The organism is Monashia sp. HAY1-5C, from assembly GCF_056755255.1.
On the sequence record NZ_JBPGXG010000018.1, the window covers coordinates 1 to 46,464 of the forward strand.

General features: G+C 72.5%; 42 protein-coding genes and 1 pseudogene. 21 read left to right on the plus strand and 22 right to left on the minus strand.

The genetic code is table 11. From position 1 onward, the window contains the following. The first annotated feature begins 224 nt into the window (after window positions 1–224). On the plus strand, window positions 225–956 hold the full coding sequence (locus ACR9ZK_RS04605) for a PIG-L deacetylase family protein (RefSeq protein ID WP_481340702.1): 732 nt from the start codon (window positions 225–227) through the stop codon (window positions 954–956). Here the strand turns inward: ACR9ZK_RS04605 and ACR9ZK_RS04610 are convergent. Together ACR9ZK_RS04610 and glgA are read right to left on the minus strand one after the other, a co-directional pair. After that, the gene (locus ACR9ZK_RS04610; RefSeq protein WP_481340703.1) at window positions 946–1,635 is read right to left on the minus strand and encodes a hypothetical protein; all 690 of its coding nucleotides are present in this window, start codon (window positions 1,633–1,635) and stop codon (window positions 946–948) included. The genes ACR9ZK_RS04605 and ACR9ZK_RS04610 overlap by 11 nt on opposite strands. A gap of 233 nt (window positions 1,636–1,868) precedes the next feature. Further along, window positions 1,869–3,071 carry a glycogen synthase gene (glgA, locus tag ACR9ZK_RS04615; protein WP_481340704.1) on the minus strand — a complete coding sequence of 401 codons (1,203 nt, stop codon included), beginning with the start codon at window positions 3,069–3,071 and terminating at the stop codon, window positions 1,869–1,871. A gap of 90 nt (window positions 3,072–3,161) precedes the next feature. On the opposite strand from glgA, the gene glgC reads away from it, so the two are divergent. From glgC to cphA, 5 genes are all read left to right on the plus strand, one after another. After that, window positions 3,162–4,421 (plus strand): glucose-1-phosphate adenylyltransferase, encoded by a 1,260-nt coding sequence (gene glgC / locus ACR9ZK_RS04620; protein WP_481340705.1) that lies wholly within the window; start codon window positions 3,162–3,164, stop codon window positions 4,419–4,421. Continuing rightward, window positions 4,418–5,287: an LLM class F420-dependent oxidoreductase gene (locus tag ACR9ZK_RS04625; RefSeq protein ID WP_481340706.1), complete on the plus strand. Its 870-nt coding sequence runs from the start codon at window positions 4,418–4,420 to the stop codon at window positions 5,285–5,287. Before glgC ends, ACR9ZK_RS04625 begins: the two co-directional genes overlap by 4 nt. A gap of 85 nt (window positions 5,288–5,372) precedes the next feature. Then, window positions 5,373–6,713, plus strand: coding sequence for a phosphoserine phosphatase SerB (serB, locus tag ACR9ZK_RS04630; protein WP_481340707.1), 1,341 nt, complete (start codon window positions 5,373–5,375; stop codon window positions 6,711–6,713). A gap of 9 nt (window positions 6,714–6,722) precedes the next feature. Further along, window positions 6,723–7,649, plus strand: a complete 927-nt coding sequence (locus tag ACR9ZK_RS04635) for a cyanophycinase (protein WP_481340708.1) — start codon at window positions 6,723–6,725, stop codon at window positions 7,647–7,649. Window positions 7,650–7,676: 27 nt separating this feature from the next. After that, on the plus strand, window positions 7,677–10,580 hold the full coding sequence (gene cphA, locus ACR9ZK_RS04640; RefSeq protein ID WP_481340709.1) for a cyanophycin synthetase: 2,904 nt from the start codon (window positions 7,677–7,679) through the stop codon (window positions 10,578–10,580). A 185-nt stretch (window positions 10,581–10,765) separates the two neighbouring features. Here the strand turns inward: cphA and ACR9ZK_RS04645 are convergent, their stop codons facing one another. The 3 genes from ACR9ZK_RS04645 to fabG all read right to left on the minus strand — a co-directional run bounded on the left by ACR9ZK_RS04645 (window position 10,766) and on the right by fabG (window position 14,737). Beyond that, the gene (locus ACR9ZK_RS04645) at window positions 10,766–13,054 is read right to left on the minus strand and encodes a tetratricopeptide repeat protein (protein ID WP_481340710.1); all 2,289 of its coding nucleotides are present in this window, start codon (window positions 13,052–13,054) and stop codon (window positions 10,766–10,768) included. Window positions 13,055–13,103: 49 nt separating this feature from the next. Continuing rightward, entirely contained in the window at window positions 13,104–13,865 is a 762-nt protein-coding gene (gene fabI, locus ACR9ZK_RS04650) for an enoyl-ACP reductase FabI (protein WP_481340711.1), read from the minus strand. Between the two features lie 128 nt (window positions 13,866–13,993). Further along, a complete protein-coding gene (gene fabG / locus ACR9ZK_RS04655; protein ID WP_481340712.1) occupies window positions 13,994–14,737 on the minus strand; it encodes a 3-oxoacyl-ACP reductase FabG in 744 nt (247 codons plus the stop codon). A gap of 172 nt (window positions 14,738–14,909) precedes the next feature. Between fabG and ACR9ZK_RS04660 the strand changes: the two genes are divergently transcribed. Next, window positions 14,910–15,203, plus strand: a complete 294-nt coding sequence (locus ACR9ZK_RS04660; protein ID WP_481340713.1) for a DUF3099 domain-containing protein — start codon at window positions 14,910–14,912, stop codon at window positions 15,201–15,203. 7 nt (window positions 15,204–15,210) lie between these two features. Beyond that, entirely contained in the window at window positions 15,211–15,453 is a 243-nt protein-coding gene (locus ACR9ZK_RS04665; RefSeq protein ID WP_481340714.1) for a hypothetical protein, read from the plus strand. Window positions 15,454–15,482: 29 nt separating this feature from the next. On the opposite strand, the gene moaA is transcribed toward ACR9ZK_RS04665, so the two are convergent. Then, window positions 15,483–16,511, minus strand: coding sequence for a GTP 3',8-cyclase MoaA (gene moaA, locus ACR9ZK_RS04670; RefSeq protein ID WP_481340715.1), 1,029 nt, complete (start codon window positions 16,509–16,511; stop codon window positions 15,483–15,485). Between the two features lie 33 nt (window positions 16,512–16,544). Between moaA and ACR9ZK_RS04675 the strand changes: the two genes are divergently transcribed. Further along, the gene (locus tag ACR9ZK_RS04675) at window positions 16,545–17,477 is read left to right on the plus strand and encodes an SURF1 family cytochrome oxidase biogenesis protein (protein ID WP_481340716.1); all 933 of its coding nucleotides are present in this window, start codon (window positions 16,545–16,547) and stop codon (window positions 17,475–17,477) included. Between the two features lie 34 nt (window positions 17,478–17,511). On the opposite strand, the gene ACR9ZK_RS04680 is transcribed toward ACR9ZK_RS04675, so the two are convergent. From ACR9ZK_RS04680 to ACR9ZK_RS04700, 5 genes are all read right to left on the minus strand, one after another. Continuing rightward, window positions 17,512–19,383, minus strand: a complete 1,872-nt coding sequence (locus tag ACR9ZK_RS04680; RefSeq protein ID WP_481340743.1) for an ABC transporter ATP-binding protein — start codon at window positions 19,381–19,383, stop codon at window positions 17,512–17,514. Window positions 19,384–19,550: 167 nt separating this feature from the next. Continuing rightward, window positions 19,551–20,363 (minus strand): enoyl-CoA hydratase/isomerase family protein, encoded by an 813-nt coding sequence (locus tag ACR9ZK_RS04685; RefSeq protein WP_481340717.1) that lies wholly within the window; start codon window positions 20,361–20,363, stop codon window positions 19,551–19,553. A 29-nt stretch (window positions 20,364–20,392) separates the two neighbouring features. Beyond that, window positions 20,393–20,587 carry a hypothetical protein gene (locus ACR9ZK_RS04690; protein ID WP_481340718.1) on the minus strand — a complete coding sequence of 65 codons (195 nt, stop codon included), beginning with the start codon at window positions 20,585–20,587 and terminating at the stop codon, window positions 20,393–20,395. A gap of 75 nt (window positions 20,588–20,662) precedes the next feature. Then, window positions 20,663–22,261, minus strand: a complete 1,599-nt coding sequence (locus ACR9ZK_RS04695; protein ID WP_481340719.1) for an ABC-F family ATP-binding cassette domain-containing protein — start codon at window positions 22,259–22,261, stop codon at window positions 20,663–20,665. Between the two features lie 101 nt (window positions 22,262–22,362). Further along, window positions 22,363–22,755 carry a hypothetical protein gene (locus tag ACR9ZK_RS04700; protein WP_481340720.1) on the minus strand — a complete coding sequence of 131 codons (393 nt, stop codon included), beginning with the start codon at window positions 22,753–22,755 and terminating at the stop codon, window positions 22,363–22,365. Between the two features lie 152 nt (window positions 22,756–22,907). Here ACR9ZK_RS04700 and ACR9ZK_RS04705 point away from each other — a divergent pair, with 152 nt between their 5' ends. The 3 genes from ACR9ZK_RS04705 (at window position 22,908) to ypfJ (ending at window position 26,155) form a co-directional block, all read left to right on the plus strand. After that, window positions 22,908–24,026: a lipid II:glycine glycyltransferase FemX gene (locus ACR9ZK_RS04705; protein ID WP_481340721.1), complete on the plus strand. Its 1,119-nt coding sequence runs from the start codon at window positions 22,908–22,910 to the stop codon at window positions 24,024–24,026. A gap of 6 nt (window positions 24,027–24,032) precedes the next feature. Next, window positions 24,033–25,049: an alanine racemase gene (locus tag ACR9ZK_RS04710; protein WP_481340722.1), complete on the plus strand. Its 1,017-nt coding sequence runs from the start codon at window positions 24,033–24,035 to the stop codon at window positions 25,047–25,049. Between the two features lie 146 nt (window positions 25,050–25,195). Continuing rightward, window positions 25,196–26,155, plus strand: coding sequence for a KPN_02809 family neutral zinc metallopeptidase (ypfJ, locus tag ACR9ZK_RS04715; protein ID WP_481340723.1), 960 nt, complete (start codon window positions 25,196–25,198; stop codon window positions 26,153–26,155). Window positions 26,156–26,168: 13 nt separating this feature from the next. Here ypfJ and ACR9ZK_RS04720 read toward each other — a convergent pair whose 3' ends face one another. The 10 genes from ACR9ZK_RS04720 to ACR9ZK_RS04765 all read right to left on the minus strand — a co-directional run bounded on the left by ACR9ZK_RS04720 (window position 26,169) and on the right by ACR9ZK_RS04765 (window position 35,173). Then, entirely contained in the window at window positions 26,169–26,786 is a 618-nt protein-coding gene (locus ACR9ZK_RS04720; RefSeq protein WP_481340724.1) for an acVLRF1 family peptidyl-tRNA hydrolase, read from the minus strand. A gap of 25 nt (window positions 26,787–26,811) precedes the next feature. After that, window positions 26,812–27,138 carry a metal-sulfur cluster assembly factor gene (locus tag ACR9ZK_RS04725; RefSeq protein WP_481340725.1) on the minus strand — a complete coding sequence of 109 codons (327 nt, stop codon included), beginning with the start codon at window positions 27,136–27,138 and terminating at the stop codon, window positions 26,812–26,814. Continuing rightward, a complete protein-coding gene (gene sufU / locus ACR9ZK_RS04730; RefSeq protein WP_481340726.1) occupies window positions 27,135–27,656 on the minus strand; it encodes a Fe-S cluster assembly sulfur transfer protein SufU in 522 nt (173 codons plus the stop codon). The genes ACR9ZK_RS04725 and sufU overlap by 4 nt, the downstream gene beginning before the upstream one ends. Beyond that, the gene (locus ACR9ZK_RS04735) at window positions 27,656–29,044 is read right to left on the minus strand and encodes a SufS family cysteine desulfurase (RefSeq protein WP_481340727.1); all 1,389 of its coding nucleotides are present in this window, start codon (window positions 29,042–29,044) and stop codon (window positions 27,656–27,658) included. Before ACR9ZK_RS04735 ends, sufU begins: the two co-directional genes overlap by 1 nt. A 5-nt stretch (window positions 29,045–29,049) precedes the next feature. Continuing rightward, window positions 29,050–29,823, minus strand: a complete 774-nt coding sequence (gene sufC, locus ACR9ZK_RS04740) for a Fe-S cluster assembly ATPase SufC (RefSeq protein WP_481340728.1) — start codon at window positions 29,821–29,823, stop codon at window positions 29,050–29,052. Window positions 29,824–29,827: 4 nt separating this feature from the next. After that, complete coding sequence (sufD, locus tag ACR9ZK_RS04745; RefSeq protein ID WP_481340729.1) at window positions 29,828–31,096, minus strand: Fe-S cluster assembly protein SufD; 1,269 nt, start codon at window positions 31,094–31,096, stop codon at window positions 29,828–29,830. Beyond that, window positions 31,096–32,517, minus strand: a complete 1,422-nt coding sequence (sufB, locus tag ACR9ZK_RS04750) for a Fe-S cluster assembly protein SufB (RefSeq protein ID WP_481340730.1) — start codon at window positions 32,515–32,517, stop codon at window positions 31,096–31,098. The genes sufD and sufB overlap by 1 nt, the downstream gene beginning before the upstream one ends. Further along, window positions 32,514–33,428, minus strand: a complete 915-nt coding sequence (locus ACR9ZK_RS04755) for a helix-turn-helix transcriptional regulator (protein WP_481340731.1) — start codon at window positions 33,426–33,428, stop codon at window positions 32,514–32,516. The genes sufB and ACR9ZK_RS04755 overlap by 4 nt, the downstream gene beginning before the upstream one ends. Window positions 33,429–33,506: 78 nt before the next feature. Then, complete coding sequence (locus tag ACR9ZK_RS04760) at window positions 33,507–34,511, minus strand: CDP-alcohol phosphatidyltransferase family protein (RefSeq protein ID WP_481340732.1); 1,005 nt, start codon at window positions 34,509–34,511, stop codon at window positions 33,507–33,509. Next, entirely contained in the window at window positions 34,508–35,173 is a 666-nt protein-coding gene (locus ACR9ZK_RS04765; protein ID WP_481340733.1) for a phosphatidylserine decarboxylase, read from the minus strand. The genes ACR9ZK_RS04760 and ACR9ZK_RS04765 overlap by 4 nt, the downstream gene beginning before the upstream one ends. A gap of 147 nt (window positions 35,174–35,320) precedes the next feature. Here ACR9ZK_RS04765 and ACR9ZK_RS04770 point away from each other — a divergent pair, with 147 nt between their 5' ends. The 5 genes from ACR9ZK_RS04770 to ACR9ZK_RS04790 all read left to right on the plus strand — a co-directional run bounded on the left by ACR9ZK_RS04770 (window position 35,321) and on the right by ACR9ZK_RS04790 (window position 39,485). Then, window positions 35,321–36,031 (plus strand): ABC transporter ATP-binding protein, encoded by a 711-nt coding sequence (locus ACR9ZK_RS04770; protein ID WP_481340734.1) that lies wholly within the window; start codon window positions 35,321–35,323, stop codon window positions 36,029–36,031. Beyond that, complete coding sequence (locus ACR9ZK_RS04775; RefSeq protein ID WP_481340735.1) at window positions 36,028–36,828, plus strand: ABC transporter permease; 801 nt, start codon at window positions 36,028–36,030, stop codon at window positions 36,826–36,828. The genes ACR9ZK_RS04770 and ACR9ZK_RS04775 overlap by 4 nt, the downstream gene beginning before the upstream one ends. A gap of 86 nt (window positions 36,829–36,914) precedes the next feature. Continuing rightward, the gene (locus ACR9ZK_RS04780; protein ID WP_481340736.1) at window positions 36,915–37,397 is read left to right on the plus strand and encodes a DUF2231 domain-containing protein; all 483 of its coding nucleotides are present in this window, start codon (window positions 36,915–36,917) and stop codon (window positions 37,395–37,397) included. A gap of 43 nt (window positions 37,398–37,440) precedes the next feature. After that, on the plus strand, window positions 37,441–38,409 hold the full coding sequence (locus tag ACR9ZK_RS04785) for a COX15/CtaA family protein (protein WP_481340737.1): 969 nt from the start codon (window positions 37,441–37,443) through the stop codon (window positions 38,407–38,409). 32 nt (window positions 38,410–38,441) lie between these two features. Next, window positions 38,442–39,485: an NUDIX hydrolase gene (locus ACR9ZK_RS04790; protein ID WP_481340738.1), complete on the plus strand. Its 1,044-nt coding sequence runs from the start codon at window positions 38,442–38,444 to the stop codon at window positions 39,483–39,485. Window positions 39,486–39,536: 51 nt separating this feature from the next. Here the strand turns inward: ACR9ZK_RS04790 and ACR9ZK_RS04795 are convergent, their stop codons facing one another. Beyond that, window positions 39,537–40,511 carry a heme o synthase gene (locus ACR9ZK_RS04795; RefSeq protein WP_481340739.1) on the minus strand — a complete coding sequence of 325 codons (975 nt, stop codon included), beginning with the start codon at window positions 40,509–40,511 and terminating at the stop codon, window positions 39,537–39,539. A 293-nt stretch (window positions 40,512–40,804) separates the two neighbouring features. Between ACR9ZK_RS04795 and tkt the strand changes: the two genes are divergently transcribed. The 4 genes and pseudogenes from tkt to ACR9ZK_RS04815 form a co-directional block, all read left to right on the plus strand. Then, entirely contained in the window at window positions 40,805–43,135 is a 2,331-nt protein-coding gene (gene tkt, locus ACR9ZK_RS04800) for a transketolase (RefSeq protein WP_481340740.1), read from the plus strand. 32 nt (window positions 43,136–43,167) lie between these two features. Beyond that, complete coding sequence (gene tal / locus ACR9ZK_RS04805; protein ID WP_481340741.1) at window positions 43,168–44,280, plus strand: transaldolase; 1,113 nt, start codon at window positions 43,168–43,170, stop codon at window positions 44,278–44,280. Further along, window positions 44,277–45,941, plus strand: a complete 1,665-nt coding sequence (locus ACR9ZK_RS04810) for a glucose-6-phosphate isomerase (RefSeq protein ID WP_481340742.1) — start codon at window positions 44,277–44,279, stop codon at window positions 45,939–45,941. The genes tal and ACR9ZK_RS04810 overlap by 4 nt, the downstream gene beginning before the upstream one ends. Next, a pseudogene (locus ACR9ZK_RS04815) lies at window positions 45,938–46,464 on the plus strand (glucose-6-phosphate dehydrogenase); the annotation flags it as partial. The gene ACR9ZK_RS04810 and the pseudogene ACR9ZK_RS04815, both read left to right, overlap by 4 nt.

The window sequence follows — 46,464 nt, forward strand, 5'->3', positions numbered from 1 at the left end:
TGAACCCGATGACGTCGCCGGTCGTGAAGTGGTGCACGTCGACGGTGAGGTCGCTGATGACGAAGACCTCCTCCTCCATGCCGGCGACCGGGACGACGAACCGGTCGCCCGAGCGGGGTTCCCAGGCCAGGCCGGCGTCCGAGAGCCGGCGCGCGAGGTCGAGGTTCAGCATGCCCCATCCTCACATCCCCCGCCGGACCCGCCAAGGTCCCTAGATTGGTGCCATGACGACGACGCCGCCGCAGCTGACGCCCCTCGACGAGTCCGCCTTCGAGCGCGTGCTGTGCGTCGTGGCACACCCCGACGACCTCGAGTACGGCACGGCCGCCCTCGTCGACAAGTGGGTCAAGGCCGACAAGACCGTGACCTACCTGCTCGCGACCCGCGGTGAGGCCGGCATCGACACGACCCACCCGGACGAGGCCGGTCCCCTCCGGGAGCGGGAGGAGCGCGAGGGCGCCGCACGGGTCGGCGTCGAGGTGGTCGAGTTCCTCGACTTCACCGACGGCGCCGTCGAGTACGGGCTGCCGCTGCGTCGGGCCATCGCGCGCGAGATCCGCATCCGCCGACCCGACCTCGTCGTCGGGCAGACCTACGCCGACCGCTTCCCCGGCGGCTTCGTCAACCAGGCCGACCATCGGGCGGTCGGGCTCGCGACCATCGACGCCAAGGCCGACGCCGGCAACCGGTGGATCTTCCCCGACCTCGTCGACGAGGGGCACGAGCCGTGGCAGGTCAAGCAGCTTCTCGTCACCGGCGACCCCGAGCCCACGCACTTCGTCGACGCATCCGACCACTTCGAGGCGGCGGTGGCCTCACTCGAGGCGCACGAGGCCTACCTGGCCGCCCTCGGCCCGGAGTACCCGAAGCCGCGCGACCTGCTCGAGATGATCCTGGGCGCTCCCGCCGAGGCGACCGGCGCCAGGTACAGCGTGGCCGGGCGTCTCATCGGGTGACGGTCGCTTCGAGAAGAGGTCGCAACGCCCCGGCCCGGGCGGCCTGCCAGGCGCGCAGGCCGGGTACCGCCGCCACCGGCTCACGCAGCGAGCTCTGACGCAGCGTCCCGGCCAGGGCGACCATGAGTCGCGTTGCCTCGTACGGGAGCCCGGCCAGGATTCCGCGAGCGGTACTGAGCGCCAGCGCGCCTCCGCCGACATGCCCTGACGCGACGACGTCGACGGCGAGCCCGGCTGCGTCGAGCCACGCCGCGCCGGCGGCGGCACGCCCCCAGTCGACGAGCCACACGCCGTCCTCGTGCTCGACGACGTTGTCGCAGCGCACGGCGAGGTGGACGAGGTGCGGCCCCGCCGTCCACGTGCGCCAGCCGTCGCTCATCGCGACCAGGGTCTGCAGGCGGCCGCGCTCCCAGTCGTCGAGCACCTCTGGCCGGGACGCGAGCTGCTGCCACCCGTCGAGGGCGGGCAGCCGCTCGACGGCCGGCGCGAGACCGCGGACGTCCGTGCGTCCCGAGGTCCGGGTGATGGCGTCGGTGACGGCCGCGACGTGCTGGGTGCGCCACGGCGGCCCGACGGCAGACCCGGACGCGGCGCTCGTCACGACGGCGAACCAGTCGTCGTGCCTCGCCGAGGTGAGCAGGGGGGCGTGCGGGACGTCCTCCGGCAGTCGCCGGAGCACGTCGGCCTCTTGCGCGTAGCGCTTGAAAGCCTCGGGATCCTGCTGTGCGGCAACCGCTTTCACGAACACCTGTCGCGCGTCGTCGAGGCTCAGACGAGCGGCGACACGCGATGACGTCCCGCCCTGCACCGCCTCCTGCCCCACCACGCGCGCGCCGAGCGACCGTTCGACCGCGCGCACGAGGGCGCGCGGTGCATCGGCCCAGTCGGACCGCCTGGTCGAACCGGCCGGCATCAGCTGCCGAGGACCGCCCGGTAGACGTCGAGGGTGCGGTCGCCGATGGAGGCCCACGAGAACGACTCCACGGCGCGGGCCCGGCCCGCCAGCCCACGCGCGCGGGCGCGGTCGACGTCGGAGACGGCGTCGGACAGCGCGGCGGCGAGGTCGGCGACGAAGCGGTCGGGATCGACCGGGGTGCCGGTGCCGTCCTGCACCTGCTCGATCGGCACGAGCCACCCCGTCTCGCCGTCGACGACGACCTCGGGGATGCCTCCCGTGGCGGTGGCCACGACGGCCAGCTCGCACGCCATGGCCTCGAGGTTCACGATGCCGAGCGGCTCGTAGACCGACGGGCAGACGAACACCGTGCCGTGGCTGAGCAGCGCGACGACCTCGGAACGCGGCAGCATCTCGGCGATCCACACGACGCCCTCGCGGCTCGCCCGCAGGTCGTTCATGAGGCCCTCGACCTCGGCCAGGATCTCCGGCGTGTCGGGAGCACCGGCGCACAGCACGAGCTGCACGTCGGGCGGCAGCTGGGCACACGCCCGGAGCAGGTACGGCAGGCCCTTCTGGCGGGTGATGCGACCGACGAAGACGACCGACGGGCGGTCGGGGTCGACGCCGTGCCGCACGACCGTCGCGCGTGCCGCCTCCGAGCGGTCCGGCGCCCACAGCTGCGAGTCGATGCCGTTGTGCACCACGTGAACCCGCTCCGGGTCGAGCGACGGGTAGCTCTTGAGGATGTCCTCGCGCATGCCGGCGCTCACGGCGACCACCCCGGCCGCGGCCTCGTAGGCGGTCCGCTCGGCCCACGACGAGACGCGGTAGCCGCCGCCGAGCTGTTCGGCCTTCCACGGGCGCATGGGTTCCAGCGAGTGGGCGGTGACGACGTGCGGCATCCCGCCGAGGAGGGAGGCGAGGTGGCCGCCCAGGTTGGCGTACCACGTGTGCGAGTGGACCAGGTCCGCGCCGACGCAGTCACCGGCCATGCCGAGGTCGACGCCGAGAGTCTGCAGCGCGGCGTTCGCGCCGACGAGCCCGGGCACGTCGGCGTAGGCCGTCGTGCCCTCTTCGTCCCGCGGCGCCCCGAAGCACCGCACCTGCACGTCGAGGTCACCTCGCTCGCGCAGGGCACGGACGAGCTCGGCGACGTGAACGCCGGCTCCACCGTAGATCGCGGGCGGGTACTCCTTGCTGAGGATGTCGACGCGCACGTTGGCAGACTAGTCCCGCCTCTCGGGACGGCAAGGGTTTGTTCGTGGCGCAACCTGTCGGGTCGTGCACGCCTGCCCTACTGTGGCGACATGGCCCGACGAAGCCCCGCCGCAGGACCGAAAGTGCTCGCGATCGTTCTCGCGGGAGGTGAGGGCAAACGCTTGATGCCGTTGACTGCCGACCGGGCCAAACCAGCCGTGCCCTTCGCGGGCATCTACCGCCTCATCGACCTGGCGCTGTCGAACGTCGTCAACTCCGGCTACCTGCAGGTCGTCGTCCTCACGCAGTACAAGTCGCACAGCCTCGACGCGCACGTGACCAAGACCTGGCGCATGTCGACGCTGCTCGGCAACTACGTCACGACCGTGCCGGCCCAGCAGCGCGTCGACAAGAACTGGTACCTCGGCAGCGCCGACGCGATCTACCAGAGCCTCAACCTCATGCACGACGAGCGTCCCGACATCGTGGTCGTTGTGGGCGCCGACCACGTGTACCGCATGGACTTCGGAGCGATGGTCGAGCAGCACATCGACTCCGGAGCGGCGTGCACAGTCGCCGCGATCCGCCAGCCCATCTCGCTCGCGAACCAGTTCGGCGTCATCGAGGTCGACGACGCCGACCCGACGAAGATCGCCGCGTTCCTCGAGAAGCCGAGCGACCCGAAAGGCCTGCCCGACAACGAGAACGAGGTGCTGGCCTCCATGGGCAACTACGTCTTCACCGCGGACGCCCTCGAGGACGCCGTGACCCGCGACCACGACAACGACGCGAGCAACCACGACATGGGCGGCGACATCGTGCCGTACTTCGTGGGCCGTGGCGAGGCCGGCGTCTACGACTTCAAGGACAACGACGTGCCGGGCTCCACCGACCGCGACCGGGGCTACTGGCGCGACGTCGGCACCATCGAGTCGTACTACGACGCGCACATGGACCTCGTGTCGATCCACCCCGTCTTCAACCTCTACAACTACGAGTGGCCGATCTACACGCAGCACGCGCCGTACCCGCCGGCCAAGTTCGTGCACGGCAGCGGGGACCGGATCGGCGAGGCCCTCAACTCGGCCGTCTCCCCCGGCGTCGTCGTGTCCGGTGCCCACGTGTACGCGTCCGTGCTCTCCCCCCTCGTGCACGTGCACTCGTACGCGAGCATCCAGGGGTCGGTGATCCTCGACGGTGTCGAGGTCGGGCGGCACGCGCAGATCCGGCGGGCGATCATCGACAAGAACGTCCGCGTGCCCGACGGCTGCCAGATCGGGATCGACCACGACCACGACCGGGCTCGCGGCTTCCACGTCACCGAGACCGGCATCGTCGTGGTCGGCAAGGACCAGGTCGTCACCGCGTGACCCCTGCGGCCGCGACGACACCCGACGAGCTCGCCACGCCGCGGAGCGCCGCCGACCCGCGGCCGGCGCGGGTCGGCGTCCAGGTCCCGCCGCAGCAGGCGACGTGGGCCCAGATCCGGCGCACCGCCGCGACGCTCGAGGAGATGGGCGTCGACGTCCTCCTCAGCTGGGACCACTTCTTCCCACTCAGCGGTGACCGCGGCGGGCTGCACTTCGAGTGCTGGACGATCCTCGGCGCCTGGGCGGAGTCCACCGAACGCGTCGAGATCGGCGCCCTCGTCACGTGCAACAGCTACCGCAACCCCAACCTCCTCGCGGACATGGCCCGCACCGTCGACCACATCAGCGGCGGCCGGCTCGTGCTCGGGATCGGCTCGGGCTGGGCGCAGCTCGACTACGACGAGTACGGCTACGAGTTCGGCACCGCGGGCGGACGCCTCGACGACCTCGCTCGCGACCTGCCGGTCATCCGCGACCGGTGGACCCGCCTCAACCCACCGCCGACGCGCGACATCCCGGTCCTCGTCGGCGGTGGCGGCGAGCGGAAGACGCTGCGCATCGTCGCCGAGCACGCGGACATCTGGCACGGCTTCGGTGGCCCCGAGCAGATCGCCCACAAGCACCGTGTGCTCGACGCCTGGTGCGAGCGGCGCGGCCGGGACCCGCTGGAGATCGAGCGCTCCGCCGGCGTGGCCTTCGTGCCGGGCCGCAACCCCGACCAGCGCGGGGACTACGCGAGCAACGCCCAGCAGCTGCACGACGTCGGCACCCGCCTGTTCACGGCGAGCGTCGCGGCGGCCGAGCCCGACCTGGCCCGGGTCCGCGACCTGCTGCAGTGGCGGGACGAGGTCAATGCGTCGCGGTGAGCCGTGAGGCCCGTGAGCCGGCTCGCCGGCGGTCGCATGCCGGATGGGGCGGCCGCGGTCCGGGGCGGCTCGTTAGCCTGACGACGTGAGTGACGCCAGCACCCGACCGGTCGACGCCAGTCCCACGCCCGAGGGGCTGCCCGACGCTCCGCAGACCCTCGGTGGGGCCGCGGCGCGAGCGGAGGGCACCGAGCCGGGGGTGACCGAGCCCGGCGCCACGCTCAGCGTCACGGTGACCGGGAAGGACCGCCCCGGCGTCACCGGGGGACTCCTCAGCGCGCTGTCCGGGGTCGGTGCAGAGCTGCTCGACATCCAGCAGGTCGCCGTCCACGGCCACCTGACCCTCGCCGTCCTGCTGCGCGCCGGCGACCACGCCGAGCAGCTCCGCGACGCCGCCGCCGTCGCCGCGCACCGGCTCGGGCTGACCCTGTCGGTCCTCGAGGGCACCGGTGACAACGCGCGGTCGCGTCAAGGCAGGGCGGCGGTCGTGGTCCTCGGCGCCCCGCTGCGCGCCGACGCGGTCTCGCTCGTGACGAGCCACATCGCGCAGCACGGGGCCAACATCGACCGCATCCGCCGGTTGTCGCGCTACCCCGTGACGACCGTCGAGTTCGACATCTCCGGTGCCGACGTCGCCTCGCTGCGCACCGAGCTCGCGCTCGTCGCCGCCGGCGCGGGCATCGACGTCGCCGTGGCGCCGGGTGGGCTCGCCCGACGCGGCCGCAGGCTCGTCGTCCTCGACGTGGACTCGACGCTGATCCAGCAGGAGGTCATCGAGCTGCTCGCCGCGCACTGCGGCCGCGAGGCCGAGGTGGCAGAGGTCACGGCCCGGGCGATGGCCGGTGAGCTCGACTTCGAGGAGTCGCTGCGGGCCCGTGTCGCCACCCTCGCCGGCCTGCCGGAGTCGGTGCTCGCGGAGGTGCGCGACTCCGTCGTGCTGACGCCGGGGGCGCGCACGCTCGTGCGCACGCTCAAGCGTCTGGGCTTCACCGTGGGGCTCGTCAGCGGCGGGTTCATCGAGATCGTGGGCGAGCTCGCGCAGGAGCTCGGCATCGACCACGCCCGCGCCAACCGCCTCGAGGTCGCGGACGGCGTGCTGACCGGACGCGTCGTCGGCGAGGTCGTCGACCGCGCGGGCAAGGCGCGTGCGCTGCGCGAGTTCGCCGCGGACGAGGGCCTGCCGCTGAGCCGCACCGTGGCGATCGGCGACGGGGCCAACGACCTCGACATGCTTGACATCGCCGGGCTCGGGGTCGCCTTCAACGCCAAACCCCTTGTGCGCGAACAGGCCCAGACGTCGGTCAACGTGCCCTACCTCGACTCGGTGCTCTACCTGCTCGGCATCTCGCGCGAGGAGATCGAGGACGCGGACCTGTCGGACGGCACGCCGACGCAGGCTCCGCCCGTGTCGCACGCCGGTCACTAGGCTGGGCCGATGCACAGCACCCCGTCCCTCGGCCCGGCCTCGCCCACCGTGGGCGGCGTGCGCCGGACGCTGCTCGTCATCGGCGGCGCGGAGGACCGGCTCGGACGCTCGGTCGTGCTCAAGCGGTTCGTGCGCCTGGCCGGCGGACGCTCCTCCCGCATCGTCGTCATCCCCACCGCGTCGGCCTACGCGGACGAGGTGTCGGAGTCCTACCGCGACGCGTTCACCCGGCTGCGAGGCGGTGACGTCGTCGCCGTCCACCCGCGGACGCGTCGCGACGCCGCCTCGCCAGACCTGGTCGCGGAGCTCGACGCCGCCACCGGTGTCTTCCTCACCGGCGGCAGCCAGGTCAAGCTCGCCCAGAACGTCGTCGGCACCCCGGTCGGTGACGCGATCGTCCGCGCCTACGAACGCGGGGCCGTGGTCGCCGGGACGTCGGCGGGCGCCTCGATCCTCAGCCGGTTCATGATCTCGCTCGGCGACGAGGGCCTGACCCCGCGGCAGCGGGCGAGCCAGATCTCGGCCGGCCTCGGCCTGGTGGAGGACGCCATCATCGACCAGCACTTCGACCAGCGGGGCCGCTACGGCCGGCTCATGTCGATGGTCGCCGCCTCGCCGAACCTGCTCGGCCTGGGGATCGACGAGAACACCGCCGCCGAGATCCGCGACGGCCGGTGGCTCACCGTCCTCGGAGCGGGCGCCATCTTCCTCGTCAACGCCCGCGACGCCGTCACCGACGCCCCCGACGCCCGGCGCGGGGCCCCGCTGCTCGTGTCGGGCGCGGTGGTGCACTCGCTGCCCGCCGGCAGTACGTTCGACCTCGAGCACGTCGAGCTGACCTCGTTCGTCGAGCGGCACCCCGACATCGAGGGCGCCGTCGTGCCGGCCAAGGACCGCACGGCCCGGGTCGGTCCGGGCAGCAGCACCGTCCACTGAGATTCCCCATCCCCCAGGAGCACTGCGATGGCCGTCGAGGTACCGACCCCCACCGGACTCGCGCGTCCGGACCTGACGATCCTCGAGACGAGGATCTACCGCGGTCCGAACGTCTGGTCCTACCAGCAGGCGGTCCACCTCGTCGTCGAGCTCGGCAGCCTCGAGGAGTACCCGACGGTGTCGTTGCCCGGTTTCACCGACCAGCTGCTGGCCGCCGTCCCCGGCCTCGAGAACCACACGTGCTCCCGGGGCCGCAAGGGCGGTTTCGTCGAGAGACTCCGTGAAGGGACCTGGCTCGGGCACGTCACCGAGCACGTCGCCCTGCAGCTGCAGACGCTCGCCGGGCACGACTCCCGTCGGGGCAAGACGCGCGGCGTCAAGGGTCACCCCGGCCGCTACGACGTCATCTACGCCTACACCGACGAGACCGTCGGTGTCGCCGCCGGACGCCTCGCGGTGCGGCTCATCAACCACCTCGTGCAGCCCGAGGAGGGCTTCGACTTCGACACCGCGTTCCACGACTTCCTGCGCCAGGCCGAGCGCGTCGCCTTCGGCCCGTCGACGTCGGCGATCCTCGAGGAGGCGGCGTCGCGCGACATCCCCTTCATCCGGCTCAACACCGGCTCGCTCGTGCAGCTCGGCCAGGGCGTCCATGCCCAGCGGATCCGGGCGACCATGACGAGCCGCACGGGTGCGCTCGCCGTCGACATCGCCGGCGACAAGGACCTCACCACGAAGCTCCTCGGCTCGGCGGGCCTGCCGGTGCCCAAGCAGGCGTCGGTCCGCACGGTGCGCGGCGCCGTCGAGGCGGCCCGACGCATCGGCTTCCCCGTCGTCGTCAAGCCGCTCGACGGCAACCACGGCCGTGGCGTGTGCCTCGACCTGCGCAGCGACGAGGACGTCGAGAAGGCGTTCGACATCGCCAGGGAGCAGTCGCGGCGCGGCACGGTCATCGTCGAGTCGTTCGTCACCGGCCGCGACTACCGGTGCCTCATCGTCGGTGGCCGGATGCAGGCCATCGCCGAGCGGGTGCCGGCGCACGTCGTCGGTGACGGCACCCACACCGTCGGCGAGCTCGTCGAGGCCACCAACGCCGACCCGCGCCGCGGCGTCGGCCACGAGAAGGTCCTGACGAAGATCCGCGTCGACGGCCCCGCACTGGATGTCCTTGCGGCACAGGGGTACTCGCTCGAGTCGGTGCCGCCCGAGGGTGAGATGGTCAAGCTCGCCCTGACCGGCAACATGTCCACCGGGGGCATCTCCATCGACCGCACCTTCGACGCCCACCCCGACAACGTCGAGATCGCCGAGGAGGCCGCGCGCATCGTCGGCCTCGACGTCGCGGGCATCGACTTCATCTGCCCCGACATCACCTACCCGGTCCGTGAGACGGGAGGTGCCATCTGCGAGGTCAACGCCGCGCCCGGCTTCCGGATGCACACGCACCCCACGGTCGGCGAGCCGCAGTTCATCGCCAAGCCGGTCGTCGACCTGCTCTTCCCGCCGGGGACGCCCTCGCGGGTGCCGATCGTCGCGGTCACCGGCACCAACGGCAAGACGACGACGTCACGGATGATCGCCCACATCTTCAAGGGTCTCGGCCGCAAGGTCGGCATGACCTCGACCGACGGCGTCGTCATCGACGAGCGCCTCGTCATCAAGGCCGACGCGTCGGGCCCCCGGTCGGCGCGGATGGTGCTGCAGAACCCACGCGTCGACTTCGCCGTCATGGAGGTCGCGCGGGGCGGCATCCTGCGCGAGGGCCTCGGGTACGACCGCAACGACATCGCCGTCGTCACCAACATCGCGCCGGACCACCTGGGGATGAAGGGGATCGACACCCTGCGCCAGCTCGCCGACGTCAAGGCCGTCATCGTCGAGGCGGTGCCCCGCGACGGCTTCGCCGTGCTCAACGCCGACGACCCGCACGTGCGCAACATGCGACGCCGGTGCTCGGGCGGCATCGTCTGGTTCACGATGTCCGAACCCGGCACCGAGGTGCGTGAGCTCGTCGACGACCACTGCCGTCGGGGCGGGCGCGCCGTCGTGCTCGAGCCGAGCGACCGCGGGGAGATGATCGTCATCAAGCACGGGCGCCGCAGCATGCAGCTGGCCTGGACGCACCTGCTCCCCTCGACCTTCGGCGGCGCGGCGCGGTTCAACGTCGCCAACGCGCTGGCCGCGGCCGGGGCGGCCTTCGCCGCGGGGGCGCCCCTGCACGACATCCGGCAGGGTCTGCGCACCTTCGCCACCACCTACTACCTGTCCCCCGGGCGCCTCAACCTCGTCCACGTGGGCAACGCCGACGTCTTCGTCGACTACTGCCACAACGCGGCCGGCATGAAGGAGCTCGGGACCTTCGTCGACCGCTACGCCGAGCAGAAGCGCGGGCAGGCCGACCTGGCCCGGGTCTCACGCATCGGCATGATCGGAGCCGCCGGCGACCGTCGAGACGACGACATCCGCGAGCTCGGCGAGGTCGCCGCGCACCACTTCGACGTCGTCGTCGTCCGCGAGGACGCCCGCCTGCGTGGGCGCCGCCCCGGCGAGTCGGCGCAGCTCGTCGCCGAGGGTGCGCACAAGGCGATGGCCGACGGGGCCCGCTGCCGGCAGGTCGAGATCGTCCTCGACGAGCTCGAGGCGACGCGGCACGTGCTGGCGCGCACCAACCCCGGTGACGTCGTCGTCATGTGCGTCGACAACCACGCCCGCGTCGTCGCCGAGCTCGAGGAGCGGACGAAGTCGGCGCAGGCCGGCGCGCGCCTCGGAACCCCCGGGGCGGCCACGAGCGACCCCGACCTCGACCCGAGCACGCTCACCGAGACCGCGGAGGCCGAGGGCACCGAGGCCGAGGAGGAGGCGCTCGTCGGGCTCCCGGGTGACGCGCCGGGCGAGGCGGACCCCGGCCAGGCCGACGACACCGCCGTCTGACGGACGTCCTGCGGCCCGGAAGCGCGCCACGGCGCGGTTCCGGCCGCGCTCCGGCCCCGTTCGGCGACGAGAAGTGCGCCACGGCGCGGTTCAAGCCGCGCTCCGGCCCCTCCCGACGCCCAGAAGTGCGCCACGGCGCGGTTCCGGACGGCGTCCGGGGACGGCCCTGCCCGAGGGCGCCTGGGTCAGCCGTCGGCCGGGGCGAGGTCGTCGGCGTAGGCCCGCAGGGCCCGGCGGTAGGACTGGGCCTCGGGGTCGGTCGTGGCGTCCAGGGTCGCGCGCACCAGGTCCGCGACTGCCTCACGCTCACGGCCTAGGTCGGTGCGCACGAGCGCGCGGAAAAGCAGTGCCGCCGTGCTGTGGGGCCGGGTCTCGAGCACGTCCTCGAGGACCGCGTCGGCCTCCTCGGGCCGACCGACGACGCGCAGACTCGACGCGAGCTGCAGCTGCGCCCGGTGCCGGTGCGGCTCGGGCAGTCCTCCACGGATCGCCTTCTCGTAGAGCGGGATCGCCCCGTGCTCGTCGCCCGCCGAGTCCATCGCGCCGGCCAGCTCGAACTCGAGCCGCGCGTCGCCGGGGTGCTCGTCGAGGAGTCGCCGGGCCGCTGAGATGCGCCCCTCCGGGTCCGAGGTCTCCCACAGGGCGGCGATCTCCGACTCGAGCTCGTGCTCGCCCCGGGCAGCCACGACCTTGCGTCGGATCGCCCGGGCATCGTCGACGGTTCCGCCGTTGTCCCGCAGCCAGCGGTCGACCTCCGCGCGCTCGGCGTGGCACATGAGGGCCACGACGTCGCCGTCGTGGGCATGCGCGACGAGCTGCTCGAGGGCGGACAGCTCGGTGTCGTGGGCGGGGACGTCGAGGACGCCGACGCGCGCCAGGCCGTCCCGGAAGAGCCCCAGGAGGTTCTCCGGCTCCCTGCCGCGCAGGTAGCGCCTCGCGATCTTGAGGACGACGTCGTCGGCGCCCCGCCCGGCGATCTCGCCCATGGCCTCGATCGCCTCGTCGGTGCGGTCACCCGCGCAGCCGAGCCCGACGCGGACCGCCCCGCCGGGGGCCGCCAGGCCGTGTGCCACCTCGAGGAGCGCCTCGAGACCCGCCTCGTTGTGGGCCATGTCCATGATGACCGTGGCTCGACCGCCACGCCCGAGCGGCAGCGTGTAGGTGTTGAGGCGCCCCCAGTTGTGCTCGGGGTCGGGCGCGAAGGTGCGCAGCCCTTCCACGACCGCGGACCGCGGGACGCCGAGCCCGAGGGCCGCGGCAGCACCCGCCAGGGCGTTCGCAATGTTGTTGCGCGACAGGCCGCTCAGGGTCATCGGCACGTCGGTGACCTTGACGAGCCGGTCGGGGTCGCCGTTGGCCGACAGGACGACGATCTCGCCCTCGAGCACCGTGATCCCCCGACCGCCGGCGTTGACCGCCTCCCAGAGGGCCGGCGAGTCGGGGTCGAGGCTGAACGCCCACGGCTTCGCCCGGCTGCGGCGGCGCATCGCCCACACGCGTGGGTCGTCGCCGTTTAGGACGCACCAGCCCTCCGGCCGCGTGACCGTGGTGACGATGGCCTTGACCTCGGCGAGCTGGTCGAGGGTGTCGATGCCCTGCAGCCCGAGGTGGTCGGCGCTGACGTTGGTGACGACGCTGACATCGTTGGCCGTGACGCCCATCCCACGCAGCAGCATGCCGCCGCGGGCCGTCTCGAGGATGCCCACCTGGAGGCCCGGGGTCTCGAGGACGCCGCGGGCGCCGGCCGGGCCCGAGAAGTCACCGGCCTCCGTGGTCTCGCCCATGACGACGATCCCGTCGGTCGAGCTCCAGGCCGTCGTCAGCCCGGCGGCCATGCACATGTGCGCCATGAGCCGGGTCGTCGTCGTCTTGCCGTTCGTGCCGGTGACGGACGCGACCGGCACGGTGGGTGTGATGACGCTGGGGCCGGGGCCGTCCGGCGCGGCGAGGATCCTCTCGGCCGCCGCGCCGATGGCGTCCTCGGCCCGGCACGACGGCGCGAGGAGCTGCTCGAGGACCACGGCGACCTGCTCGCCGGCCACCTGTCCGCGGGTGCGGTGGACCCACGGGAAGGCGAGCACCGCGTCCTCCACGGCCCCTCCGGCGCGAACCCGGACGCCGAGCCGGCCGACGCCGATCTCGGTCCCGAGGCGTCGGGTCACGGTGCGGATGACCCGCATGACGAAGCGCTGGCGCAGCGCCGTGCCGCGCTTGCCCGGCCGCGCCGAGCGCAGCCCGAGGCGCGCCGCGAGGGCCTCGGCCTCGGTCCGCCGCAGGTCGAGGTAGCCGGGCAGGTGCAGGCTGACCTTGATGGCGGGCCGAGCGAAGTAGAGGTTCGGACCGTCGAGGACGCGCACCTCGTCGACCCGGACGGCCTCGGTCGCGGTGGCGGCGTCGGTCCCGGCGTCGGTGGTGGCGTCGGTGGTGGCGTCGGTCGCGCCGAGGGTGGTGGCGTCGGTCGCGGCGTCAGGCATGGGCAGGACTCTAGCGACGGGCTGGGGCGCTCGCGCGGCGCCGGTCAGGTCACTGGCCCATGGCGTGCACGCCGCCGTCGACGTGGACGATCTCGCCGGTCGTCGCCGGGAACCAGTCGGACAACAGCGCCGCGCACGCCTTGGCCGCGGGGACGGCGTCGTTGACGTCCCAGCCGAGCGGGGCCCGCTCGTCCCAGACCTGCTCGAACTGCTCGAAGCCGGGGATCGACTTGGCGGCGGTAGTGCGGATCGGGCCCGCGGCGACGAGGTTGCACCGCACGTTCCTCGGGCCGAGGTCGCGGGCCAGGTAGCGGTTCGTCGACTCGAAGGCGGCCTTCGCCACCCCCATCCAGTCGTACACCGGCCAGGCGAACTTCGCATCGAAGGTGAGCCCGACGACGCTGCCACCCTCCTTCATGAGCGGCAGGGCCGCGACCGCGAGGGACTTGAGGCTGTACGCCGAGATGTGCAGGGCCGTCGACACGTCCTCCCACGTCCCCTCGATGAAGTTGAACGCGCCCTGCGGGGCGAACCCGATCGAGTGCAGGACGCCGTCGAGGCCGTCGACGTGCTCGGCCAGGCGGTCGGCGAGGGTGTCGAGGTGTTCCTGCTCGGCGACGTCGAGCTCGATGACCGCAGGCGTCTCGGGCAGGCGACGCGCGATCGTCTGGGTGATCTTCATCGTCCGCCCGAACGAGGTCAGCACGACCCGCGCACCTTCCTCCTGAGCGATCTTGGCGACGTGGAACGCGATCGAGCTGTCCATGAGGACACCGGTGACGAGCAGCTTCTTGCCTTCGAGGATTCCCATGCCTGCGACTTTCTGTGGGTTCGGGGAGGAGATGCGGTCGACGCGCCTGCAGCGTGTCGGAGCGTCGGAGCCGGTCAGCGCCGGTCAGCGCCGGTCAGCGCCGGTCAGCGCCGGCCAGCGCCGCTGGGTCAGTGCCCCATGCCGAGGCCGCCGTCGACGGGGATGACGGCGCCGGTGATGTAGCCCGCCTCTTCGCTCGCGACGAACCGGACGACGGAGGCGACCTCCTCCGGCGTGGCGAAGCGGCCGGCGGGGATCCCGGACAGGTAGGCCTTCTTCTGGTCCTCGGGAAGCCCCGCGGTCATCTCGGTCTCGATGAAGCCCGGGGCGACGACGTTGGCCGTGATGCCGCGCCCACCGAGCTCGCGGGTGATCGACCGGGCCAGGCCGACGAGCCCGGACTTCGACGCGGCATAGTTGGTCTGGCCGGGCGAGCCGTAGAGGCCGACGACGCTGCTGATGAGGACGATCCGCCCCTTGCGCTTGCGGATCATGCCGGTGGCGGCCCGGCGCGCGCAACGGAACGCACCGGCGAGGTTGGTGTCGATGACCGCGTCGAACTCCTCGTCGCTCATCCGCATCAGCAGCGTGTCGCGGGTGATCCCGGCGTTGGCCACGAGCACCTCGACCGGGCCACCGAGCAGCTCCTCGGCCTGCGTGAACGCCTGGTCGACGGACGCCGTGTCGGTGACCTCGCAGACGACGCCGCGCAGCCCGTCCGGCGGCTCCCCCGAGCGGTAGGTGATGACGACGTTGTCGCCGGCGTCCGCGAAGGACCGGGCGATGGCCAGGCCGATGCCGCGGTTTCCTCCGGTCACGAGCACGTTGCGCTGCGTCCCCGCGGGTGCGCCGGGCGATGCGGTCGATGCCACTGGTCGTTCCTCCGTCCGTCCGGCCAGGCCGGGTCGTCGTGCTCACGGTCCGGCCCGCCTCGGCGGTCCGGAGCCCCATCAGTGCTGTCTGGTGCTGTCCCGAAACCTAACGGACTACCCAAGGGTAGACAGCACCGTAGGTCGCGGGGCGACGGCGACCTAAGGTGGAGAGGTGGCACGACACAACGACCGACCGGTGGTCCACACCGTCACCTCGGCGGCGACGTCGACGACCGACGACCAGAGCGCGCGGATGAAGCGCTACCTCATCATGATGGGGATCCGCGTCGCGTGCTTCGGGCTCGTCTTCGTCACGTCCGGCTGGGTGCGCTGGGCCGCCGTCGCCGGCGCGGTCGTCATCCCCTACTTCGCCGTCGTCATCGCGAACGCGGTGCGACCGCGGGAGGTCGGCTCCATCCAGGCCGTGACGCCGCGACCCGACGACACCCACCGCCTCGAGCAGTGACCCACCGGTGAGCGTCCTTCCCTCCCTCGACCCGGTCGAGGCACCCGAGCGCGTCTGCAGCGCGAAGGGCTGCCGAGCGACGGCCCGTCACGCGGTCGTCTGGAACAACCCGAAGCTGCACGCCGCCGACCGCCGCAAGGTCTGGCTCGCGTGCGACGAGCACCGGACGTCCCTCGCCGACTTCGTCGCGCTCCGGGGGTTCCTCATCGAGGTCGTCCCCGTGGAGGCGCTGACCGACGCCGACGGCTGACCGGTCGGCCGCGACGGTGCTCGGCCGGCTCAGCCGCCGATGGCGGACATGGGCCGGTCCGGCTGCACGAAGTCCGGGTCGCCGATGCCGTGCCCGCGCCGCTTGCGCCACATCTCGCCGCGCATCAGAGCGAGCAGCTCGTCGTCGGAGGCGCCGTCGCGCATCGGCCCGCGCAGGTCGGTCTCGGTGGTGGAGAACAGGCAGTTGCGCACCTGTCCGTCGGCGGTGAGTCGGGTGCGGTCGCAGGCCGCGCAGAAGGGGGCCGACACGCTGGCGATGATGCCGACCGTCTGGGGACCGCCGTCGACGAGGAACCGCTCGGCGGGGGCACTGCCCCGGTCTGCGGCCGGCAGGGGTGTCAGGGTCCACCGCTGCGAGAGCCGGGCCCGGATCTCGTCGGCCGTGACCATGTCGCGCCGGTCCCACGCGTGCTGGGCGTCGAGGGGCATCTGCTCGATGAAGCGCAGCTCGTAACCGCGCTCGAGGCACCACGCGAGCACGTCGGCGACCGCGTCGTCGTTGAGACCGCGCATCGCGACGGCGTTGACCTTGACCGGCGTCAGCCCGGCCTCGGCCGCCGCCCGGAGCCCGGCCTCGACGTCGGCGAGCCGGTCCCGGCGCGTCAGCCGCGTGAAGGTCTCGGCGTCGATGGTGTCGAGACTGACGTTGACGCGGTCGAGCCCCGCGTCGCGAAGGGCGGAGGCGACCTTCTCCAGGCCGACGCCGTTGGTCGTCATGGCGATGCGGGGCCGAGGCTCGAGCGCGGCGATGCCGGCGACGAGGTCCACGAGGGAGCGACGCAGGAGGGGCTCGCCACCGGTGAGGCGCACCTGGGTGACGCCGTCGCGGACGAACAGGCCGATGACGCGCAGCATCTCCGCGTCGGTGAGCATCTCGGCGCGCGGCATCCACGGCAGACCCTCCGCCGGCATGCAGTACGTGCAGCGCAGGTTGCACCGGTCGGTGACCGACACCCGCAGGTCGCGCGCCACCCGCCCGAACCGGTCGGCGAGGCCGGTGCCGACGGGCAGCACCGTGGGGTCGGGAAGGCTGGTCATGGCCTCCACTCTAGGCCGGGGTACCGTCAAGACGTGCTCAGACTGTGGTTGACCCGGCGCTGGCTGGTCGGGAGCCTCCTCGCGGTCCTCTTCGGCGTGGCGTGCTTCTACCTCGGCCTGTGGCAGTGGCACCGCCACGAGGACAAGCAGGTCAAGGTCGACGCCATCGCCCGCCACTACGACGCCTCGCCGGTCCCGCTGGAGCAGGCCCTCGCGGCAGGCCCGCTCACGCCCGAGCGGCAGTGGACGCGCGTCACCCTGAGGGGCACGTACGCGTCGGGCAGCGACCTGCTCGTGCGCAACCGCACCCTCGACCAGACGGTCGGGTTCGAGGTGCTGACCCCCTTCTCGACCGACGGACACGTCGTCCTCGTCGACCGGGGCTGGGTGCCCAACGCGCAGGACGCCGAGACGACGCCCCCGGCCGACCCCGCCCCCGCGGGCGAGGTCGCCGTGACGGGATGGCTGCGCACCGACGAGCCGAGCCTGGGCCGGGACCTGCCGCACCCCCAGCTGGCGAGCATCGACCTCACCGACGCCCGGGCCCAGGTGCCCGCGCTGAGCCCCCTCGACTGGTACGTCGTCCTCGGCTCCCAGCAGCCCGCCGCGTCGCCGGGCGCCCACCCGGTGCGGCCGCTGCCCCGCCCCGAGGAGGACCTCGGACCGCACCAGGCCTACGCCTACCAGTGGTGGCTGTTCATGCCCGGCGGCGTGGTCTTCGTCTGGTGGGCGTTGCGCCGCGAGCTCCTGCTGGCCGACAGCGAGACCGAGGACGGGACCGAGGGCGACATCGAGGGCGACGGCACATGGCGGCCGGCGCCGGGTAAGGGGTCGGTCGGGCACGTCCCGGTCGGCGTCGACCGCGCCGCCGCTCCCGCCGCCTCGGACCGTCCGTCACGGCCAGCACGTCCGGCCAAGCCGGCCAGACCCAGGAAGGTGCGCATCTGGGACGAGGAGGACGCGTAACCGTCCTCGGGCGCAGATCGCGGGGCGGTGGCCCTCAGACCGCGCGCTCGACGGCCTTCTCGTCGAACTGGGTGGCGTGCAGGTCGGCGTAGAGCCCGCCCCGGGCGAGCAGCTCGGCGTGTCGGCCCGTCTCGACGACACGGCCGTGGTCGAGCACCACGATGAGGTCGGCCTGCCGGATCGTTGAGAGCCGGTGGGCGATGACGATCGACGTGCGGCCCTCGAGGGCGGCGTCGAGCGCGCGCTGGACGGCCACCTCCGACTCGGAGTCGAGGTGGGCCGTCGCCTCGTCGAGCACGACGACGTCCGGCGCCTTGAGCAGCAGCCGTGCGATGGCGAAGCGCTGCTTCTCGCCGCCGCTGAGCCGGTGACCACGGTCACCCACCACCGTGTCGAGCCCCTCGGGCAGCTCCTCGACGAGGTCGCTGATCTGGGCCGCGCGCAGCGCCGCCGCGACCTGCGCCTCGGTGGCATCGGGACGGGCGTAGAGGAGGTTGGCGCGGATCGTGTCGTGGAACAGGTGCGCCTCCTGGGTCACGACCCCGACGCGCTGGCGCAGCGACTCCATCGTCACGTCGCGCAGGTCGAGCCCGCCGATGCGGACGCTCCCGGTACTCGGGTCGTAGAGCCGGGCGACGAGCGCGGTGAGCGTCGTCTTGCCGGCGCCCGAAGGACCGACGAGCGCCACGAGGGACCCCGCGGGCACGTCGAGGTCGATGTCGTGCAGGACGAGACCGCTGCCCCGGCGGTCGCCGGACGCGACCGACTCGAGCGAGGCCAGGGACACCTCGTCGGCGGAGGGGTAGCGGAACGACACGCCGTCGAGCGCGACGCCGAGCGGACCCCTGGGCAGGGCCACGGCGTCGGGTCGCTCCCGGACGAGGGGCTCGAGGTCGAGCACCTCGAAGACGCGTTCGAAGGAGATGAGGGCGGTCATGATGTCCACGCGCACGTTGGACAGCGACGTCAGGGGGCCGTAGAGGCGGGCGAGGAGGGCGGCCAGTGCGAGGAGGGTGCCGACCGAGAGCGTCCCGCCGACGGCCATGACCCCGCCGAAGCCGTAGACCATCGCGGTGGCGAGGGCCGCCACCAAGGTGAGCCCCGCCATGAAGACCGTGCGGTTGACCGCGATCTCGATGCCGATGTCGCGGACCCGTCCGGCGCGCTCGGCGTACTCGGCCTCCTCGCGCGCGGGCGAGCCGAAGAGCTTGACCAGGAGGGCACCGGCGACGTTGAACCGCTCGGTCATCCGGGTGCCCATGTCGGCGTTGACGGTCATCTGGCGGTGGGCGAGCGTCGCGAGACGGCGCCCCATGAGCCGCGCCGGGACGAGGAAGAGCGGCACGAGCAGCAGCGAACCCAGCGTCAGCGGCCAGGAGAGGGCGAACATCGCGCCGACGACGAGCACGACCGACACGACGTTGCTGACGACGTTCGACAGCACCGAGGTGAAGGCCTGCTGGGCGCCGACGACGTCGCTGTTGAGACGCGAGACGAGCGAGCCGGTCTGGGCGCGCGTGAAGAAGGCGATCGGCTGGCGCAGGACGTGGCCGAAGACCTCGGTGCGCAGGTCGTTGATGAGGCCCTCGCCGATGCGCGCGGAGTACCAGCGTGAGACGACCGTGAGCAGCACGTCCACCACCGCGATGGCGGCAACGACCAGGGAGAGCCGGACGACGAGCCCGGAGTCCCTCGGTACGACGCCGTCGTCGACGATCGCCTTGAGCAGGAGCGGGACGGCGACGACGAGGAGCGAGTCGAGGACGACGACGAGGAGGAAGGCCGCGATGGCGCCCTTGTAGGGGCGCGCGTAGCCGAGTACCCGACGCCGGGTGCCGGGCGCGAGGCTCCGCTCGGCGACGGACGAGTCGCGCGACATCGACCGCATCGCCATCCACGGCTGCATCCCCACGGCGACTCCTCCTTGCTCCGCGTCGGCCCTCTCGGACCGGCTGCTCCTCTCCATCCAACCCGCGACCACCGACACCGATTCCCGACACCGGTTCCCGACACCGTTCACAGCACCCGGCGACGTGCCCCGGCGTCGGAAAGCCCCCGGAGGCCTCGGGGGTGTCAGGACGCGTCGTGAGCGTCGGGACGCAGGCGCCCCACCATGCCGAGGAGGAGCCCGGTCTGGGCCTGACGCTCGGCGCGCAGCTGGGTCTCGGCGTCGTTGGTCACGGCGGCGCGCAGCAACGGCTTGAGGGCACGCACCGCCTCGGCGGGGGCCTCGAGGAGGGCCGCGACGAGGGAGGCCGTGGCCTCGTCGAGATCGGCCGCCGGCGCGATCGAGGTGAGCAGGCCCATGGCGTGGGCCTCGGGCGCCGACACCGGTCGGCCCGTGGCACACATCTCCAGGGCCCGGGCGTACCCGACGAGGTGGACGAGCGGACCCGTGCCGCCGAGGTCCGGGACGAGGCCGAGGCTCACCTCACGCATGGCGAACCACGAGTCGAGCGCCGCGACGCGCAGGTCCGCGGCGAGCGCGAGCTGGAGTCCCGCCCCGATCGCGTAGCCGTGCACCTGGGCGACGACGACGGCCGGACACTGCGCCCAGGCCGTGAAGCCCTCCTGGAAGCGCGCGATGCCGTCCTGGACGGACGCGGGGCCGCCGGAGACGAGCGCGAGGACGCTCTCCTCCCCCGGCACGCCCTCGGGCGTGAACATCGCGGTGTCGATGCCGGCCGAGAACGCCGCCCCCTCCCCGCGCAGGACGACGACGCGCACCTCCTCGGGCACCGAGCGGGCCTGGTCGGCGAGCGCCGCCCACAGCGAGGGCGTCTGGGCGTTGCGCCGGTCCGGGTGGTCGAGGACGAGGGTGCGAACGGGGCCGGCCGTCTCGACACGCAGGTGCGGATGGGGCCGGTCGTGCTGCGTCGCGGTCATGCCTCGCAGGCTACCGGCGGGTCACCTCGTCAGGCGGCCGCGGGCAGCCGGGCCGGCAGCACGGCCCGGAGCACGCCCCACCCGCCGACGGACGCCGGCTGGACGACCTCGACCCGGAAGACGCGTGCACAGTCCAGGCACGACCAGGCGGCGGTCGGGTCGGGGAAGGGCGTCACGTCCTCGCCCGCGCAGAACGGGCAGCTGAGGGTGTGGTCGGTCGGCATGTCGAGAAGTGTCACGCCGCCGGGGACGAAAGACAATAACGGTCCATGATGTGACCCATCACAGGCACTTATGAGTCAGGCGAGCGCGATGAGGTCCCGGTAGTCCGGCCCCCAGAGGTCCTCGACACCGTCGGGCAGCAGGAGGATGCGCTCGGGCTCGAGGGCCTCGACCGCGCCCTCGTCGTGGGTGACGAGGACGACGGCGCCTTCGTACGTCTTGAGCGCGCCGAGGATCTCCTCGCGCGACGCGGGGTCGAGGTTGTTCGTGGGCTCGTCGAGGAGGAGGACGTTGGCGGCCGAGACCACCAGCATCGCCAGCGACAGGCGCGTCTTCTCACCGCCGGACAGCACGCCCGCGGGCTTGTGGACGTCGTCGCCGGAGAAGAGGAAGGACCCGAGCACCTTGCGGACCTCGGTCTCGCCGAGGTCCGGGGCACTCGACTTCATGTTCTCCAGGACGGTCCGCTCGACGTCGAGGTTCTCGTGCTCCTGGGCGTAGTAGCCGAGGCGCAGGCCGTGGCCCGGCTCGACCTCGCCCGTGTCCGGGGCGTCGACGCCGGCGAGCATCCGCAGCAGGGTCGTCTTGCCGGCGCCGTTGAGGCCGAGCACGACGACCTTGCTCCCCCGGTCGATGGCGAGGTCGACGTCGGTGAACACCTCGAGCGACCCGTACGAGCGCGACAGCCCTGAGGCGCGCAACGGCGTCCTGCCGCAGGCAGCCGGTTTCGGGAAGCGCAGCTTGGCCACCTTGTCCTGGACGCGCTCGCCCTCGACGCCGGCGAGGAGGCGCTCGGCACGCTTGGCCATGTTCTGGGCGGCCACGGCCTTCGTGGCCTTGGCACGCATCTTGTCCGCCTGGGCCAGCAGTGCGCCGGCCTTCTTCTGCGCGTTCTGCAGCTCGCGGCGTCGGCGTCGCTCGTCGGTCTCGCGCTGCTGGAGGTAGGTCTTCCAGCTCACGTTGTAGACGTCGAGGGCCGAGCGGTTGGCGTCGAGGTGGTAGACCTTGTTGACCACCGCGTCGAGCAGGTCGGCATCGTGGCTGATGACGATGAGCCCGCCCTTGTACGCGCGCAGGTACTCACGCAGCCACACGATCGAGTCGGCGTCGAGGTGGTTGGTCGGCTCGTCGAGCAACAGGGTCTCGTTGCCGGAGAAGAGGATCCGCGACAGCTCGACGCGTCGCCGCTGGCCACCGGAGAGCGTGCGAAGGGGCTGGGAGAGGATGCGCTCGTCGAGCCCGAGGGCGCTCGCGATCGAGGCTGCCTCGGACTCGGAGGCGTAGCCGCCCTGGGCCTCGAACTCGACCTCGAGGCGCGCGTACTTGCGCATGGCCTTGTCGCGGACCTTCTCGTCGTCGCTGCCCATCCTCACCTCGGCCGCGGCGCGGTCGCGGACGATCGTGTCGAGGCCGCGGGCCGACAGGATGCGGTCCCGGGCGAGGATCTCGAGGTCGCCCGTGCGTGGGTCCTGGGGCAGGTAGCCGACCGCGCCGGTGCGAGTCACGGTGCCCGCGGCGGGCAGCCCCTCCCCGGCGAGGACCTTGGTCAGGGTCGTCTTGCCGGCCCCGTTGCGACCGACCAGGCCGATGCGGTCGCCGGAGTCGACGCGGAAGCTGGCGTCCTCCAACAGCAGGCGCGCCCCAGCACGCAGCTCGATCCCGGTGGCGACGATCACGGCGTTCCTCCTCGATGTGCCGCACTTCGTCAGCGGCCGGACAACCCCACCATTCTAGGAGCGTCGCGAGGGTGCCGCCGACGGGTCGTCCCGCCGCCGGCTCACGTCGTTGCGGAACCAGGCCGGTTGGACGCCGGCGAGGCAGCCGTCGAGGGTGTCCCCGCCGCCCCGGCGGTGCGGTCCCGCACCACGAGCACGATGCCGGCGCCGACGAACGAGAAGGCGGCGCTCACGAGCGCCGCGACGTCCCAGCCGTCGACGAGCCCGGGGCCCGGCGGCCGCGTCGCGTGGCCCGCGACGAGCACGGAGAGTCGGCCGGCGACGTGCGAGCCGAGGTCGGCCACGAGCGCGTTGAGGACGGTGACGGGTCCGGTGAAGCCGACGAGCGCGAGCACCGTGGCCAGGGCCGCCACGACGAGGGCGCGACGTGGCTGGCCCGCGTGGGCCTGGCCGTCGCGTCCGGGCGCCCCCGAGCTGCGTGGTGACGTGCTCACGACCCGCTCGTGTGTCGGCCGGCCTCACCGCCGGGCCGGGAGGTCCGACGACAGGCCGTCGGACCACTTTACGACCGGGGGCACCGGCGCTCAGTCCTTTCGGCCGAGAGCACCACCGGCCGCATCGATGCGCTCGGGTAGCGTGAGCCCCCGTGACAGCCCCCATCACCGCCCGTGACATCACCGCAGCCGAGCACCTAGCCTGGCTGCGCACGCAGCCGTCCGCGAGCTTCCTGCAGACCCCGGCGTGGGGAGAGGTCAAGCGGGACTGGCGACACGGGTCGGTGGGCTTCTTCGAGGGCGACCGGATGGTCGGCGCGGCGCTCGTGCTCCATCGGTCCCTGCCGCGCATCGGGCGGTCGCTCGCCTACGTCCCGGAGGGTCCGGTCATCGACTGGACCTCCCCGCGTCTCGTCGAGCTGCTCCGCGCACTGCGGGACCACCTCCACGGCAAGGGGGCCTTCGCGCTGCGTCTCGGGCCACCCGTGCCCACGCACCGCTGGCACGCCGCCACCATCAAGGCGGCCATCGCCGACGACGACGTGCGCCGCTACGACGAGGCGACCCCCGACGTCGTCGAGCCCGTCGGCACCGCGGTCGTCGCCGAGCTGGAGCGACTCGGCTTCCGGCACCTCTCGCCCGAGGACGGGTTCGCGGCCGGGCAGCCCGAGTACGTCTTCCAGGTGCCTCTCGCGGGGCGCACCGAGGCCGACGTCCTCGCCGGCATGAACCAGCTCTGGCGCCGCAACGTCAAGAAGACCACCAAGAACGGCGTCACGGTCCGCGTCGGCGACGCGGCCGACCTCGGGACGTTCCACCGCCTCTACGTGGAGACGGCAGAGCGGGACCGATTCACCCCACGGGGACGTGAGTACTTCGAGCACATGTACGCGACGATGTCGGCCGAGGACGCCCAGCGCATCCGGGTGTACCTCGCCGAGCACGAGGGCGATGCCCTCGCCGCGACGATCTGGATCCGCGTCGGTGAGCATGCCTGGTACTCCTACGGCGCCTCGACCGCCGCCAATCGCGAGCTGCAGGCGTCCACCGCGATCCAGTGGCAGATGATCCGCGACTCCATCGCCGCGGGCGCGACCGTCTACGACCTGCGCGGGATCACCAACACCGTCGCGGCCGACAACCCCCACATCGGGCTCATCCGGTTCAAGGTCGGGACGGGCGGCGAGGCGGTGCGTCTCGCCGGTGAATGGGATCTGCCGCTGAACCGCTTGCTGTACAAGGCTTTCGACCTCTACATGAAGCGGCGGTGACGGTTCGTGTCCTTGGTGCTGCACGTCGACGGTGAGCGCTGGCGCTCGGCCCACGACCGGTTCGTCGCCGACCGTCCGGGCCTCGTGCCTGTCGTCAAGGGCAACGGCTACGGGTTCGGGCGCGAGCTGCTGTGCGCGGAGGCCGGCCGCCTCGGCGTGCCCATGGTGGCCACCGGCACCTACGCCGAGCTGCCCGAGACCCTCGGCTGGTTCGGCGGCGACGTCCTCGTCATGGAGCCGTACCGGGCGGCCGTCCACGACGGTGTGCCGGCGCTCGTCCACGACCGTGCCGTGCACACGGTCACGACGCGCGAGGACCTCGCGGACCTGCGTGCCGCGAACGCCCGCGCGCGGGTCGTCGTCGAGGGCCTGACCTCGATGAACCGGTTCGGAACCCCGATGACCGAGGTCGCGGCCCTCGTCGGCGAGGCGGATGCCGTCGGCGTCACGCTGCACCTGCCGCTCGGCAGCGGCCACGTCGAGGAGATCAGCCGGTTCGTCGCCGCCGTCCCCGGCGAGCTGACGTGGTACGTCTCGCACGTCAGCGCGGCGGAGCTCGCCGAGCTGCACCGGCGCCACCCCGGGCTCGAGTTCCGCCCCCGCATCGGCACCGACCTCTGGTACGCCGACAAGGGCTCCTACGAGGTCCGGGCCCACGTCCTCGACGTACGCCGCGTCGGCCGCGGCGCCCGCGCCGGCTACCGGCAGCGTCCGGTGGCGGCCGGCCACCTCGTGGTGGTCAGCGGCGGCACGTCGCACGGCGTCGCCATGGAGAGTCCCGCCTCGGCCGCCACGGCCCGGTCGCGCGCCGTGGCGGTCGCCGAGGGAGTGCTCGAGGCTGCGCACCGCGTCCGGTCGCCCTTCACCGTCTCGGGCACGATGCCTCGCTTCGCGGAGCCGCCCCACATGCAGTGCAGCATCCTCACCCTCCCCGACGGCGTCACTCCGCCGCAGGTGGGCGACGAGGTGACGGTCCGGATGCGCCTGACGACGACGACCCCCGACGCCGTCGTCGTGTCCTGACGCGTGCCCTGACGCGTGTCCGGACGCGAGCCCGGACCCGCCGGTGGGTACGGCCTCACCAGATCGAGACGGACGGGCCCAGGCCCGGCTGACCCAGCGGACCGCGACGCCCCGGGGCGCCGGTCCCGAGCCACAGGAGCAGCCCGATGACCTTCAACGACAACGCGCAGCTGGACACCTCGCAGGTCGAGAGCGGACGTGGCGGCAGCTTCGGCGGCGGAGGCGGGGGGTTCCCCGGCGGCATCCAGGTCGGGGGCGGCATCGGCGGCCTCATCGTGCTCGTCCTGCTGCTCATCTTCGGGGGCGGACGGCTCCTCGGCGGGGGCGACTCCGGCGACACCGGCGTCGGGGGCCTGCCGGCCCAGCAGCTCGACAACAGCCAGGTCGCCGCGGCCGGGCAGGTCGACCAGGGCGAGTTCTCCCGGTGCAGGACGGGCGCGGACGCCAACCGGGACGACGTCTGCCTCGTCGTCGCGACGGTCAACAGCGTCCAGGACTACTGGACGAAGACGCTGCCGAAGTACCAGGTGAACTACGAGCCGGCCAAGACGGTCATCTACCAGGGCCAGACACCCTCCGGCTGCGGCACCGCGAACTCGCAGGTCGGGCCGTTCTACTGCCCCCTCGACGGCAAGGTGTACATCGACGCGAGCTTCTTCGCCGAGCTGCAGAGCACGTTCGGGGCAGACGGCGGCCAGCTGGCCAAGGAGTACGTCGTCGCGCACGAGTACGGCCACCACATCCAGGACCTCCTCGGCATCCTCAACCGGGCCCAGCAGGACCCGCAGGGCCCGAACTCCGGCTCCGTGCGCATGGAGCTCATGGCCGACTGTCTCGCGGGCACGTGGGTCAAGCACGCCACCGAGACCACCGACCAGAACGGCACGACGCTGCTCAAGCCCATCACCGAGTCCGACATCAGGTCCGCCCTGTCGGCCGCCGCCGCCGTCGGCGACGACCGCATCCAGGAGAAGATGCAGGGCCGCGTCACCCCGGAGTCCTGGACCCACGGGTCGGCGAAGGCCCGGCAGGCGTGGTTCACGCAGGGCTACCGCACCGGCGACATCAACCAGTGCAACACCTTCGGCGTCGAGTCGGTGAGCTGACGCACCGAGCAGCTCAGGGCGCGTCGGGCTCGGTGAGCTCGACCCACACCGCGCGGCCGCGTCGCAGGGCGCTGTCCAGCACGTCCCGGCGTGGGTCGGGCAGGTCGTAGAGCTCGCGCAGCGGCAGGTCGCGCAGCGCCCGCAGGGCCGACGCGTCGAGGACCTGCCGGACGAGGCGCCGGTCGCCGCCGACCACGAGGCCGCGCGGGAGCCCGGGTGCAGCGGAGGCGGGCGACTCGTCGCCGCCGAGCAGCACCCGGCGCGCATGCCCGACGACGGCCTCGACGAGCTCGTCGGCCTGCTTGCCGCGCCGTCGCGCGAACCGCTGCTGCGACCAGCCGCCGGCTGCCGTGCGCGACTGGACGTGCCGCGTCCCGACCTTCGAGCCACGCCACGCGCCGTCGACGGCCAGGCCGACCGCGTACCCACCGCGCCGAACGAGCACGACGCCGAGCGGGTCGTGGGAGAACGGCGTGGCCACGAGGGTGGATCCGTCGGCCGCCCGCGCGGACACGACGACGCCGCCGGGAGCGGTCTCCTCGGCGGCGTCGTAGAGGCCGTGGCGCTCGGCGAACCCGGCCATCCAGCGGTCGAACCGGTCGGGGTCGACCTCGATGACCCGGCTGCCCACGGTCAGGTCGCGTTCAGGGTGCGGCTCAGAGGTTGAAGCCGAGGGCGCGCAGCTGCTCGCGGCCGTCCTCGGTGATCTTGTCCGGGCCCCACGGCGGCATCCACACCCAGTTGATCCGGTGGGAGGCGACGAGTCCCTCGAGCGCCTGCGCGGTCTGGTCCTCGATGACGTCGGTGAGCGGGCACGCGGCGGAGGTCAGCGTCATGTCGATGACGGCGTGCGCCTGCGCGTCGACGGTGATGCCGTAGACGAGCCCGAGGTCGACGACGTTGATGCCGAGCTCGGGGTCGACGACGTCGCGCAGGGCCTCCTCGACGTCGGCGACGTTGGTCGGGGTGGTGGTCTCGGTCATGACGACACTCCCTGGGTCGGTCGGTGGGTGGGTCGGGCAGGTCGGGTGCTGTCAGCGGGGGCGGTGGACGCCTCGCCGATGTCGACGCCGGCGCGGGCGAGCGCATCGGTGAAGGCGGTCCAGCCGAGCAGCGCGCACTTGACGCGTGCCGGGTACTTCGCGACGCCGGCGAAGGCGACGCCGTCACCGATGACCTCCTCGTCACCGCTGAGGGTGCCCTTGGAGGTGAGCATCGCGCGCATCGCGGCGAAGGTCGACAGCGCCTCGGCCACGGGTCGGCCGATGACCTCCTCGGCGAGGACCGACGAGCTGGCCACCGAGATCGAGCAGCCCCGGGCGTCGTACGACACGTCGCGCACGACCGCGTCGGAGCCCTCGCCCGCGACCTCGACCCGCAGGGTCACCTCGTCGCCGCACGTCGGGTTGATGTGGTGCACCTCGGCGTCGAACGGCTCGCGCAGACCCGCGTGGTGCGGCCGCTTCGAGTGGTCGAGGATGAGCTCCTGGTAGAGGTCCATCAGCTCGCCTCCCTCGCGTCGTCGGCCTCGCCGCGCAGCGCCCGCGCGTCGTGGCGGGCCTCGAGGTCGGCGTCGGGGTCGGAGTCGAGGTCGGTGCCGGTCACGTCGATGCCGAAGATCCGGGGCACGCGGTCGAGCGCCGCGAGCAGGGCGCGGACGTCGTCGGGACCGTTGTGCACGCCGAACGACGCGCGCGTCGTGGCCGTGGCGCCGAGGACGCGGTGCAGCGGCCACGCGCAGTGGTGGCCGACGCGCACGGCGACGCCGGCGTCGTCGAGCACCTGCCCGACGTCGTGCGCGTGGACGCCCTCGACGACGAACGCGACGGCCCCGCCGCGGGGCGTGCCGACGGCGGGGCCGACGACGCGTACCCAGGGGCGCGCGGCGAGCCCGCGTTGGAGCAGGTCGACGAGAGCGGCCTCGTGCGCGTGGACGCGGTCGATGCCGATGGACTCGATCCAGCGCACGGCCGCGGCGAGGCCCACTGCCTGTGCGGCGTTGGGCACGCCGGCCTCGAACTTCTGCGGCGCAGGGGCGTAGGTCGAGCGCTCCATCGTGACGAGCTCGATCATCGAGCCACCTGTGAGGAACGGCGGCATCACGTCGAGCAGCGCACCGCGACCCCAGAGGACGCCGACGCCCATCGGGCCGTACATCTTGTGGCCGCTGAACGCGATGAAGTCGGCGCCGAGCGTCGCGACGTCGACGGGCAGGTGCGGCACCGACTGGCACGCGTCGACGACGACCAGCGCACCGACGGCGTGGGCGCGCTCCGCCAGCTGGGTCACGGGGTTGACCGTGCCGAGCACGTTGGAGACGTGCGTGAAGGCGAAGACCTTGGTGCGCTCGGTGAGCAGGTCGCCGAGCCCGTCGAGGTGCAGGGCACCGTCCTCGCCGACCGGCACCCAGCGCAGGGTCGCGCCCGTGCGACGGGCGAGCTCCTGCCAGGGCACGAGGTTGGCGTGGTGCTCCATCTCGGTGACGAGGATCTCGTCCCCGGGACCGAGCACGAAGCGCTCGTCCTTGGGGTCGTCGGTGGGCGCGGCGTTGGAGAACGCGTACGCGACGAGGTTGAGGGCCTCCGTGGCGTTCTTGGTGAAGACCACCTCGTCGGACGGCGCGCCGATGAACGAGGCGATGGTCGCGCGGGCGGCCTCGAAGTCGTCGGTCGCCTCCTCGGCGAGCTGGTGCGCGCCGCGGTGGACCGCGGCGTTGCGCTGCTCGTAGAAGGCGCGCTCGGCGTCCAGGACAGCGGTCGGCTTGTGCGACGTCGCCCCCGAGTCGAGGTAGACCAGCGGCCTGCCGTCGCGCACGGTGCGCGCGAGGATGGGGAAGTCACCGCGGATCGCGGCGAGCTCCCCATCCGTGAACGGCAGGACGTCAGTCATCGGGCTCAGGCCTCCACCACCGCGGGAGCCGCGGTGAGGTAGCGGTCGTAACCCTCGTCCTCGAGGCGGTCGGCCAGCTCGGGGCCACCCTCCTCGACGATCTTGCCCTCGACGAAGACGTGCACGAAGTCCGGCTTGATGTAGCGCAGGATCCGCGTGTAGTGCGTGATGAGCAGGACGCCGAGGTCGCTGTTCTTCTTGGCGCGGTTGACACCCTCGGAGACGATCTTCAGGGCGTCGACGTCGAGGCCGGAGTCGGTCTCGTCGAGGACGGCCACCTTCGGCTTGAGCAGCTCCATCTGGAGGATCTCGTGGCGCTTCTTCTCGCCGCCCGAGAAGCCCTCGTTGACGTTGCGCTCGGCGAACGCGGGGTCCATGCGGAGGTTGTTCATGGCCTCCTTGACCTCCTTGACCCACGTCCGCAGCTTCGGGGCCTCGCCGTCGACGGCGGTCTTGGCGGTGCGCAGGAAGTTGCTCACCGTGACGCCGGGGACCTCGACCGGGTACTGCATCGCGAGGAAGAGCCCGGCCCGGGCGCGCGCGTCGACGCTCATCGCGAGGACGTCCTCGCCGTCGAGGGTCACCGTGCCACCGGTGACCGTGTACTTCGGGTGGCCGGCGATGCTGTAGGCCAGCGTCGACTTGCCGGAGCCGTTCGGCCCCATGATCGCGTGGGTCTCCCCCGACTTCACGGTGAGGTCGACCCCGCGCAGGATCTCCTTGGGGCCGTCCTCGGTCTCGACCGAGACCGTGAGTCCCTTGATCTCGAGCGTGCTCATCGGGTCAGTTCTCCTTGTTCGTCGGGCTGTTCGTCGGGCTGTTCGTCGTGCTGGGGGTCTGCTGGGTGGCGGCCGCGTAGGCCGTGGAGGCGAGCTCCTCCTCGATCGCCGCGGTGACCTCGTCCCGCAGGTCGGCGAGCGGGATCTCGCGGATGATGTCGGCGAAGAAGCCGCGCACGACGAGGCGCTTGGCCTCGTCCTCGGTGATGCCGCGCGACTGCAGGTAGAACAGCTGCAGGTCGTCGAAACGCCCTGTCGCAGAGGCGTGCCCGGCGCCCTCGATCTCACCGGTCTCGATCTCGAGGTTCGGCACCGAGTCGGCGCGGGCGCCGTCGGTCAGGACGAGGTTGCGGTTGAGCTCGTAGGTGTCGGTGCCCTCGGCCTCGGCACGGATGAGCACGTCGCCGACCCACACGGTGCGGGCGGTCTCGCCCTGGAGCGCGCCCTTGTAGGTCGCCCGGCTCTTGCAGTGCGCCTCGTTGTGGTCGACGTAGGACCGGTGCTCGAGGTGCTGTCCGGCGTCGGCGAAGTACACGCCGAGCAGGGTCGCGTCACCACCGGGCCCTGCGTAGCGCACGTTGGCGTTGACGCGGACGACCGCCCCGCCCAACGACACGGCGAGGTGCTTGTAGCGGGCGTCACGGCCGACGAGGGCGTCGTGCTGGGCCAGGTGCTGGGCGTCGTCGTCCCAGCGCTGCACGGACACGAGCGTGAGGTCGGACCCGTCGCCGGTGACGACGGACACGAGCTGTGAGTAGCGGGCCGAACCCGTGTGCTCGACGACGACGGTCGCCTTGGAGAAGCGCCCGGCGCGCACGACGAGGTGGCCGTGCACCGGCTCACCGCCGGTGCCGACGAGCGAGAGGCGCACCGGCGCGTCGAGCTCCGCCTCCGCCGGGATGTCGAGCAGCAGCGCGCCGTCGGCAGCCGCGCCGGCGACGACCGCGGCACGGTCCTGGGGCGGGAGGATGCCGAGCCCCTGGGCCTGGCCGGCCGTGATCGTCGACGTCGTGACCCCTTCGGGCAGCTGGCTGCCCACGTCGAGGCGACCCGTCGCACCCTCGGCGAGCAGGCCGGCGAGCTTCTTGACGGGCGTGAAGCGCCAGTCCTCCTCGCGGCCCGAGGGCAGCGGGAAGGCGGCGACGTCGAAGGACGCCGTGCGCTCGGCGCGCGACTGGTCCGGCACGAAGGCCGCAGCGGAGTCGGTGTGGGCACGGTTGGCGGCGTCGGCCACGGAGCTACCCGTGTCGACGAGCGTGTCGGCAACGGACATCAGCCGACGGCTCCTTCCATCTGGAGTTCGATGAGGCGGTTGAGCTCAAGGGCGTACTCCATGGGCAGCTCTCGCGCGATCGGCTCGATGAAGCCGCGCACGATCATCGCCATGGCCTCGTCCTCGGCCATGCCGCGGGACATGAGGTAGAACAGCTGGTCCTCGGAGACCTTCGAGACCGTCGCCTCGTGGCCCATGGACACGTCGTCCTCGCGGATGTCGACGTACGGGTAGGTGTCGGAGCGGCTGATCGTGTCGACGAGCAGGGCGTCGCAGCGCACGGTCGAGGCCGAGTGCGAGGCGCCCTCGAGCACCTGCACGAGACCGCGGTAGGAGGCGCGACCGCCACCACGAGCCACGGACTTGCTGATGATCGAGCTCTTCGTGTTGGGAGCCGCGTGGACCATCTTGGAGCCGGTGTCCTGGTGCTGCCCCTCGCCAGCGAAGGCGATCGAGAGCGTCTCACCCTTGGCGTGCTCGCCCATGAGGAAGACGGCGGGGTACTTCATCGTCACCTTGGAGCCGATGTTGCCGTCGATCCACTCCATCGTCGCGCCCTCCTCGCAGGTGGCGCGCTTGGTGACGAGGTTGTAGACGTTGTTGGACCAGTTCTGGATCGTCGTGTAGCGCACGCGGGCGTTCTTCTTGACGATGATCTCGACGACGGCCGAGTGCAGGGAGTCCGACTTGTAGATCGGCGCGGTGCAGCCCTCGACGTAGTGCACGTAGGAGCCCTCGTCGGCGATGATCAGCGTGCGCTCGAACTGGCCCATGTTCTCGGTGTTGATGCGGAAGTAGGCCTGCAGCGGGATGTCGACGTGGACGCCCTTGGGCACGTAGATGAACGAGCCACCGGACCACACGGCGGTGTTGAGCGCGGCGAACTTGTTGTCGCCTGCGGGGATCACCGTCGCGAAGTGCTCGCGGAAGATGTCCTCGTGCTCCTTGAGCGCGGTGTCGGTGTCGAGGAAGATGACGCCCTGCTGCTCGAGGTCCTCACGGATCTGGTGGTAGACGACCTCGGACTCGTACTGCGCGGCGACGCCGGAGACGAGGCGCTGCTTCTCGGCCTCCGGGATGCCCAGGCGGTCGTAGGTGTTCTTGATGTCCTCGGGCAGGTCGTCCCACGTGGCCGCCTGCTTCTCGGTGGACTTCACGAAGTACTTGATGTTCTGGAAGTCGATGCCGGTCAGGTCGGAGCCCCACGAGGGCATCGGCTTCTTGCCGAAGAGGCTCAGGCTCTTCAGGCGCAGCTTCGTCATCCACTCGGGCTCGTTCTTGCGGGCCGAGATGTCGCGCACGACGTCCTCGTTGAGCCCACGGCGAGCTGACGAGCCGGCCACGTCGCTGTCGGCCCAGCCGTACTCATAGGTGCCGATGCCCTTGAGGCCGGGGTTCAGCTCTTCGATGTGGGTGGTCATGAGGAACCTTCCTTGACGTGCGTTCGGTCGTTCCGTGCGGACGTGGTGGCGGACGTGGTGGCGGACGTGCTGGCGGACGTGCTGGCGGACGTGCTGGCGGACGTGCTGGCGGACGTGCTGGCGGACGTGGTCGTGCCCGGGCTCGCGGGTGCGGGGCTACTCAGTGCTGCACCGGAGGCAACATCCGGGGCGTCGGCGCTCTTCCGTGCGAGTCCACCCGTCGGGATGAACGTCGTGCACACGTGGTGGCCGCCCGCGAGCGTCGCCAGCCGCTGCACGTGCACCCCGAGGAGCCGGGAGAACGCATCGGTCTCGGCCTCGCAGAACTGGGGGAACTCCTCGGCGACGTGCTGCACGGGGCAGTGGCCCTGGCACAGCTGGACGCCGGCCAGACCTCCGCTGCCGACCGGGCGTGCCGTCGCGGCGAAGCCGTCCTCGCTCAGTGCCTCGACGAGGACGTCGGCGCGGGCGGCGGGGTCGTCGCCGACGGCGTCGAGACGCGCCGCGTAGCGTGCCTCGAGGGCGCCGACGCGCTCGCGGGCGAAGGCACCGACCGCGCCGCTGCCGGCCCGCTCCTCGAGGAACCCCAGCACCTCGACGGCCAGCGAGTCGTAGTCGGCCTCGAGGGAGCGGTGACCGACCTCGGAGACGACGTACGCGCGGGCCGGTCGGCCGCGGCCCCGCCGCTGGCCGGCCGGCTCGTGGGGCACGACGGCGCCCTGCTCCACGAGGGCGTCGAGGTGGCGTCGGACGGCGGCCGGGGTCAGGTCGAGGTGACGGCCGAGCTCCGCGGCCGTGACGGGCCCGTCGGAGGAGACCATGTGGAGCACGCGCGAGCGCGTCCGGGACTCGAGCGGCGACACGTGGTCGCCGTCCCTGCCCTCGCGCGGTGCATGCTCCGGGAAAAACACAACACCATTGTGACGTAATTGCTCGTGGAAGTGCCAGTTAGGTCCGCCTAACCGGCGACGTCGACCGGTATGCGAGGTTCACTCCTCCTCGTCGCGCTCGCGCCGCTCGGCGGCGTCCTCCTCGTCGTCGTCCCCGTAGCCGTCGTCACCGTACGGCCGGTCGTACGCGTCGAAGCCGTCGCCCGCGTCCTCCTCCTCCGGCGTGGGCTCCGGCGGCATGATCACCGACGGCAGCCTCGTGCGGGGCGGGGCCACGGCGTCGGGCCCGAACCACCGGCGTCGCAGCGGGGCGGTGACCCAGCCCAGCGGGCAGGTGAGGACGTAGCCGTAGGCGACGACCATTCCGGTGGCCCCGGGGAAGAACACGAGCCCGAGCACGAGCAGCACGCCGAGCGGGACCGAGATCCGCAGGTGCCGCGGCGAGAGCAGGTCACGGAAGGACCGGAACCGGAACGAGGAGGCCATGAGGGCGGCGGGCACGACGCCCGCGGCGACCGGCAGCAGCGGTGCCCAGTCGTAGAGCGGTTCGCCGATGGCCATGACGGTGGCGATGACGACACCGGCGGCGCCCGGGCTCGCGAGGCCCACGAAGTACCGCTTGTCGGCGAGCGGGTCGATGGTGACGTTGAAGCGGGCGAGGCGGTAGGCCGCGCAGGCCAGCCAGAACATGGCGCCGGCCCAGGCCCAGACCGGGTGCGCGGGCAGGGCCCACGTGTACACGAGGACCGCGGGCGCGATGCCGAAGGAGATGAGGTCCGCGAGCGAGTCGAACTGCAGCCCGAAGGGGGTGATGGCCCCGACGGCGCGGGCCACGGCGCCGTCGCAGATGTCGAGGACGATCGAGATTCCGACGAGCACGGCCGCCGCGCGGAACTCCCCCTGGAAGGACAGCAGCACGGAGGAGAAGCCGCAGAGCATGTTGCCGAGCGTGAACAGGCTGGGCAGCACGGCGCGGGCGCGCACCCGCGGGTTGAGCCGGCTCCACGGGACGACGCGCGCCCCGGTGGACGAGACGAGACGGATGCCGCGGGTGACGCGGTCGCGCCGTCGTGGTCGCGACCCTGCTGCTGGGTCGCCGGTCACGACGCGTCCGTCGCGGGGAAGCGGCCGAGGACCGTCTCGCCGCCGACGGCCCGCTTGCCCTTGGTGACCTCGAGCACGACCTCCGGCGGGACGAAGACGTCCATGCGCGAGCCGAACTTCATCAGGCCCATGCGCGCGCCGGTCGGTACCTCGTCCCCGGGTGCGACGCGGGTGACGATGCGGCGGGCGAGCTGGCCCACGAGCTGGCGGTAGACGACGCGTCGGACGGTGCCGCCGACCTCGCGCTCGACGACGATCTCGCTGCGCTCGTTCTTCGTGGCGCTCTCGGCCCGGTAGGCGGCGAGGAAGCGGCCCGGCGTGTGGGTGACGTCGACGACCCGGCCGCCGTACGGCGAGCGGTTCATGTGCACGTCGAGCAGGGACAGGAAGATGCTGACCTGCTGCCACTGCCCGGCCGGGGCGAGGCCCGGCTGCGGCTCGCCGACGTGCATGACGATGCCGTCGGCCGGCGCGAGCACGACGTCGGGGTCGCCGACCGGGGTCCGGTCGGGCGTCCGGTCGGGGTCCCGGAAGAAGAGGGTGACGCCCGCGGTGAGCAGGCCGAGGGCGAGCGTCGTCCGCGGCCGGCGGGCGAGCGCCGCGACGACGGTCGGTACCGCGGCCATGGCGGTGAACGGTCGGGCGGCGGGGTCGATCTTCACGGGGTGGTCACTCCGGCTTCTCGGTTCTCGGTGGCGTGGAGGGGGCGAGGGGGCGAGGGCTCGGCCGGGACGGTACCGCCTCGGGGCGTCCTGCGCTGGCCGGTGCGGTGACGGGGCCTCCCGCCACCGAGCCTAGACTCATCAGCCATGACCGCCGCGGTGACACTGACCGACCTGCACCGCTCGTTCGGCGACGTCACGGCCCTCGACGGCCTCTCGTGGAGCGCACCGGCGGGCCGTGTCACCGCGGTGCTCGGCCCGAACGGAGCCGGCAAGACGACCGCCATCGAGTGCGCCGTCGGCCTCGGGCGCCCCGACGCCGGCTCGGTGCGGGTGCTCGGCACCGACCCGTGGGACGCCTCGCCGGACCATCGCTCCCGCGTGGGCGTCATGCTCCAGGCCGGCGGTCTGCCCAACGGCACCCGACCGATGCGCCTGCTGCACCACCTGGCCCGGCTGTACGCCGAGCCGGCCGACGTCGACGCCCTGGCCCGGCAGCTCGGCATCACCGACTTCGCCCGCACGACGGTCCGGCGGCTGTCCGGCGGCCAGAAGCAGCGGCTCTCCCTCGCTGCCGCGCTCCTCCCCCGGCCCGACGTGCTCTTCCTCGACGAACCGGCGGCCGGCCTCGACCCGCACGGACGCCTCGACGTCTGGGACCTCGTCGCCGCGCAGCGCGACGCCGGCGTCACGGTCGTCGTCACGACGCACTCCTTCGAGGAGGCCCAGCGCCTCGCCGACCACCTCGTCATCATGAACGCCGGGCGCACGGTCGGCGAGGGCACGCTCGACGAGGTGACGGGCGGCCGAGCCCTCGAGGACGTCTACTTCAGCCTGACCCGGAGGGGGGCCGCGTGACCGCCGCGCCGACGCCCACGCCCTCCCCGGCCGGTCCGGCGACCGGGAGCCGGCGCGGTGCCGCCCCGGCCCGGCAGCGGGTCCTCGCCCAGGCCTCCTTCGAGGTCGGCAACCTGCTGCGCAACGGCGAGCAGCTCCTCGTCTCCCTCGTCCTGCCGGCGATGGCGCTCGTCGGTCTCGCCGTGACGAGCACACCCTCCCTGGGCGCCGGGCGCCGCATCGACGTCGCCACCCCCGGTGTCCTGGCCCTGTGCGTCGTGTCGGCCGCCTTCACGGCCCAGGCGATCGCCACGGGTTTCGACCGGCGCTACGCGGTGCTGCGCTACCTCGGCGTCACACCCCTCGGGCGCGGCGGCCTCGTCGTCGCCAAGGCCCTCGCGACCCTGGCCGTCGAGGTCGTGCAGCTGCTCGTCGTCGCGGCGCTCGGCCTCGCCCTCGGGTGGCGACCGGAGCCCGTCGGCGTCGTGTGGGCGCTGCTGTTCGTCGTCGCCGGCACGTGGGCGTTCGTCGCGCTCGCCATGCTGCTCGCGGGCACGCTGCGCGCCGAGGCCGTGCTCGCCCTCGCCAACCTCGTGTGGGTGCTCCTCCTCGGCCTCGGCGGGGTCGTCGTCCCGCGCAGCGAGCTGCCCGCCGGGCTGTCGCACGTCGCCGGGGTGCTGCCGTCCGCCGGACTGGCCGACGGGCTGCGGAGCGCCCTCGTGCACGGGTCGCTGAACCTCGGCGCCCTCCTCGTCGTCCTCGCGTGGGGCGTCGTCGCGACCGTGCTCGCGGCGCGCTTCTTCCGGTTCGACGACTGACCGACCCGGCGCTCCGCGACCGCGCGGGGAGTGCCGGGGACACTCGAGAGCACTGGGCGCCGGCGTCGGCCCAGGGAGAGGTGACCGTGTTCGACTTCGTCTTCGGGCTGCCGATGCACATCCTCGTCGTCCATGCCGTCGTGGTGCTGGGACCGTTGTCCGCGCTCGCGGCCGTCGGCTATGCCGTCCGCCCCGGCTGGCGCCGCGTCCTGCGCTGGCCCACGGTCGTCGGCGCGCTCCTGACCGGCGTCTCCGCGTTCGTGGCGGCCGAGAGCGGCGAGCAGCTGCTCCGACGCGTCTCGCAGGTCCGGGCGGCCACGACCGACGCGGGCCTGCTCGCCGAGCACGTGGAGTGGGGTGACCGCGCCAAGCTGCTCTGCCTCGCCTTCATGGTTCTGACGCTCGCCCTCGTCCGGTTCGTCCGGCCACCCGAGGAGGACGCACCGCGGACGCACCCGCTCGACGCCGTCCTCGGCGTCGTCACGGTCCTCGCGGCCGCAGCGGCGACGACGACGATCGTCCTCGCCGGGCACGCCGGGTCGCAGGTGGTCTGGAGCGGGCTCGGCTGAGGCCGGTTCCTCCACCAGGCGGCGCTGCCCGTACCCTCGTGTCGTGTCGACGCACGTGTCCGCCCCCGCTCCATCGACGGACGCCCCGACGGGGCTGTCCCGGATGCTGAGGCCGCTCCGGCTCCCCGCGGTGCCCGGGCGGTGGGTCCGGCCGCTGCTCGTCGCCAACCTCGTCGGCGAGATCGGCATCGTGGCCACGGGCGGCATCGTGCGCCTCACCGGCAGCGGCCTGGGCTGCTCGACCTGGCCCGAGTGCCAGCCGGGGTCGTTCACCCCGGTCCGCACCCCGGCGAGCTCGTTCCACGACCTCGTCGAGTTCGGCAACCGCACGCTGACGTTCGTCGTCGCCGTCCTCGCCCTCGTGTCGGTGTGGGTCGTCGCGACGCACTGGCCGGCCCGTCGACGGCTGCAGGTGGTGGCGGTGGGTGTCCTCGCGGGCATCCCGGCCCAGGCGGTCCTCGGCGGCATCACCGTCCTGACGGGCCTCAACCCGTGGTTGGTCATGGGGCACTTCCTCCTGTCGATGGCGCTCGTCGCGCTGTCGACGGCCCTGGTGCGCGGTGCGCTCGACGAGCAGGACGGCCCGGGGGAGCTCGTCGTGCATCCCCTCGCGCGGCGCGTCGCCCACCTCACGGCCGCCGTCGGCACCGTGGTGCTCGTCCTCGGCACCGTCGTCACAGGCTCGGGGCCGCACTCCGGCGATGCCGACCGGCCGGCGCGCACCGGGTTCGACCCGCGCTTCGTGTCGTGGATGCACGCCGACGCCGTCATGCTCTTCTCCGGCCTCGTCGTCGCGACGCTGGTGGCGGTCCGCATCACGGCCACGACCGACCGGGCCCGCCGCTGCTTCGACCTCGTGCTCGTCGTGACCGTCGTCCAGGGCCTCATCGGCTACACCCAGTACTTCACCGGTCTGCCCGAGGTGCTCGTCCTGCTCCACATGGTCGGCGCGGCGCTGCTGACCACCGCCCTCACGTGGGGCGTGCTGTCGACGCGTCGCTCCCCCGTCTGAACGAACCCGTCCGCGCTGCCTAGGCTGGGCGCGTGAGCGAGCAGCCGACACTCCGTGACGGCGACCTCGTGCTGCGCCCCTGGCGTGCCGAGGACAGCGAGGTCACGCGCGAGCTGCACGACGCCGAGATCGCCCACTGGTTCGACGTTCCCGACGTCGTGCCGCCCGCCGACGAGCACCTCGCCTGGATCGGGCGCACCCACGACGAGTGGGCCGACGACCGGGCCAAGGCGACCTTCCTCGTCGAGTGGCACGGCCGGCCGGCGGGCTCGGTCGACGTCCGTCGCTCGCAGCCCGGCGTCGGCGTCCTGTCGTGGGCCATCTACCCGTCCTCGCGCGGCCGCGGGCTGGGCTGGCGCGCCGTGCGGCTGCTCGTCGAGTGGGCCTTCGACGAGCTCGCCCTCGAGCGCGTCGAGGCCCACGTCGACCCGGCCAACCGCGCGTCGCTGCGCACCGCCCTCCGGGCCGGGCTGCTGCGCGAGGGGCTGCTGCGGGGCAACACCACCCTCGGCGGCACCCGCACCGACACCGTCGTGCTCGGCCGCCGCCGCGGCGACCCGGCCCCCGACACGCGCGACGGGTTCACCGCGATGCTCGACTCGACCCTGCCGACCAAGCGCGCCATCGCGCAGGGCGTGCTCCGCTCCCCCGACGGCCGGCTGCTGCTGCTCGAGCTGGTCTACAAGCGCGACTGGGACCTGCCCGGCGGCGTCGTCGACCGGCACGAGTCGCCGGCGGCCTGCGTCGTGCGCGAGCTGCGCGAGGAGCTCGCGCTCGACGTCACGGTGCGGTCCCTGCTCGCGGTGAACTGGCTGCCGGCGCTGCACGGCCGGGCCGACGCCACCGTCTTCGTCTTCGGTCTCGGCACCCTCGACCCGAGCTTCCTCGACCCGGCGCGGCTGCAGCGTCGGGAGGTCGCCGCCGTGCACTCGAGCGAGCCGCACGAGTGGGCCGCCCGGGTCGCGCCGTACAACCGGCGCCTGCTCGAGGCCCTGCTCACCTCGGGCCGGAGCGGGATCGATGCGCCGACGCTCTATCTCGAGGACGGCCGGCCGGTCGTGGCGTCGGGCACGTGAGGGGGCCGACGGATGGCTGCGGCCGGCTCCTGCCCGCCCGACTCAGCCGGCTCAGCCCAGACCGGGCAGCGGCAGGTGCCAGATGGGGTCGAGCGCGACGCCGACGAACAGCAGCGTCAGGTACGTGATGGAGAAGTGGAACAGACGCATCGGCTTGAGCACGTCGTGCGCCACGCCGGCCCGCGCCCGGGCCAGCAGGCGGTGCGCCTCGGTGAGGAACAGCACGCCGGACACGAGGGCCGCGACGGTGTAGACCCAGCCGACGCGCTGGACGGGGACCAGCGCGAGCGAGGCAAGGACCATGGCCCACGAGTAGAGGACGACCTGCTTGGCGACGACGACGAACCGCTCGACGACCGGCAGCATCGGCACGTGCGCCGCGGAGTAGTCCTCCTTGTAGCGCATCGACAGCGGCCAGTAGTGCGGCGGCGTCCAGAAGAAGATGACGAGGAAGAGGATGAAGGCCGACCAGCTGACGGTGCCGGTCACGGCCGACCACCCGATGAGAACCGGCATGCAGCCCGCGGCCCCACCCCACACGATGTTCTGCGCCGTGCGCCGCTTGAGCAGGAGCGTGTAGCCGAAGACGTAGAAGAGCAATGCCGCGAGGGCGAGCCCGGCGCTCAGCCAGTTGACGAGCAGGCCCAGCCACAGCGTCGACACGACGGTCAGGGTGACCCCGAAGACGAGCGCGCCCGTCGGTGAGACCGTGCCCGTGACGAGGGGGCGCCGGCTCGTGCGGTGCATGACGGCGTCGATGTCGCGGTCGATGTAGCAGTTGAGCGTGTTGGCCGCACCGGCCGAGAGCGTGCCGCCGACGACGGTCGCCACGACGAGCCAGAGGTTCGGCACGCCCTGCTGCGCGAGGAACATGACGGGGATCGTCGTGATGAGCAGCAGCTCGATGATCCGCGGCTTCATCAGGGAGACGTACTGCCCGACGAGGAACTTCAGCCCACTGCCGTCCGGACCGTGCAGCGCCGAGAGGTCGGCGCGGGGGTCCACCGTTGTCACTGAGATCCTCACCGCTGGTTCGTCGCTCGGACCACCGGGTACGCACCACGAGGTACAGAGCATTGCGTCGCAAGTCTAGACCGTCGTCCGTTCGACCAGACACCGCACCGTCGCCGTCGAGCCCGCCGTCGGGTCCGCCGTCGAGTCCGCCGCCCAACCAAGGCCCCCACGGCGACCTGGGCGGGCCGTCCACGAGACCCGCGGCCCGACGCGTGACCACCCAGCGGGCGTGGTGTCGTGGCTCACAACGGCGGGACTAGGCTCGTGGCGTTACGCGATCCACCTCGTCCGAAGGAGACCGGTCCGTGTCCAGCACCGCCACGAAGGCGAAGAGCCCCACCCGTTCGAGGTCGACGAAGAGCCCGAAGGACCTGCTGGCACAACGAGACCCGGGCCTGCCTCGTCCGGTGGCGAAGAAGGCCGGCTGGACCGACCTCGACATCCGCGCCGTCGACACGACCCGCCTGCTCGCCGCCGACGCCGTGCAGAAGGTCGGCAACGGGCACCCCGGCACGGCGATGTCGCTCGCCCCGCTGGCCTACCTGCTCTACCAGAACGTCATGACCCACGACCCGTCCGACCCGAGCTGGCTCGGACGCGACCGGTTCGTCCTCTCCTGCGGCCACTCGAGCCTGACGCAGTACATCCAGCTCTACCTGTCCGGCTACGGGCTGTCCCTCGACGACCTCAAGGCGCTCCGGACGTGGGGCTCGCAGACGCCGGGCCACCCCGAGGTCCACCACACCAAGGGCGTCGAGATCACGACCGGCCCGCTCGGCTCGGGACTCGCGTCGGCCGTCGGCATGGCGATGGCCCAGCGCCGCCAGCGCGGACTGTTCGACCCCGACGCCAAGCCGGGCACGAGCCCGTTCGACCACCACGTCTACGTCATCGCCTCCGACGGCGACATGCAGGAGGGCGTGACCCACGAGGCCTGCGCGCTCGCCGGCCACCAGGAGCTCGGCAACCTCACGGTCGTCTACGACGCCAACCAGATCTCCATCGAGGACGACACCGACATCGCGTTCAGCGAGGACGTCGCCAAGCGCTTCGAGGCCTACGGCTGGCACGTCGTCGAGGTCGACTGGCGAAAGGACGCCGACGGCGCCACCTACGTGGAGGACGTCGACGCGCTCCTCGCCGCGATCCGCAGCGGTGACTCGGTGCGCGACAAGCCGACGCTCGTCGTCCTGCACACCATCATCGCCTGGCCGGCGCCGACGAAGCAGAACACCGGCAAGTCGCACGGCTCGGCCCTCGGCGACGCCGAGGTCGGGGCGACGAAGGAGCTGCTCGGCTTCGACCCGAAGAAGAGCTTCGTCGTCGAGCCGGCCGTCCTCAAGCACGCCCGCGACGTCGTCAAGCGCGGCAAGGCGGCCCACCGCGAGTGGGACGCCTCGTTCCGCGCGTGGCGCAAGGCCAACCCGGATCGCGCCGAGCTGCTCGACCGCGTCCTGGCCAAGGAGCCGCCGAAGGACCTCAGGCGCGCCCTCCCGACGTTCCCGGCCGACGCCAAGGGCATCGCGACCCGGGCGGCGTCCGGCAAGGTCCTCGGCGCCCTCGCCGACGTCATGCCCGAGCTGTGGGGCGGCTCGGCCGACCTCGCCGAGTCGAACAACACGACGATGGAGGGCCAGCCCTCGTTCGTCCCGACCGGCAAGCAGACCCGCGAGTGGAAGGGCGGCCCGTACGGGCGCACCCTGCACTTCGGCATCCGCGAGAACGGGATGGGCATGATCCTCAACGGGATCGCCCTCGAGGGTCTGACCCGGCCGTACGGCGGCACCTTCCTCGTCTTCTCCGACTACATGCGCCCGGCCGTGCGCCTCGCCGCGATCCAGCAGGCGCCGGTCACCTACGTGTGGACGCACGACTCCATCGGGCTGGGCGAGGACGGCCCGACGCACCAGCCCATCGAGCACCTGGCCGCCCTGCGCGCGATCCCCGGCCTCGACGTCGTCCGTCCGGCCGACGCCAACGAGACCGCGGCCGCCTGGGCCCAGATCCTCACCCGGGCGGAGGGCCCCGCCGCGCTGTGCCTGACCCGCCAGGCCGTCCCGACGTGGGACCGCTCGAGGTACGGCAAGGTCAGCGGCGTCGCCAAGGGCGCCTACGTCCTCGTCGAGGAGTCCCGCGCCGGTGAGCCCGACGTCATCCTCATCGCCACCGGTTCCGAGGTGCAGCTGGCGGTCGAGGCCGCCGAGAAGCTCGAGAAGGGCAAGGTCTCCACGCGCGTCGTGTCGATGCCGTGCCGGGAATGGTTCGAGAAGCAGAGCCGTTCCTACCAGGACAAGGTGCTGCCCCCCACGGTCCGCGCCCGCGTCAGCGTCGAGGCCGGGGTGTCGATGGGCTGGCACGACCTCGTCGGTGACGCCGGCCGGATCGTCAGCATCGAGCACTTCGGGGCCTCGGCGGACTACCAGACGCTGTTCCGCGAGTTCGGCATCACCGCCGACGCCGTCGTCAAGGCCGCCAAGGACTCGCTCAAGGCGGCCGCCGGGTCGGCCGGCTCCGGCCGGACCGCCCCGCGCGTCACCGAGACGAACCCGCGACGCGCCGAGCAGAGCGCCGCCACCGACGTCATGGGCACCGACGTGGCCTCCGGCGCACACGCCGCGTCCGCCGAGGCCAACTGACCCGACGACCCAACCAGAAGGGGACAGACACCATGAGCAACCCGAACACCCAGGCCCTCACGGACGCCGGAGTCTCGATCTGGCTCGACGACCTCTCCCGTGAGCTCATCGAGACCGGCAAGATCTCCGAACTCATCGAGGAGCGCAACGTCGTCGGCGTCACGTCGAACCCGTCGATCTTCCAGTCGGCGCTGTCCAAGGGCGACCGCTACAACGAGGACCTCGCCGCGCTGGCCGCGGCCGGCAAGGACGTCGAGGACGTCGTCTTCGAGCTGACGACCGAGGACGTCCGCAACGCCGCCGACCTCTTCCTGCCCCTCTACGAGAGCAGCAAGGGCGTCGACGGGCGGGTCTCCATCGAGGTCGACCCCCGTCTGGCGCACGACACCGACAAGACGGTCGAGCAGGCCAAGCAGCTGGCGGCCGCCGTCGACCGTCCGAACGTCCTCATCAAGATCCCGGCGACCAAGGCGGGCCTGCCGGCCATCACCGCGGTCACGGCCGAGGGCATCAGCGTCAACGTGACGCTCATCTTCTCCCTCGAGCGGTACCGGGGCGTCATGAACGCCTACCTCGAGGGCCTCGAGAGGGCGCACGCCAACGGCCACGACCTGTCGACGATCCGTTCGGTCGCCTCGTTCTTCGTCTCCCGCGTCGACACCGAGATCGACAAGCGTCTCGACGCCATGGGGACCGACGAGGCGAAGGCGCTGCGCGGCAAGGGCGGCATCGCCAACGCGCGCCTCGCCTACCAGGCCTACGAGGAGGTCTTCTCGACCCCGCGCTGGACCAGCCTGGCCGACGAGGGCGCCAACCCGCAGCGTCCGCTCTGGGCCTCCACGGGCGTCAAGGACAAGGCCTACCCCGACACCATGTACGTCACCGAGCTCGTCGCACCGGGCGTCGTCAACACGATGCCGAGCGCCACCCTCGAGGCCACCGCCGACCACGGCGAGATCCGGGGCGACACGGTGACCGGCGCCTACGAGGAGTCCTCGGAGGTCCTCGACGACCTCGACGGCATCGGCATCTCGTACACCGAGGTGACCGACCTCCTCGAGCAGGAGGGCGTCGACAAGTTCGAGAAGGCGTGGGGCGACCTGCTCGACGGCGTGCGAGCCGAGATGGACAAGGTCCGGGCATGAGCTCGATCTGCGTCACCGCGTCCGGCGCGGCGGCCGAGGCGATCGCGGCGCACGTCGACACCCTGGTGTCCGACCGCGTCGCGAGCCGGCTCTTCGAGCAGGACCGGACGCTCTGGGGCGAGGCCGCCGAGGCCGAGGCGGGCATCCGTCTGTCCTGGACCGGGCTGGCCCGGTCCTCGCGTCCGCTCGTCGGCCAGATCGCCGCGCTGCGCGACGAGCTGGCCGGCGAGGGCCTGACCCACGTCGTGCTCTGCGGCATGGGTGGCAGCTCGCTCGCGCCCGAGGTCATCTGCGCCACGGCCGGCAAGGACCTCGTCGTCCTCGACTCGTCCGACCCCGACTACGTGCGCCGTGCCCTCGCCGACGACCTCGAGCACACCGTCGTCGTCGTCTCGAGCAAGTCCGGCTCCACGGTCGAGACCGACTCGCAGCGCCGCGCCTACGAGCAGGCGTTCACCGACGCCGGCATCGACCCGGCCGAGCGCATCGTCGTCGTCACCGACCCGGGCAGCCCGCTCGACGGTGAGGCCCGCGAGAAGGGCTACCGCGTCGTCAACGCCGACCCGAACGTCGGGGGCCGCTACTCGGCCCTGACCGCCTTCGGCCTCGTGCCGAGCGGCCTCGCCGGTGTCGACGTCGAGGCGCTCCTCGACGAGGCGGAGTCCGTCGCCGACGTCCTGTCGGCCGACGACGACGCCAACCCCGGGCTGCGCCTCGGTGCGGCGATGGGTGGCACGACGCCGCTGCGCGACAAGCTGGTCCTCGTCGACGACGGCTCGGGCATCGTCGGGTTCGCCGACTGGGCCGAGCAGCTCATCGCCGAGTCCACCGGCAAGGACGGCACCGGCGTGCTACCCGTCGTCGTGGGCAGTGCCGACGACCCGGAGGTGCGCTGGCCCGCCGCGGACGTCACGGTCGCCCGACTCGTCGGCGACGACGACGACGGTACGCCGGACTCGACTGTCGCAGAAGGCGGTTCGGAGGTCCGCGTCGGCGGGTCGCTCGGCGCGCAGCTGCTGCTCTGGGAGGTCGCCACCGCCGTCGCGGGCCGCCTCCTCGGCATCAACCCCTTCGACCAGCCCGACGTCGAGAGCGCCAAGAAGGCCGCCCGCGCACTCCTCGACCAGGGCACCGCGTCGGCCGACGCCCCCGCCGCGACCGACGGCGCCGTCGAGATCCGCGCGGTCGGTGGGGGTGACGGTGCGTGGCTCGGCGACGCGTCGACCGTGCCCGCTGCGCTCGACGCGCTCTTCGCGCAGCTCGACCCCGAGCGCGGCTACGTCGCTGTCATGGCCTACCTCGACCGGCTCGCCGACGCGGACCTGGCGGACACCCGCGCCGCGCTCGCACGCCGCACCGAGCGGCCGACCACCTTCGGCTGGGGCCCGCGGTTCCTCCACTCCACCGGCCAGTTCCACAAGGGCGGCCCCGCCGTCGGCGTCTACGTGCAGGTCACGACGGCGCCCACGCAGGACCTGCCGATCCCCGGCCGGGACTTCACCTTCGGCGACTTCATCGCCTCGCAGGCCGGCGGCGACGCCGCGGTCCTGGCCGACCACGACCGCCCGGTCCTGCGGCTGCACCTGACCGACCACGACGCCGGTCTGGCCCAGGTGCGCGACGCGTTCGGGCAGGGGTCGACCGCGGGAGGGCATGCATGACGCCGGCGCGAGTCGCCCACGGGCACAACCCGCTCCGCACGGCCGAGGACAAGCGGCTGCCCCGCATCGCGGGTCCCTGCGGCCTCGTCCTCTTCGGCGTGACGGGCGACCTCGCCCGCAAGAAGCTCATGCCGGCGATCTACGACCTCGCCAACCGCGGACTGCTCCCGCCGGGCTTCTCCCTCATCGGGTTCGCCCGGCGCGACTGGGCCACGCAGGACTTCGGCCAGGTCGTCCACGACGCAGTCAAGCAGCACGCCCGGACGCCCTTCAGCGAGGACGTCTGGCGCAACCTGTCCGAGGGCTTCCGGTTCGTGCCGGGCACCTTCGACGACCCGGACGCCTTCGACCTGCTCGCCAAGACGGTCGAGGAGCTGGACCGGGACCGCGGCACCGGCGGCAACCACGCGTTCTACCTGTCGATCCCCCCGGCCTTCTTCGCCACCGTGTGTGAGCAGCTCGAGCGGTGCGGCCTGACCCGGGCCGAGGGCGACAGCTGGCGACGCGTCATCATCGAGAAGCC

Coding starts and splice junctions, on each gene's coding strand:
- ACR9ZK_RS04605 (WP_481340702.1), top strand. CDS start 225: ATGACGACGACGCCGCCGCAGCTGACGCCCCTCGACGAGTCCGCCTTC.
- glgC (WP_481340705.1), top strand. CDS start 3,162: ATGGCCCGACGAAGCCCCGCCGCAGGACCGAAAGTGCTCGCGATCGTT.
- ACR9ZK_RS04635 (WP_481340708.1), top strand. CDS start 6,723: ATGCACAGCACCCCGTCCCTCGGCCCGGCCTCGCCCACCGTGGGCGGC.
- cphA (WP_481340709.1), top strand. CDS start 7,677: ATGGCCGTCGAGGTACCGACCCCCACCGGACTCGCGCGTCCGGACCTG.
- ACR9ZK_RS04645 (WP_481340710.1), bottom strand. CDS start 13,054: ATGCCTGACGCCGCGACCGACGCCACCACCCTCGGCGCGACCGACGCC.
- fabI (WP_481340711.1), bottom strand. CDS start 13,865: ATGGGAATCCTCGAAGGCAAGAAGCTGCTCGTCACCGGTGTCCTCATG.
- moaA (WP_481340715.1), bottom strand. CDS start 16,511: ATGACCAGCCTTCCCGACCCCACGGTGCTGCCCGTCGGCACCGGCCTC.
- ACR9ZK_RS04680 (WP_481340743.1), bottom strand. CDS start 19,383: ATGCAGCCGTGGATGGCGATGCGGTCGATGTCGCGCGACTCGTCCGTC.
- ACR9ZK_RS04685 (WP_481340717.1), bottom strand. CDS start 20,363: ATGACCGCGACGCAGCACGACCGGCCCCATCCGCACCTGCGTGTCGAG.
- ACR9ZK_RS04690 (WP_481340718.1), bottom strand. CDS start 20,587: ATGCCGACCGACCACACCCTCAGCTGCCCGTTCTGCGCGGGCGAGGAC.
- ypfJ (WP_481340723.1), top strand. CDS start 25,196: ATGACCTTCAACGACAACGCGCAGCTGGACACCTCGCAGGTCGAGAGC.
- ACR9ZK_RS04725 (WP_481340725.1), bottom strand. CDS start 27,138: ATGACCGAGACCACCACCCCGACCAACGTCGCCGACGTCGAGGAGGCC.
- sufU (WP_481340726.1), bottom strand. CDS start 27,656: ATGGACCTCTACCAGGAGCTCATCCTCGACCACTCGAAGCGGCCGCAC.
- ACR9ZK_RS04735 (WP_481340727.1), bottom strand. CDS start 29,044: ATGACTGACGTCCTGCCGTTCACGGATGGGGAGCTCGCCGCGATCCGC.
- sufC (WP_481340728.1), bottom strand. CDS start 29,823: ATGAGCACGCTCGAGATCAAGGGACTCACGGTCTCGGTCGAGACCGAG.
- sufD (WP_481340729.1), bottom strand. CDS start 31,096: ATGTCCGTTGCCGACACGCTCGTCGACACGGGTAGCTCCGTGGCCGAC.
- sufB (WP_481340730.1), bottom strand. CDS start 32,517: ATGACCACCCACATCGAAGAGCTGAACCCCGGCCTCAAGGGCATCGGC.
- ACR9ZK_RS04770 (WP_481340734.1), top strand. CDS start 35,321: ATGACCGCCGCGGTGACACTGACCGACCTGCACCGCTCGTTCGGCGAC.
- tal (WP_481340741.1), top strand. CDS start 43,168: ATGAGCAACCCGAACACCCAGGCCCTCACGGACGCCGGAGTCTCGATC.
- ACR9ZK_RS04810 (WP_481340742.1), top strand. CDS start 44,277: ATGAGCTCGATCTGCGTCACCGCGTCCGGCGCGGCGGCCGAGGCGATC.